Source organism: Nocardia niigatensis NBRC 100131 (assembly GCF_000308655.1).
Lineage (GTDB): Bacteria > Actinomycetota > Actinomycetes > Mycobacteriales > Mycobacteriaceae > Nocardia > Nocardia niigatensis.
In genome coordinates, this window is sequence record NZ_BAGC01000008.1 from 57672 (window position 1) to 101269 (window position 43598).

The 43598-nt window shown below is 68.2% G+C and carries 37 protein-coding genes (1 of these 37 only partly in view); 31 read left to right on the plus strand and 6 right to left on the minus strand.

From position 1 onward, the window contains the following. The 4 genes in view from ON33_RS04070 to ON33_RS04085 are tightly spaced (at most 19 nt apart) and all read left to right on the plus strand, a layout consistent with a single transcriptional unit that may run on beyond the window. Positions 1-1050, plus strand: partial view of a beta-ketoacyl [acyl carrier protein] synthase domain-containing protein gene (locus ON33_RS04070; RefSeq protein WP_040855235.1) — the 3' portion only. The gene continues 264 nt to the left of window position 1, outside the view; only the last 1050 of its 1314 coding nucleotides appear in the window; its start codon lies beyond the left edge, outside the window; its stop codon occupies positions 1048-1050. Next, positions 1043-4315: an SDR family NAD(P)-dependent oxidoreductase gene (locus ON33_RS04075; RefSeq protein ID WP_040855238.1), complete on the plus strand. Its 3273-nt coding sequence runs from the start codon at positions 1043-1045 to the stop codon at positions 4313-4315. Before ON33_RS04070 ends, ON33_RS04075 begins: the two co-directional genes overlap by 8 nt. Positions 4316-4334: 19 nt before the next feature. After that, the gene (locus ON33_RS04080; protein ID WP_040855241.1) at positions 4335-9404 is read left to right on the plus strand and encodes a non-ribosomal peptide synthetase; all 5070 of its coding nucleotides are present in this window, start codon (positions 4335-4337) and stop codon (positions 9402-9404) included. After that, entirely contained in the window at positions 9401-13993 is a 4593-nt protein-coding gene (locus tag ON33_RS04085; RefSeq protein WP_040855244.1) for a non-ribosomal peptide synthetase, read from the plus strand. The genes ON33_RS04080 and ON33_RS04085 overlap by 4 nt, the downstream gene beginning before the upstream one ends. 131 nt (positions 13994-14124) lie before the next feature. On the opposite strand, the gene ON33_RS04090 is transcribed toward ON33_RS04085, so the two are convergent. Beyond that, positions 14125-15216, minus strand: coding sequence for an AMP-binding protein (locus ON33_RS04090; protein ID WP_157184393.1), 1092 nt, complete (start codon positions 15214-15216; stop codon positions 14125-14127). Between the two features lie 190 nt (positions 15217-15406). Between ON33_RS04090 and ON33_RS04095 the strand changes: the two genes are divergently transcribed. Genes ON33_RS04095 through ON33_RS04105 form a run of 3 tightly spaced genes read left to right on the plus strand, consistent with a single transcriptional unit; the run spans position 15407 to position 18156 of the window. Beyond that, the gene (locus ON33_RS04095; RefSeq protein WP_051151618.1) at positions 15407-16423 is read left to right on the plus strand and encodes an ABC transporter substrate-binding protein; all 1017 of its coding nucleotides are present in this window, start codon (positions 15407-15409) and stop codon (positions 16421-16423) included. Then, positions 16420-17784, plus strand: coding sequence for a SagB family peptide dehydrogenase (locus tag ON33_RS04100; protein WP_083868578.1), 1365 nt, complete (start codon positions 16420-16422; stop codon positions 17782-17784). The genes ON33_RS04095 and ON33_RS04100 overlap by 4 nt, the downstream gene beginning before the upstream one ends. A 36-nt stretch (positions 17785-17820) precedes the next feature. Beyond that, a complete protein-coding gene (locus tag ON33_RS04105; RefSeq protein WP_040855249.1) occupies positions 17821-18156 on the plus strand; it encodes an MmcQ/YjbR family DNA-binding protein in 336 nt (111 codons plus the stop codon). A 24-nt stretch (positions 18157-18180) separates the two neighbouring features. Here the strand turns inward: ON33_RS04105 and ON33_RS04110 are convergent, their stop codons facing one another. Further along, positions 18181-20241 (minus strand): M13 family metallopeptidase, encoded by a 2061-nt coding sequence (locus ON33_RS04110; RefSeq protein WP_040855252.1) that lies wholly within the window; start codon positions 20239-20241, stop codon positions 18181-18183. Positions 20242-20312: 71 nt separating this feature from the next. Then, entirely contained in the window at positions 20313-22376 is a 2064-nt protein-coding gene (locus ON33_RS04115) for a M13 family metallopeptidase (protein ID WP_040855255.1), read from the minus strand. Positions 22377-22691: 315 nt separating this feature from the next. On the opposite strand from ON33_RS04115, the gene rplN reads away from it, so the two are divergent. The 4 genes from rplN to ON33_RS04135 are packed head-to-tail and all read left to right on the plus strand — an operon-like array spanning position 22692 to position 24134. Further along, positions 22692-23060 carry a 50S ribosomal protein L14 gene (gene rplN / locus ON33_RS04120; protein WP_033090674.1) on the plus strand — a complete coding sequence of 123 codons (369 nt, stop codon included), beginning with the start codon at positions 22692-22694 and terminating at the stop codon, positions 23058-23060. 2 nt (positions 23061-23062) lie between these two features. Then, entirely contained in the window at positions 23063-23377 is a 315-nt protein-coding gene (rplX, locus tag ON33_RS04125; RefSeq protein WP_040855258.1) for a 50S ribosomal protein L24, read from the plus strand. Position 23378: 1 nt separating this feature from the next. Then, positions 23379-23945, plus strand: a complete 567-nt coding sequence (gene rplE, locus ON33_RS04130; RefSeq protein WP_040855261.1) for a 50S ribosomal protein L5 — start codon at positions 23379-23381, stop codon at positions 23943-23945. 3 nt (positions 23946-23948) lie between these two features. After that, a complete protein-coding gene (locus tag ON33_RS04135) occupies positions 23949-24134 on the plus strand; it encodes a type Z 30S ribosomal protein S14 (RefSeq protein ID WP_029923637.1) in 186 nt (61 codons plus the stop codon). A gap of 150 nt (positions 24135-24284) precedes the next feature. Here the strand turns inward: ON33_RS04135 and ON33_RS04140 are convergent, their stop codons facing one another. Continuing rightward, positions 24285-24902 carry a DUF8020 domain-containing protein gene (locus ON33_RS04140; RefSeq protein ID WP_040855263.1) on the minus strand — a complete coding sequence of 206 codons (618 nt, stop codon included), beginning with the start codon at positions 24900-24902 and terminating at the stop codon, positions 24285-24287. A 713-nt stretch (positions 24903-25615) separates the two neighbouring features. Here ON33_RS04140 and ON33_RS04145 point away from each other — a divergent pair. Together ON33_RS04145 and ON33_RS04150 are read left to right on the plus strand one after the other, a co-directional pair. Then, positions 25616-27094, plus strand: a complete 1479-nt coding sequence (locus tag ON33_RS04145) for an alpha/beta fold hydrolase (RefSeq protein WP_051151619.1) — start codon at positions 25616-25618, stop codon at positions 27092-27094. Between the two features lie 243 nt (positions 27095-27337). Then, positions 27338-28072 (plus strand): MmyB family transcriptional regulator, encoded by a 735-nt coding sequence (locus tag ON33_RS04150; RefSeq protein WP_040855265.1) that lies wholly within the window; start codon positions 27338-27340, stop codon positions 28070-28072. Here the strand turns inward: ON33_RS04150 and ON33_RS04155 are convergent, their stop codons facing one another. Further along, positions 28073-28882: an alpha/beta fold hydrolase gene (locus ON33_RS04155; protein ID WP_040855268.1), complete on the minus strand. Its 810-nt coding sequence runs from the start codon at positions 28880-28882 to the stop codon at positions 28073-28075. It lies immediately after the preceding gene. Positions 28883-29054: 172 nt separating this feature from the next. Here ON33_RS04155 and ON33_RS04160 point away from each other — a divergent pair, with 172 nt between their 5' ends. From ON33_RS04160 to ON33_RS04215, 13 genes are all read left to right on the plus strand, one after another. Next, on the plus strand, positions 29055-29831 hold the full coding sequence (locus tag ON33_RS04160) for an LppU/SCO3897 family protein (RefSeq protein ID WP_040855271.1): 777 nt from the start codon (positions 29055-29057) through the stop codon (positions 29829-29831). A 473-nt stretch (positions 29832-30304) separates the two neighbouring features. Then, positions 30305-30703 carry a 30S ribosomal protein S8 gene (rpsH, locus tag ON33_RS04165; protein ID WP_040855371.1) on the plus strand — a complete coding sequence of 133 codons (399 nt, stop codon included), beginning with the start codon at positions 30305-30307 and terminating at the stop codon, positions 30701-30703. A gap of 14 nt (positions 30704-30717) precedes the next feature. Beyond that, positions 30718-31257, plus strand: a complete 540-nt coding sequence (rplF, locus tag ON33_RS04170) for a 50S ribosomal protein L6 (RefSeq protein ID WP_040855275.1) — start codon at positions 30718-30720, stop codon at positions 31255-31257. A gap of 3 nt (positions 31258-31260) precedes the next feature. Continuing rightward, complete coding sequence (gene rplR / locus ON33_RS04175; protein WP_040855278.1) at positions 31261-31668, plus strand: 50S ribosomal protein L18; 408 nt, start codon at positions 31261-31263, stop codon at positions 31666-31668. A gap of 31 nt (positions 31669-31699) precedes the next feature. After that, on the plus strand, positions 31700-32347 hold the full coding sequence (rpsE, locus tag ON33_RS04180) for a 30S ribosomal protein S5 (RefSeq protein ID WP_040855281.1): 648 nt from the start codon (positions 31700-31702) through the stop codon (positions 32345-32347). 1 nt (position 32348) lies between these two features. Further along, positions 32349-32528 (plus strand): 50S ribosomal protein L30, encoded by a 180-nt coding sequence (rpmD, locus tag ON33_RS04185; protein ID WP_040855284.1) that lies wholly within the window; start codon positions 32349-32351, stop codon positions 32526-32528. A gap of 2 nt (positions 32529-32530) precedes the next feature. Beyond that, positions 32531-32974, plus strand: coding sequence for a 50S ribosomal protein L15 (gene rplO, locus ON33_RS04190; RefSeq protein ID WP_040855287.1), 444 nt, complete (start codon positions 32531-32533; stop codon positions 32972-32974). Positions 32975-33142: 168 nt separating this feature from the next. Beyond that, complete coding sequence (gene secY / locus ON33_RS04195) at positions 33143-34462, plus strand: preprotein translocase subunit SecY (RefSeq protein WP_040855289.1); 1320 nt, start codon at positions 33143-33145, stop codon at positions 34460-34462. Then, positions 34459-35004: an adenylate kinase gene (locus ON33_RS04200; protein ID WP_040855293.1), complete on the plus strand. Its 546-nt coding sequence runs from the start codon at positions 34459-34461 to the stop codon at positions 35002-35004. Before secY ends, ON33_RS04200 begins: the two co-directional genes overlap by 4 nt. Further along, complete coding sequence (map, locus tag ON33_RS04205; RefSeq protein ID WP_040855296.1) at positions 35005-35805, plus strand: type I methionyl aminopeptidase; 801 nt, start codon at positions 35005-35007, stop codon at positions 35803-35805. Between the two features lie 206 nt (positions 35806-36011). Continuing rightward, the gene (locus ON33_RS04210; protein WP_040855299.1) at positions 36012-36998 is read left to right on the plus strand and encodes a DUF6585 family protein; all 987 of its coding nucleotides are present in this window, start codon (positions 36012-36014) and stop codon (positions 36996-36998) included. Between the two features lie 4 nt (positions 36999-37002). Next, entirely contained in the window at positions 37003-37164 is a 162-nt protein-coding gene (locus ON33_RS40900; RefSeq protein ID WP_157184394.1) for a hypothetical protein, read from the plus strand. A 76-nt stretch (positions 37165-37240) separates the two neighbouring features. Then, a complete protein-coding gene (locus ON33_RS04215) occupies positions 37241-37648 on the plus strand; it encodes a nuclear transport factor 2 family protein (RefSeq protein WP_040855302.1) in 408 nt (135 codons plus the stop codon). A 1-nt stretch (position 37649) separates the two neighbouring features. Here ON33_RS04215 and dtd read toward each other — a convergent pair whose 3' ends face one another. Further along, the gene (dtd, locus tag ON33_RS04220; protein ID WP_040855305.1) at positions 37650-38093 is read right to left on the minus strand and encodes a D-aminoacyl-tRNA deacylase; all 444 of its coding nucleotides are present in this window, start codon (positions 38091-38093) and stop codon (positions 37650-37652) included. Between the two features lie 156 nt (positions 38094-38249). On the opposite strand from dtd, the gene ON33_RS37905 reads away from it, so the two are divergent. The 5 genes from ON33_RS37905 to ON33_RS04245 all read left to right on the plus strand — a co-directional run. Further along, positions 38250-40214: a hypothetical protein gene (locus tag ON33_RS37905; RefSeq protein ID WP_051151620.1), complete on the plus strand. Its 1965-nt coding sequence runs from the start codon at positions 38250-38252 to the stop codon at positions 40212-40214. Then, a complete protein-coding gene (locus ON33_RS04230) occupies positions 40211-41005 on the plus strand; it encodes an ESX secretion-associated protein EspG (RefSeq protein ID WP_040855308.1) in 795 nt (264 codons plus the stop codon). The genes ON33_RS37905 and ON33_RS04230 overlap by 4 nt, the downstream gene beginning before the upstream one ends. 109 nt (positions 41006-41114) lie before the next feature. Continuing rightward, complete coding sequence (locus ON33_RS04235; protein ID WP_157184395.1) at positions 41115-41441, plus strand: hypothetical protein; 327 nt, start codon at positions 41115-41117, stop codon at positions 41439-41441. Then, complete coding sequence (locus tag ON33_RS04240) at positions 41438-41935, plus strand: YbaB/EbfC family nucleoid-associated protein (protein WP_040855313.1); 498 nt, start codon at positions 41438-41440, stop codon at positions 41933-41935. Before ON33_RS04235 ends, ON33_RS04240 begins: the two co-directional genes overlap by 4 nt. A gap of 29 nt (positions 41936-41964) precedes the next feature. Further along, on the plus strand, positions 41965-43598 hold a 1634-nt coding region (locus tag ON33_RS04245; RefSeq protein ID WP_040855316.1), incomplete at its 3' end, for a WXG100-like domain-containing protein.

The window sequence follows — 43598 nt, forward strand, 5'->3', positions numbered from 1 at the left end:
CGCGAGGCGGTGGCCATGGATCCGCAGCAGCGGGTCGGCCTGCGGGTGGCCTGGCGGGCGCTCGAGCAGGCCGGAATCAATCCCGATGCGGTGGACGGTGATTCGGCCGGGTGCTGGATGGGCGCCTCGGTCATGGAGTACGGGCCGCGGGCGGCCTCGGTCAACGAGTACAGCGGGTACCGGGCCACCGGCACCGCGCTGGGCGCGGTGGCCGGGCGGATCTCGCACGGGCTGGGCCTGACCGGGCCGTCGGTCACCGTCGACACCGCGTGCGCCTCCGCGCTCACCGCCGTGCATCAGGCGGCCGCCGCCCTCCGGGCGGGGGAGTGCGAGTGGGCGCTCGCGGGCGGCGTGTGCGTCATGGGTTCGCCGGGCGCGTTCTACGAGTTCTCCAAGAACAACGCGCTGGCAGCCGACGGGCACTGCCGCTCCTACTCCGCCGACGCTACCGGCACGCTCTGGGGTGAGGGTGCGGGAGTCGTTGTGCTGGAACGGGAGTCGCGGGCGCGGGCGCTCGGGCATCGGGTGTACGGGCGGCTGCTGGGCTCGCGCGTCAACCACAATGGCAAGGGCGCGCCGATCGCGGTGCCGAGCGCGGCGGCGCAGGAGCGCCTCATTCGCGACACCCTGGCCGCATCCGGTGTCGCCGCCGAACAGGTCGGGCTCATCGAGGGCCACGGCACCGGGACCCCGGTCGGCGACCCGCTCGAATTGACCGCGCTCGCAGCCACTTACGGCGTTCCCGGTGGCGTGGCGCGGCTGGGCTCGGTGAAGTCCAACGCCGGCCACGCGCAGGCCGCCTCCGGACTGCTGGGCCTGATCAAGGTGCTGCTGGCGGGCGTGCACGGGCAGATCCCGCGCACCCTGCACGCCCAGCGCCCGACCGCCGACATCGAGTGGGCCGGCACCACACTGCGGCTCGCCACCGAACTCGAATCCTGGGCCGCCGTGGACGGCATGCGGTACGCGGCCGTGTCCTCGTTCGGTGTCGCGGGCACCAACGCCCACGCCCTCGTCGGCCTGCCCGAGCTGGAGGAAATCGATGTCTAGCCACCGGCTGCCCGATGGCAGCATCCCCGTCCTGCTCTCGTCAGACGCCGCCGACGGCGTGCGCGCCGAGGCTGCGGGCATCCTGGCCTACCTGGAGCAGCGGCCCACCGTGACCCCGGATCGGGTGTCGGACATGCTGTTCCGCACCCGCACGGCCCGCCGGCACCGGGCGCTGGCCATGGTCACCGGGCGCGAGGAACTCCTCGACGCCCTGGGCGCGATCATCGACGGGGTCTCGCATCCCGCCGTGGTGCTGGGTGACGGTCCCGCCACCGTGCGCCGGATCGGCTTCGTCTTCCCCGGTCAGGGCAGTCAGCGACCCGGCATGGGCACGCTGTACTATGAGCTGTCCCCGGTCTACCGGGCCGCCGTCGACGAGTGCGCGGCCGTGCACGCCGAGCGCTTCGGCCACGATCAGCCGCTGCACTATCTGCTCGGCACCGCGGGCGCGTACCAGGACACGGTGTGGGAAGTGCAGCCCGCCTTGATGTTCCACATGGCCGGGCTGGCCGCCATGTGGCAGGCCGCCGGTGTGAGCCCGGCCGCCACCATCGGTCACAGTCAGGGCGAGCTGGCCGCCGGCGCGGTCTCGCGGGTCATGTCGGTGCGCGACGCCGTGCTGGTCGTCGCCCACCGCGCGCGCCTGGTCGAGCGCCTCTCGCCGCGCGGCTACGCCATGGCCGTGCTGGCCATGAACCGCGAGGATTGCGAGGCCCTGCTGGCCCGACATTCCGGCTGGGCCGAGTTGTCGGTGGTGAACGCCCCGCACGTCATGGCCATCTCCGGTGACCGCGACACCATCGCCGACATGGTCGCGACCGCCACCGAGCGCGGCCACTTCGCCCGCGAGATCGGAGTCGCCTATCCGGCGCACACCTCGATCGTGGCGGAGCTGCGCGCGGACTTCGAAGGCTTCCTGGGCGGCGAACTGAGCAGAGCGACCTTCACCGAGACCGAGATCCCCTGCTACGGAGCGACTCTCGGTGCGCGCATCACCGCCGATCTGATCCAGGAACAGTACTGGTACTGGAACCTGCGCAACCGTGTCCGCTTCGATCGCGCCGTGGTCGCCGCCGCCGTCGACGGCATCGACACCCTCATCGAGGTCGTCGAGCACCCCGTCCTGCAGCTGGCTCTTCAGGAGAATCTCTCCCTGGTCCCGCGCGACCCTTCGCGCGCTCCCCGCGACTTCAAGGTCCTGGGCACCTCCCTGCGCACCGCGACCTCGCTGCGGGAATTCACCCGCAACCTGGCCGCCGTCGCCGTCGCCGATCTCGCCTACGACTGGACCGCACTGCGTACCGGCGCGGCCCCGGCCCTCCCACTGCGCGACTTCCCGCATACGGTCATGAACCCCAAGCGCCTGTGGGCCGCCCCCGGTTATGCCCCGGAGGCGGTGCACCCGCCGGTCCCGGCCGCACCCAAACCCCAACGCCTGGTGGAGAAATGGACGCCCTGGGAGCGCCGCTCCCTCACCGCGCCCCGCCACCTGGCCTTCGTCGACCCGACCGGGCGCTGCGCCGATCAGCTCTCGGCCCTGCTCGCCGCCGCCGACCGCTACGGCGCGAACGCGACGGTGCTCACCGCGCCGAAGTCCGCGGAGGACAGAGCTTCCGGTCGCTTCGATGTGAGCGCGGTCCTGGACCTGGCCGAGATGGCCGCCGTCGTCGCCGAGAACGGCGCACCGGAAGCCGCCGACGGCGTGCTCGGCGAAATCCTTGCCGCCCAAGCGACTTCGGAACTATCGGCGGAGACCTTCGACAGTGTCGTGATCCTGTGGCCCGCGCTGCCGGAGGCCACCGGCGCGGCGGCTGTCGCCGAGCTGAGCGAATTCTTCGCCGGGCGCGCGTGGTTGCCCGCGCTCGCCGGCGTGCGCCCGGGCGGCGACTGCTGGCTGGTGACGGTCGGCGGTGAGGTCGTGGTGCCCGAGGACGTGGTGCCGCACCTGTTCCACGGGGCCGTGGCGTCCGGATTCCGGTGTATCGGTGTGGAGCGGCCCGGCGTGCTGTTCCGGCATCTGGATCTCGCGGCCGATGCCGGAACCGGTGAAGCGAATCGGATTGTGGCGGCGCTGCATACGGCCGGTGAGCCGGACGTGGCGCTGCGCGGCGGAAAGGTGTTCGTCAAGCGGCTGGTCGTGGACGAGTCCGCGCCGGGCGCGCCCGCCGATCTCGATCATGTGCTGATCGTGGGCGGCACCGGCAAGCTCGGGCTGCTGTTCGCCGAGGACTTCGCGCGGCAGGGCGCGGGACGGATCACGGTGGTGAGCCGGTCCGGCGAATCCGGCACGGCCGCCGAGGAAGTGGCGCGGCTGCGGATGCTCGGCGCCACCGAGATCGTGGTCGCGGCCTGCGACATCAGCGATGTGGACGCTGTCGCGATCCTCGCGGCCGGGCTGGAGCAGCGGCCGGTGAGCCTGCTCGTCCACGCCGCCGTCAACTATGTGGACGCCGGCATCGAGGAGATCACCGCCGAGATGGTGGCCACCGCCGCCGCCTCGAAGGCGCTGGGCCTGGAGGCCGTGCTCGACGCGGTGCCGCTGGCCCCGGCCGGGCGGGTGCTGCTGTGCTCGTCCATGGCCGCGACACTCGGCGGGCGCGGGCAGATTCTGTACGCCGTCACCAACCGGATGCTGGACATCCTCGCCCGCCGGGTGCGTGCGCGGGGTATCGATTGCTCCGCGTTGGAGTGGGGCCTGTGGAGTGTCGCGGGACCGCTCGACGCGGCGGGCATGGCACGGGTCGAGGGCGCCGGCGTGTACCCCATGAACCCGGCCGATGCCATCGCCGCCGGATTCACCGGGCAGCCGACCGACGCGGTGGTGATCTCCGCGGACTGGGCGTTCCTGCGCGATGTCATGGGCGCCTTCGGGCAGGCCGCGGTGCTGTCGGAAGTGCCGGAGCCCGAACCGATGACACCGGCGCGCATCGATGATGCGGCACTGGCGGTTCCGAGCGCGAATCGGGCTGTCGCGGAACCGGCTCCGGTATCGCCCGTTGTCGCCGAGCGGCCGGTGGCCGCCGCACCGGCCCTCCCGCTGGCGGATCAGGTGCTCGCCGAACTCGAGCGGGTCATGGGCATCGGCGCGGGCGACACCATCGACCGCTCCACGCCGCTGGTCGCACTGGGCCTGGATTCGTTGCAGGCCTTGGACTTCCGCAAGCGGGTGCAGGCGTCGCTGGACCTGGAGCTGCCGGTCGCGGCGATCCTGGGCGGCGCGTCGCTGGACGATGTCGTGCTGCTGATGGCAGAGAACACCAACTAGGGCTAGGGGCCAGATCTTCATGTCAGACACCGATGCCACCGTGACCGTGGCCGGAACCTCCGTCGCCGACCGCCGCCGGGAGCTGCTGCGGCGCAAGCTCGCCGAGCAGGGTCTTACCGCCGCCACCGCCGCACCGGTGCGCCGCACCCGGGCCGGGGAGCGGCGTCCGCTGTCGGCCGGGCAGCGTCGCATGTGGTTCCTGCAGACCCGTGACCCCGAGGACACCACACTGAACATCTGTGTGGCGTACCGGCTCACCGGCGCGCTCGACGAGCAGCGCCTGCGGACCGCGGTGGCGGCGGTGTTCGCGCGGCATGACGTGCTGCGCACCACCTTCGGCGTGGACGCGGACGGCGAGCCGTTCCAGGTGTTCACCGACGACATCGCGCTGCCGTGGCAGTCGCACGATCTGACCGATCTGGCCGAGTCCGCCCGCCCGGTGCGAGTGGAGGTGCTGGCGCGCCGGGAATTCGGCCGCCCCTTCGACCTGGCCACCGAGCTGCCGTTGCGAATCACGCTGGTGCGCAACGGAACCGCGGAGTGGGTGCTGCTGCTGGCCGCCCACCACGGCTGCTGGGACGACGATGCCTGGGGCGTGTTCTTCACCGACCTCAACGCCGCCTACAACGGGGCCGGGACCGCCGCCCCGGCCGCGCAGTTCGTCGACCTCGAGGTCCTGGACGCCCCGGCCGAGGACGCCGCCGACCTCGCCTACTGGCGGAACACCCTGCGCCCCTTGCCCGAACCCCTCGAACTCCCCGGCTCGGCCGTGGTCGCACCGTCGAAGCGCGCCGACCGCTGCACGATCGCGCTGCCCGCCGGTCTCCTGGACCGGGTGGACGGCTTCGCCCGCGAGCACGCGGCCAGCCCGTTCATGGTGCTGCTCGCCGGCTACGCCGCCCTGATCCAGCGCTACACCGCCGCCGACGATTTCCTGGTCTCCATTCCGGTCACCAACCGGCGCTCGGCCACCGCCGAACAGCTCATCGGCTATTTCGGCAACACGCTGCTGCTGCGCGAGACCTTCGACCGCGCCGAGACGTTCGCCGGTCTGGTCGCGGCCACCAAGCGCACCTGCCTGGACGCCTTCGCCCATCAGGCCGTCGGCATCGACCGCGTGGTGCGCGAGGTGAACCCGGAGCGCGTCGCCGGCCGCGACGGCATGGATCAGCTGGTGCGCCTGGGCTTCAGCGTTCGCAAGAGCGCCGACGGCTTCGCGCTGGACGGCGTCACCTCGGCCCAGCTCGACGAGCTGGGCGCGCCCACCGCGCAGGTCCCGCTGGTCCTCGCCGTCGTCACCGAGAGCGCGCACGGCGCGGTGCTCGAGGCCGAATACCAGGTGGACGTGCTGCACCGGGCGCTGGTACAGCGCATGCTGGAACACTACGCGCGGCTGCTGGACCGGGCGCTGAGCACGCCCGGCAGCCGGCTCGCCGACCTCGACATGCTGGGCGGGGACGACCGCCTCGCCATCCTGGAACAGTCGCGCGGCGCGGACGTCCCGGCCGACCCGGCCACCATGGTCGACCTGTTCGAGGCTGGTGTCGCCGCCGGACCCGAGACCCTGGCCCTGGTCTCCGACGATCTCGAACTCACCTACGCGGAGCTGAACCGACGCGCGAACCGGCTGGCGCACTGGCTGATTCGCGAGGGCGTCGGCAGCGAGGACATCGTCGCCCTGCGCATGAGCAACTCGGTCGAGTTCATCGTCGCCGTGTACGGCGTCCTCAAGGCGGGCGCCGCCTACCTGCCCATCGACCCGGCCTACCCGGACGACCGCATCGACTACCTGATCGCCGACGCGGGCCCGCGCCTGGTGCTGGGCCGCGTCGAACTCGACGCCGCCGAGGAGGCCGCCGCCGGGCTGCCCGACCGCGATCCCACCGACGCCGACCGCGTCCGCCCGCTGCTGCCGGCGAACCTGGCCTACGTCATCTACACCTCGGGCTCGACCGGCAGGCCCAAGGGCGTCCCGGTCTCGCACGCCGCTATCGCCGAGCACGTGGTCGGCTTCACCGCCGAATGGGGCATGACCGCCGAGGACCGGCTGCTGCAGTCGTCCTCGGTGAGCTTCGACGCCTCCCTGCTGGACATCTTCGTCACCCTGGCGCTGGGCGCGCGGCTGATCGTGCCGAAACCCGATGCCTTCCGCGACATCCGCTACGTCGCCGACCTCATCACCCGCCGCGGCGTCACCGTGCTGCACATGGTGCCGTCCATGCTCGGCACCTTCCTGCTGCTGCCCGAGGTCAGTGAATGGCGTGCGCTGCGCCATGTCCCGGTCGGCGGCGAGGCGCTCCCGGGCGAGGTGGCCGACCGGTTCGCCGCCGTCTTCGACGCCGAACTGCGCAACCACTACGGACCGACCGAGGCCGTGGTGTGCGCGACCCATCAGCCGGTGACGGGCCCGCAGGGCACCGGCATCGTGCCCATCGGCGTCCCCAACCAGAACGTGCACGCCTACGTGCTCGACGAGGCCCTGCAACTGGTGCCCGCCGGGGTGGTCGGTGAGATCTACCTGGGCGGTGCGCAATTGGCGCGCGGCTACCTGGGCCGAGCCGCGCTCACCGCGAGCCGCTTCGTCGCCGACCCCTTCACCTCCGGTGCGCGGCTCTACCGCACCGGAGATCTGGCCCGCCGCAACGAGTTCGGAGAACTGGACTTCGTCGGCCGCGCCGACGAACAGGTCAAGGTGCGCGGCTTCCGCATCGAACTCGGCGAGGTGGAGTCCGCGCTGGCCGCGCACCCGAGCGTCGGGCACTGCGTGGTGATCGTGGCCGAGGATCCGGCCGTGGGCGCCCAGCTGGCCGCTTACCTGGTGCCCGTGGCCGGCGCGACGGTCGACGTGGAGCAGGTGCGCGCGCACGGCGCCGCCGCGCTGCCGGAGTACATGGTGCCCAGCGCCTTCGCCGTCATCGACGCGATTCCGCTGACCGTCAACGGCAAGCTGGACAAGCGGGCGCTGCCCGCGCCGTCGCCGGCGATCGAACGGGTGCACCGCGCACCCGCCACCGCCACCGAACGACGCCTGTGCGGGATCTACACCCGGCTGTTCGGGATTGCGGTGTCCGGCGCGGACGATTCTTTCTTCGAACTCGGCGGGCACTCGCTGCTGGCCGCGCGCCTGGTCGCGCAGATCCGCGCCGAATTCGGCGTGGAACTGGATGTGCGGATGGTGTTCGACACCCCGACCCCGGCCGGTCTGGCCGCCGGTCTGGTCGCGCGGTTCCGCGACGAGTTCGGCATCGACCTCGATGCCATGGACGACGACGCCGACACCGCCGAGTCCGGCGAAACGGTCACCGCCACAACGCTGTCCGGCCGGCCGGCGGTCACCGCCCGGCAGCGCCCGGACCGGCTGCCGCTGTCCTACTCGCAGCTGGCCATGTGGTTCCAGTACCGCATGGAGGGCCCGAGCGCGGTCGGCAACCTGCCCTTCGCCGTCCGCTTCGACGGCGGCCTGGACATCGCCGCGCTGCGCGCCGCGCTCTCGGACGTGGTGGCCCGGCACGAGGCCCTGCGCACCGGTTTCGGTGTGCAGGACGGCGTTCCGTACCAGGTGGTGCGGGCCGCCGGGGAGGTCGAGCTCGAGGTCACCGGCCTCGACGCGGCCGAACTGGCCGACGAGCTCGCCGAGATCGGCCGCTACCCGTTCACCGTCGAATCCGAGCCGCTGCTGCGGGCGCGCCTGCTGGTCCTGGACCCGGGCACGCACGTGCTGTCGCTGCTGGTGCACCACATCGTGGCCGACCACACCTCGCTGGGCATCCTGCTCGAGGACCTGGTCACCGCCTACCGCGCGCGGGTCGAGGGCGGGACGGCCCCGGCATGGCCGCCGCTGATCGTGCAGTACCCGGATTACGTGCTGTGGCAACACGACGCCTTCGGCCCGGCCGCGGACGGCGCGCCCGGTGCGTTCGGCCGCGCCCAGCTCGACTACTGGCGCACGGCCCTCGCCGGGGTGCCCGATCAGATCGACGTCGCCCACGACCGAGCGCGACCGGCCGTGCTCGGCAAACGCGGCGTGGTCGCCGCCTTCGCGGCTCCCGCCGCCCTGCGCACCGGCCTCAGCGCCCTCGCGGAAGCCTGTGGCGCAACGGAATTCATGGTCTACACGGCCGCCGTAGCCACCCTGCTGCACAAGCTGGGCGGCGGCGCGGACATCACCCTGGGCACCCCGGTGGCGAGCCGTGTCGACGCGGCGACCGCGCCGCTGGCCGGCCTGTTCGCCAATATGGCCGTCCTGCGCAACGACCTGTCCGGCGCTCCGACCCTGCGCGAGACCGTGTTGCGGTCCCGCGAGGTCGTGCTGGATGCCCATGCGCACCAGGAACTTCCGATCGAACGACTGGTGGAGGCGCTCAATCCGCCGCGCTCGCGCTCCCGGAACCCGCTGTTCCAGAGCATGCTGCACTTCCGCGGCGTCGACTGGGCGCCGGCGACGATTCCCATGGCCGGAGACACCACCGCCACCGTGCTGCCGGTCGACTTCGACGTCTCGTTCCTGGACCTCAATATCTCCGTGAACGTCACCGGTGACGGCGGCCTGGCCGTGCGCGTGGTCGCCAATGCCGACCTGTACGAGCCGGACACCGTGCAGCACATCGCGACCGCGCTGGTCACCACCCTGGAGGCGTACGCCACCGCGCCCGACCGCGCGGTGACCGACCTCGAGGTGCTGCCGGCCGATCAGCTGGCGCGACTGCTCGCCGCGCCCGCGCCCGCCGCGCAGACCGCCACCGTCACCACCGGCGACCACGCCCGCACCGAACGCGCGCTCATCGACCTGCTCGAAGAACTCCTCGAGATCAGCGAGGTCGAGGCCGACGACAACTTCTTCGCCCTCGGCGGCGACAGCGTCATCTCCATCCAGTGGTCGGCCCGCGCCACCGCGCTCGGCCTGCCGCTCAGCCCGCAGCTGGTGTTCGAGCACCTCACCATCGCCGAACTCGCCGCCGCGGTCGACGCCGCCGAACCCCCTGCCGCGCAAGCGGAATCGATCCCCGCTGAAGAATCCGCCCCCATGAGCGCCTCCGGCCTCGACGCCGCCGCCCTCGCCGCCCTCGCCGCATCCTGGCAGGCCCGATGACCACCACCGAAAACCGCACCGCGCCGCCGCAGATCGAGGACGTGCTGGCGCTGAGCCCGCTGCAGGAGGGACTGTTCTCGCTGTCGCGCCTCACCGGCGACGGCCTCGACCTGTACACCATGCAGTTCGTGGTGGACATCGACGGACCGCTGGACACCGCGCTGCTGCGCCGCAGCGCCCAGGCCATGCTGGATCGGCATCCCAACCTGCGCGCGGCCTTCTGGGACGAGAACGTGCCGCGGCCGGTGCAGATCGTGCCCGTCCACGCCGAACTGCCCTGGACCGAAAAGGTCGCGCGGCCGGAGGAATTCGACGCCATCGCCGCGGACGAGCGCCACGCGCCGTTCGATCTGAGCCGCGGTCCGGCCCTGCGCCTCCTGCTGCTCACGGTGCCGGATGCCGGCACCCGGCGGATGATCCTCACCGCGCACCACATCCTGATGGACGGCTGGGCGGTGGCGGTGTTCTTCACCGAACTGCTCGCCGTCTACCGGTCCGGCGGATCCGTCGCGGCACTGCCGAAACCGCGTCCCTACCGCGACTACATCGCGTGGCTGGGCGCACAGGACACCGCCGCGGTCACTCAGCGCTGGTCCGACTACCTCGCGGGGGTGAGCGGTCCGCTCATGCTGGCGGACGGCGCGCCGGTCGGCCCGAACGCCGTGCCGGAGAAGACCCGCCTGCTGTTGTCCGCTGCCGAGACCGACCGGGTCCGTACCTGGTCCGGCGCGCACGGGCTGACCCTCAACACCGCCGTGCAGTTCGCCTGGACGGTGCTGCTCGGGCGGCTCACCGATCGCCGGGACATCGTGTACGGCACCACCATCTCCGGTCGGCCCGACCAGCTTCCGGGCGTGGAGGGCATGGTCGGGTTGTTCATCAACACCGTGCCCGTCGCCCACCATCTGGACTCCGGCACCTCCATCGCCGACCAGTGCGCCCGCCTGCAGCGCGAGTGCGCCGCCATGCGCGACATCGGCTTCCTGAGCCTGTCGGCCGTGCAGCGCGCCGCCGGGCACGGCACCCTCTTCGACACGCTGTTCGTCTTCGAGAACGCTCCCATCGACGACGCCATCCGCACCGTCACCGCCCCCGACGGCGCCTGCTTCCGTCCGATCGAGATGGAAAGCCTCGCGCACTACCCGCTCACGGTGGTCGCGCACATGAGCGGTGACGAGCTGTTGGTCCAGCTCGAGGTGATGCCCGCCGCGCTGCCCTACTTCCCGGCCGCAGACCTGGGCGAGCGGCTGCTCGCGCTGCTACGGCAACTACCGGAAACCGGCACGGCCACACCCGATTCGCTCAGCGTGCTCACCGCATCGGAGCAGGAGCTGTCCGCAGCGCCGATCAGCCCCTTCGCGCCCGCCGCGATGACGCAAGGGCCCACGACCGCATTCGCCGACGCCAGCTCGGTCTGGGAGTTGTTCGAGCTACAGGTGGCCGCCACGCCGGAAGCCGTTGCACTCCAGGACAGCTCCGGCTCCCGGTACACCTATCGCGCCCTGCACGATGCGGCCGTCCGGCTCGGCGCGGAATTCGCCGCACAGGGCGTCGGCCCGGAAACTGTTGTAGCGCTGGTACTTCCACGTAGCGTGCGATCGATTGTCGTGGTACTGGCGGCCTTCGCCGCGGGCGGAGCCTATGTGCCGGTGGATATCACGCTGCCCGCCGCACGCCTCGAGTCGATCCTCCGGCAGGCGCGGCCGACGCTGGTGGTCGCCGACGACAACACCCGCGACCTGCTCGACACCACCGGTGCCCCGCAGTCCGGCGCTGGTGTCGTAGCCGTCGGTGAGCAGCGGGTGCCGCTGCTGCTCCTCGGCGATCCCCTCGTCGCCGAACAGCACTCGGCCGCCCCTGCCGGACTCCCACGCGTCGTCCGCCACCCGGACCAGCTCGCGTACCTCATCTTCACCTCCGGCTCGACGGGTGAACCCAAGGGCGTCGCCGGGACCAATGCCGCCCTCATGGCCTACTTCGCCGACCATCGCGACCGGGTCTACGGGCCCGCCATGGCCCGCCTGGGTCGGCCGCTGCGCATCGCGCACGCCTGGTCGCTCAGCTTCGACGCCTCCTGGCAGCCGATGGTGGGCCTGCTCGCCGGGCAGACCCTCCACCTGTTCGACGCCACGGAAATGCGTGACGCGCAGCGGTTGTGCGCGGGCATGATCGCCCACGACATCGACATGATCGACACCACCCCGTCGATGTTCGCGCAGCTCAACGCCGCCGGACTGGTGGACCGCGAGCTGCCCGTGCTGGCGCTGGGCGGTGAGGCCATCGACGCCGCACTGTGGTCGCGGTTGCGCGCGCTGGCCCCGTCCGAAGGCCGGTCCGGCACGGCGGTCTACAACTGCTACGGACCCACCGAGACCACCGTCGAGGCCGTGGTGGCCCCCGTTGCGGACTTCGACACCCCGACCATCGGCACCGCGAACGCCGGAATGTCCGGCTACGTCCTGGATTCCAGCCTGCGACCGGTGCCCGGCGGGGTAGTCGGCGAGCTGTATCTGTCCGGGCCGCAGCTGGCCCGCGGCTATATCGGCCGCGCCGCAACCACATCCGATCGTTTCGTCGCCGACCCCTTCCGGCCCGGCCGCCGCATCTACCGCACCGGCGACCTGGTCCGCCGCCTGCCCCACGGCGGCCTCGGCTACCTGGGCCGCGCCGACGCACAGGTGAAGGTGCGCGGCTACCGCATCGAGATCGGCGAGATCGAGACCGCCCTGCGGCGACTACCCGGCGTCGACACCGCCGCCGTCACGGTGGTGCGCCGCGCGGGCGGGGCAAGCCTGGTCGGTTTCGTCGTGGGGGAGCGGGGCGAGCCCGTCGATCCCGCGTGCACCCGCGCCGCGCTCGCGGAACGCCTGCCCGCCTACATGATTCCGGCCCGCGTGCTCGCTTTGCCGAAGCTGCCGGTGAACGCCAACGGCAAACTCGACAGCCCCGAGCTGACGCGGCTCGCCGAAGCCGCCCTTGCCGACATCGGATCAGGCGCCGCGCCCAGCACCGCCACGGAGAAGGAGCTCGCCGAGGTTCTCGCCGAACTCTTCGACGGCCGCGCCCCCGGCCTCGACGACGACTTCTTCGCTCTCGGCGTGGACAGCATCGTCGCCATCTCCCTGGTCAACAAGGCCCGCCGCCGCGGTCTCACCCTCACCCCGCGCATGGTGCTGGCCACCCCGACCCTGCGCGAACTCGCCGCCGCGCTCGACGCCGCGGACCCGACCGCCGCGAACCGGGTGGCGGATTACGGTGCGGTGCAGCCGCTTCCGGTCGTCTCGTGGATGTACGAGTACGGCAGATACCGCCGCTTCACCCAGACCGCCCTGCTCCGGCTGCCGGACGGCATCGACCGCGAAGCCGTCGAGACTTCGCTGCAGGCCGTGCTCGACGGCTACGACGTCCTGCGATCATGCCTGGTCGACACGGACGACGGCCCGCGCCTGGTCACCGCCGAGCCGGGCAGCGTCCGCGCGGCCGACATCCTCACGCACACAGCCGATCCCGCCGACACCGCCGCGGCCGTCCACGCCGCGGCACGGACGGTCATGGACCGGATCGACCCGCGCACCGGCGATATGGTGCGCGCCGTCTGGTTCTCCGGCACCGAGCACGGCGATATCCTGCTGCTCACCATCCACCACCTGGCCGTGGACGTGGTCTCCTGGCACCTGCTCATCGCTGCCCTGAACGAGGGCGCGGCCCTTCCCGAATCCACCTCGTACCGCGAGTTCTCCCGCCGCATGGCAGAGCGGGCCGAGTGCGCGGAAGTTCGCACACAGCAGGACTATTGGTGCGACCAGCTCGCCGCCCCCGACCCCGCCATCGGCCGCCGCATCCCCTACCCGCACACCGACTCCTGGTCTTCCCTCCGGGTCGCCACCGCCGTGACCCCGGTCGCGGTAACCGCCCGCCTGCTCGCCGCGCTCACCCGCGACGAGGGTGTCCGCGAACTGCTGCTCACCGCCCTCACCATCACCCTGGCGAGCTGGCGGCGCGAGCGCGCCCAGGATCCCGCCCACGGCGTCCTCCTCGCCCTGGAAGGCCACGGCCGCGCCGACGACCTGCTCGGCACCGACACCAGCAACACCCTCGGCTGGTTCACCAGCGTGTTCCCGATCCGCCTCGGCGCGGGCGAGACGGTGGATGCCGAACGGGCGGAACAGGATCCGGCCGCGGCCCGCGTCCTTCTGGAATCGGTGACCACGCACCTGTCCGCCATCCCCAACCGGGGCCTGGACTACGGCTTGCTCCGTTACACCACCCGGGTCCCCGAACTGGCCACCGCGCGGCACCCCCAGATCGAGTTCAACTACCTCGGCCGAGTCGACCTCAGCGGGCAGGACACCCGATCCTGGTCCCTGCTCATCGGCCCGCTCAACGAGGCACTGCCCCTGGATCCCGAACCCGACCTACCCCTGCGCTACGCGCTGGATGTCATCGCGGGCATCGGCTCGACCCCGGAGGGCCCGCAGCTCACCACCAAGTGGCGCTGGAGCGAAATCCTGTTCACCGCAGCGGAAGCCAACCGCCTGACCGAACTCTGGCAGCGCAGCCTGGCCGCCCTGGCAGTTGCCGTGTCCTGATCACCCAGGCGGTAAGGGCCGTCCGGCCGCGTGAGAGTGGGCGGGCGGCCGATACCGCGGAAGAAGTTCGGCGGTCGGGCCGCCGCTGGAGAAGCTGCGCGGTCGGCCGAGGATACGGGCGGGTGGTCCGGTCAGGCCGCGGCGTAGCCGGTGGTGTCTTCCCGACCTGGTGCGCCGACCGTCTCGGCGGCCGAAGACGGCGCGGGAGAGACGGATTCGATCATGTCCAGCACCAGCCAGCCGTCGGTGGTCCAGCCGCCGTGCGTGTCGGTGCGCACCAGCCGGCCGCCCGGCACGAAGGGATCGTCCACGAAACCCTCGGCGGAATCGTCCAATTCCAGTGCCAGCGCGGAACCGCCCACGTACACCCGCCCGGAGCGTCCCGGCGGCACCAGCCGCAGCGACTCGTCCAGCACCAGCAGCCGGGCACCCGGAATCGGGCGCACCCGGCCGGACCCGTCCAGCGGGCCGCGTGCCGCCACTCCCGCGTATTCCGGTGTGGTGTAGGCGAATCCGGCACACGAACCGGGAGCCAGCTCCCGCAGCAGGGCGGAAAGCGCTGCCGGGCAGTCGTTTCCGAACACATCCCAGCGCCGCACGGTCGGCAGCGCGGGGGAGGGCAGGAAGGCCAGGTTCGCGAGAGTCCCGGCCTCGGCGACCACATGGGTCGAGGCGCTCAGCGCGATGAGCTCGGCCAGGGCGGTCACGTCGGCGCGCTGGGCGGCGGTGGCCAGCACCAGGGTCGCGCCATCGGCGAGGGTGGCCAGCAGTTCCACCGCGGCATCGGTGGTGTCCCAGCGGGTGGCCAGCAGCCGCACATCCGGCGAACCGTAGGCCCGGTCGATCGGGCGGGAGCGCTGGTCGGCGGCCACGGCGCGGCGATCGTCGGCGGCCGCGGCGACCGCGACCGGCTTCAGGCCGGCGCCGTGCGGGCCCAGTTCGGCCAGTACCGAACCGAATTCGGCGGCGGCGATATCGCACAGCACCCGGGCCAGATCGTCGAGCGTGGGCCCCGCGGTTCCGGTGACGCCGCCGTCGAGACGTTCGAAGAGTTCGGCGTAGGTGAGGATGTGATCGCCGCAGCGCACGGCGGTCCGCAGGGACGGGACGCGGCGACCGCACTCGATGAGCATGGGGACCGACGGCACGTCGTACAGTTCGACGCCATTGGCCCATTCGTCCACGAGCCGATGACGCTCGACGGCGGACAAGGTTTCCGGCACCGCTCGCTCCATCGTTCCAACCCCCCGGATTCTAACTTATGCAACCCTAACCTAATCGATCGAGAGCACGATCGGCCACCCCTAGAGGGATCGAATCGGCGACAACGGATCACACCTGGCGAGAATATTAGGCTAGGCTCACCTATCGCTCGCCCGTGTCGGGTGTGCGACGGCAGACAGGAGAGTCACGATGAAGCTGGCGTTCTCGACGTCCGGGCCCCGGACACGCCCTGCGCGCAGCGGGCGATCGATCACCGCGCGCGCCGCCGTCGCGGCCGTGGTGAGCCTGCTCGCCCTCGGGCTCGCCGCCTGCGGATCGAAGTCCGACGACTCCGTCGGCGACGGCACACCGGTCACCATCACCCACGCGCTCGGGCAGACCACTGTGAACGGGACCCCGACCCGCGTCGTGGCGCTGGGCAACCAGTGGCTCGACACCGCGCAGGCGCTCGGCGTCACCCCGGTCGGCTACATCGACAACATCGCGGTGCTCAGCAAGGGCGCGCCGCCGTGGGAGCCGGCCGCCCTGTCGCAGTCCAAGGCGCTGCAGACCACCGGCAATATCGCCGAACAGGTCGCCGCGCTGAACCCGGACCTGATCCTGGCCGACTCGTTCATCGCCGACGCCAAGACCTACGGCGACCTGTCCAAGGTCGCGCCCACCCTGCCCGGGCTCACCAAGGAGGCCGTCACCCCCTGGGCCGACCAGGTGCGCGCGCTCGGCCAGGTGCTGCGCAAGACCGACGCCGCCGACAAGCTCATCGCCGACCTGAACGGCCGCATCGACGGTATCGCGCAACGCAATCCGGGGCTGAAGAACAAGACCTTCATCAGCTCCTGGCTGGCCGGGCCGTCGCAGCTCATGGTCCTCACCGATCCGAAGGACGGCTCCAGCCGCCTGTTCACCCAGCTCGGCATGACCATCCCGCAGCACCTGGTGGACCAGGGCGGCTCCGGGGGCCGGCTGGCCCTCTCACCCGAACGCCTCGACGAACTCGACTCCGATCTGCTGCTGGCCGGCTACTCGCCCGGCATGGACGAGAAGTACCGCGGCCTGCCGGGATACGGCGCGCTGCCGTCGGTGCGGAAGAACTCCGTGGTCTTCCTGACCGTCCAGGAGATCAGCGCCGTCAACCAGCCCACCCCGCTGGCCCTGCCGTACCTGCTCGACAAGCTCGAACCGGCTCTCGCCAACGCCGCCAAATGATCCGCGCCGACGACACCCGTTACGCTCTGCGTCCCGGCGTCACCTGCCTGACCGTCCCCGGTGGCGCGGTGCTGCTCGATCCACCGCGCAACGAGAAGCTGGCCGGGCTGACCCCGGCCCAGAGCCAGGCGCTGAAGACCCTCGACCAGGGTCCGGCGACGGCCGGCGAACTGGCCGAATCCGACTCGGTGACATCGTTTCTCGCCCGGCTGGCCGGGGCGGGCTGGCTGGAGGTCACCGTCCGCGACGGCGACCGCGACCTCTACACGCTGCGACCCTTCACCACCCCGCCCCCGCGTCCGGGCGCGGGCGTGCCCGGGGTGCGCACGGCCCTCTCGAAATTCACTGTCATCCACCGTGATCCGGACGGCCTGGTCCTGGAACACCCCACCTCGTGGTGCGACCTGCGCGTCCACGACCCGCGCCTGCTGGCCCTCGCCGCCGGCGCCGATCCCGCCGAACTCGGCCTGCCCGAGCCCCTTTCGGCCCGCATCGCCGCCGACCTGCGCTGGGGCGGCTTCACCGCCGACCCCGCCGCCGAGGACCGCGACTTCACCACCCGCAGCTGGAGCGCCCCCGACCTCTGGTTCCATCGGCGCAGCACCCTCGGCTCCCGCGCAGTCACCTGGGACAACTTCGGTCCGACTGCCTGGGCGAAAGACGAGTTCCCGCAACGCCCGGCGCGGCGTCCGGCCTATCCCGGCGCTCCGATCGCCCTCCCGGCATCGGATGTCTCCGCGCTGCGCGTCACGGACCCGAGCCTGACCGACGTGCTCGAAGATCGGCGTTCGTGCCGCGCATTCGACGCCACCCGGCCGATCACCCTGGCCCAGCTGGCCGAACTCCTCTACCGCAGCGCCCGGACCCGGTCGGTGGAATCGACACCGGATGGCGGCGAACTCCCCTCCCGCCCTTACCCTTCCGGCGGCAGCGTCCACGAACTCGAGCTCTACCCCGTGGTCCGCAATGTCGAGGGCCTGCCCGCGGGCATGTACCACTACGACTCCTTCGAGCACGTCCTGCGCCCGGTCGCCCCCGCCGATTCCCCCGCGGTGCAACGACTCCTGCGCACCACCACGGCCACCCTCGCCGATGCCGCCGAACCCCAATTGCTGCTGCTGATCTCGGCGCGAGCGGGCCGGGTCATGTGGTCCTACGAGTCGGTCGCCTACGCCACTATCCTCAAGCATGTCGGTGTCCTCATGCAGACCCTCTACCTCACCGCCACCGCCATGGGACTCGGTGCGGTGGCCCAGGGCTTCTCCGACACCGCCGCCTTCACCGCCGCCAGCGGTGTCGACGAACTGGAGGAATGCAATGTGGGCAGCATGATCCTCGGCACCCCCGCTTGGGACCGCTAGCCCGAGGTGTCGTACCCGGCTGGGAGCATCGAGATCATGACGGCGACCGGGGATCAGGTGCGGGCGGCGGCGCTGTCGCTGCCGCGCACCACCGAACAGTTCGAATGGCAGATGCCCACCTTCCGGGTGGCCGGGAAGCTGTTCCTCACCTTGCCCGAGCACGAGACCTCGATGGCGGTCCGCTGCCCGATCGTGGACCGGGACGAGTTGGTGCAGGCCGAGCCGGACAAGTTCTGGATCGCACCCCACGAGGCCGGGAACGCGTGGGTGCGGGTCCGGCTCGCCGCCCTCGACGACCTCGACGAACTGACGGCCATCGTCACCGATTCCTGGCGGCTGGCCGCACCCCGGGAACTGGTGGATCCGGCCTGAACGGCCGGATCCCGCCGCGCCGGCTCAGAAGGTGACGCGCTGGTCCTCGGCCAGGAAGAGTTTGTCGCCGTCCTTGGTGACGAAGGCGGCGTGGAACTCGGCCTGGTTGCGGACCACCTGATTGGCGCGGAACTCGTCGGGGGAGTGGGAGTCGTTGGCGAGCAGATTCTCCGTGTACTGCTTGGTCTGCTTGGATCGCCAGTTCCGGCCCCAGGATTCGAGCATCGGCTGGTAATCGGGGTTCTCGACGCCGGCCCGCTTCTGGTTGATGCGGTAGGCGGCGAACGCCATCTGCAGGCCGCGGGTGTCTGCCACGTTCTCGCTGAGGGTGAGCGTGCCGTCCACGTGGTGGGCGGGGTCGAGGCCCGCGGGGACCAGCCCGTTGTACTGGTCGACCAGCTTCTTGGTGCGGGCGTCGAACTTGGCCCGGTCCTCCGGAGTCCACCAGTCCTTCAGGTTGCCGTCGGCGTCGTACTTGGAACCCTGATCGTCGAAGCCGTGCCCGATCTCGTGCCCGATGACCGCGCCGCCCGCACCGTAGTTGACCGCCGCCTCCGCCTCCGGATCGAAGAACGGCGGCTGCAGAAACGCGGCAGGGAACACGATTTCATTGTTGACGGGCTGGTAGTAGGCGTTCACCGTCTGCGGCGTCATGCCCCACTCGGTCTTGTCGACCGGCTTGTCCAGCTTGTCGAACATCTTCTTGGCGCCGAAAATATTGGCGGCGCGCAGGGATTGGATGAGCTGCCCGCGGGTGATCTTCAGCCCGGTGTAGTCCTCCCACTTGTCCGGATAGCCGATCTTCACGCCCATCTTGCTCAACTTGACCAGCGCGGCGTCCCGGGTGGGCTGCGACATCCACGTCGAATTGGTGAAGTTGTCCTTGTAGGCCGCGACCAGGTCGGCCACCATGTCCATCGCCCGGTTCTTGGCCTCGGGCGGGAAATGCTTGGCCACGTACAGTTTTCCGAGCTGCTCGCCCAGGGTGCTGTCCACGGTGCCGACCGCCGACTTCCACCGCTCCGGCCGCTGCTGCTGCCCGCTCATCACGGTGCCGAAGAACTCGAAGTTGGCGTCGGAGAGCGCCTTCGGCAGGAAACGCGCGTATTCCCGCACCACCGCCAGTTTCAGGTACTCCCGCCACACCGCGATATCCACGTCGTGCCACAGCTGCCCGGCCGCGGTGACGAACGACGGCTCGCCCACGATCACGGTCGCGAACAGGCTCTTGGGCCGATCGGTGTTCCCGGAAAGCCAGGGGTCCCAATCGAATTGCGGTGCCAGCGCCACCATGTCGGTCCACGACATCTTGTTGTAGCTGGCCTCGGTGTCGTGCAGTTTGATGTTGTCCCAGAATCCGGCCGCGATCCGTGTCTCCAGATCCAGCACCCGGCCCGCCATGGCCACCGGGTCCGGGAAGCCGGCGCCGGTGGCGATCTTCTCCAGGTAGCTCTTGTATCCGGCCAGCTTGTCGGCGTATTCGGGCTTGCGGTAGTACTGCTCGCTCAAGCCGATTCCAGACTGACTGACCGAGGCGATGTGCGCGCTGGAGTTCTTCCGGTCCACCGAGACGCCCAGCCCGATCAGTCCGCCGATGGGCAGCGCGCCCATCACCCTGGCCAGATCCGGCTTTCCCGCGGCCTTGTCGATATCGGCGAACAGATCGGCGAGCGGGGTGAGGCCCAGCTTCTCGAGGGTGTCGACATCCATCCGGGCGTCGTACAGATCGCGGATCTGCTGCTCGACGGTGTCCGCCTTGGGATCCTTGATGTCCTCGATGATCTCGCGCAGCTGCCCCAGCACCCGATCCCCGACATCGTCGAAGGTCCCGAACGACACCTTGTCCGCCGGCAGCTGGTACTCCTGCAGCCATTTGCCGTTGACGAACCGGTAGAGGTCGTCCTGCGGGCGCACCGCCGCATCCGACCCGGACATGTCAGGCCCGGTGAGCTGGGTCGAGGTGACCGTGTTCTTGGTATCGGTGCTACACGCCGCCAGCGTGGCGACGGCCGGCGCGAGACCGAGCGCGATCAGAAAACGACGACGGTCCACACCGGCCGGACGATCCGACGAACTCACAGGCATTACCTTCCCCGAAGCTGCGATACCGACGCGAGGCTACCGGGGACGGCCGTCACGCGCGGGTTGTCGCGTTCTCAGAGGGTGACGCGCTGGTCCGGCGGCAGGTATTCCTTGTCGCCGTCCTTCAGGTGATAGGCGCTGTAGAACTCGCCCAGATTCCGTACCACCTGATTGCACCGGAATTCGGCAGGGGAGTGCGGATCGGACGCGATCTGACTCTGCAGCGCCTCGGTGGTCATCTTGGTGCGCCAGGTCCGGCCCCAGGATTCGAACATCGGCCGGTAGTCGGGAGTGTCCGTCCCCTTGCGCTTCTCGGCCATCCGATAGGCCGAGAGGGAAATCTCGAGTCCCCGCAGATCCGCCAGATTCTCGCCGACCGTGAGTTCGCCGTTGACGTGCTGATCGGGCGGCAGGCCCGCCGGAACCAGCGCGTTGTACTGCGCGATCAGCTGGTTGGTCTTGGCTGCGAAGGCTGCCTTGTCCTCCGGTGTCCACCAATCCTTCAGATTGCCGTCCCCGTCGTACTTGGAACCCTGATCGTCGAACCCGTGGCCGATCTCGTGCCCGATCACCGCACCGCCCGCACCGTAGTTCACCGCGGACTGGGCATCCGGATCGAAGAACGGCGGCTGCAGAAAGGCGGCGGGGAACACGATTTCATTGCCGCTGGGGTTGTAGTAGGCGTTCACCGTCTGCGGCGGCATCGCCCATTCAGACTTGTCCACCGGCGTCCCCAGCCGATCGAACATCCGCTTCGCCTCGAAAGCGTCCGAGGCGCGCAGGGATTCGACGAGCCTGCCCTTCGTGACCGTGAGTTTGGAGTAATCCTCCCACTTGTCCGGGTAGCCGATCTTGGCGTTGATCTTCCCGAGTTTCGCGATGGCCGCGTCCCGCGTGGGTGGGGACATCCATGTCGAATTCTGGAAGTTCTCCTGGTACGCCGCGCGCAGATCGTCGACCATCTCGAGTGCCCGCTTCTTGGCCTCGGCCGGGAAATGCTCTGCCACGTACTGCTTTCCGAGCGCTTCGCCCACGGCGTCGTTGACCGTTTGCACGGCCCGCCGCCACTGCTCCGGCTGTTCCCGCAGCCCCTGGACCACCTTGCCCATGAAATCGAAATTGGCGTCGGCGATCGCCTTGGGAAGATAGGGCGCGTACGCGCGCACCAGGCTCAGTTTCAGGTACTCGCGCCAGGCGGCGAGGTCGACATCGGCCCACAGCTGCCCCGCGCCGGTCACGAACGACGGCTCGGCCACATCGATCTTGTCGAACATGTTCTTCGGTCGGTCGGTGCTGCCCGAAAGCCAAGGTTCCCAGTCGAATTGCGGACCCAGCGCGGTCAGCCCGGTCCAGGTCATCAGGTTGTAGGTCGCGTCGGTATCGCGGGTTCTGACGTTGTCCCAATGGAATCCGGCGATGCGGGTCTCCAGGTCCACCACCCGGCCGGCCAGCCCGGTCGGGTCCGGGAACCCGGCTCCGGCGGCGAGGCGCTGCATGAACGTCCGGTACGCGGCGAGCCGGGCGGCGTATTCGGGCTTGCGGTAGTACTGCTCGCCCATGCCGAGCCCGGACTGCTCGATCGAGGGGAGATAGGCATCGGAGTTCTTCGGGTCCGGGCCCACGCTCAGGCCGATGAGACCCACATTGGTCAATCCGCCCATCACATGCGCGAGATCCGGCTTGGTCGCGGCCTTGTCGATCTGATCGAACAGATCCTGCAGCGGCGTCATGCCGAGCGTCTCGATCTCGTCCCGATTCATCCGCGCGTCGTAGAGGTCGCGGATTTTCTGCTCGTCCGACCCGGGCTTGGGATCGCGGATCCCTTCGATGATCGCCCTCAGCTGGTCCTGCACCCGCTCCTGTACCTCGTCGAAGGTTCCGAACGAGGCCTTGTCCGGCGGCAGCTGATACTCCTGCAGCCACTTCCCGTTGACGAACCGGTACAGATCGTCCTGCGGCCGCACCGCCGGATCGGACCCGGACATATCCGGTCCGATCGGCTGTTTCGGCACCTGGGAGTCGGGGGAGCAGGCGGGCAGCAGGGCCGCCGCGGGCGCCAGGCCCAGCGCGATCAGGAATGTGCGGCGGTCGAGAGCGACAGGACGCGCCCGGTTGAACCGGACGTGGGTTCGAGACAACGCGAATCTCCTCTACCGGGATTATTCGGAACAGTCGGACGTTGCTCGGGCCGACGCTAGTTGAGCCGACTGAGGAAAATCTGAATCCGCGCCGAGCCATGCGGCGTGACCCCGATTTCGCCCTCAACAGGGTCTTCGCTAAGCTGTTCCGGTTGCCTGCGGGAGCTATGCCCGCACTTCGGCCGCGAACCCACAGTGGTTGTTCTCCCAGACAGGTGAAAAACCGCTGGCAGGCGTGCGTGCGAAGGGCAACTGACCATGCCCGTCGGGTCGGCAATCCGGCGTGCATATCGTCCAGGTCTAGGAGGAGCTGAAGTGATTCAGCAGGAGTCGCGACTGCGCGTCGCCGACAACACGGGTGCCAAGGAGATCCTCTGCATCCGCGTTCTCGGTGGTTCGTCGCGTCGCTATGCCGGCATCGGTGACATCATCGTCGCCACTGTCAAGGACGCCATCCCCGGCGGCAACGTCAAGAAGGGCGAGGTCGTCAAGGCCGTCGTCGTGCGCACCGTCAAGGAGCGTCGTCGCCCGGATGGCTCGTACATCAAGTTCGACGAGAACGCCGCGGTGCTCATCAAGGCGGACAACGACCCGCGTGGCACCCGCATCTTCGGCCCGGTCGGCCGTGAGCTGCGTGAGAAGCGCTTCATGAAGATCGTCTCGCTCGCCCCGGAGGTGCTGTAACCATGAAGGTGCACAAGGGCGACACGGTCATCGTCATCTCGGGTAAGGACAAGGGCGCCAAGGGCAAGGTCATCCAGGCCTTCCCGGCGACCGGCAAGGTCCTCGTCGAGGGCGTGAACCGCATCAAGAAGCACGTCGCGAACTCCGCGAACCAGCGTGGCGCCAGCTCGGGCGGCATCGTCACCCAGGAAGCGCCGATCCAGGCCTCCAACGTGATGGTCGTCGACTCCGACGGCAAGCCGACCCGCGTGGGCTACCGCACCGATGAGAACGGCAAGCGGGTCCGCATCTCCCGTCGCAACGGGAAGGACATCTGAGATGACTTCTACTGAGAACAAGGTGCAGCCGCGCCTGAAGACCCGCTACCGCGAGGAAATCAAGCCGGCCCTGAACAACGAGTTCAACTACGCCAACGTGATGCAGATCCCGGGCGTGGTGAAGGTTGTCGTCAACATGGGTGTCGGCGACGCCGCCCGTGACGCCAAGCTGATCAACGGTGCGGTCGCCGACCTGACCCTGATCACCGGCCAGAAGCCCGAGATCCGTAAGGCCACCAAGTCCATCGCGCAGTTCAAGCTGCGTGAGGGCATGCCGATCGGCGCGAAGGTCACCCTGCGCGGCGACCGCATGTGGGAGTTCCTGGACCGTCTGATCTCCATCGCGCTGCCGCGTATCCGCGACTTCCGCGGCCTGTCGCCGAAGCAGTTCGACGGCCACGGCAACTACACCTTCGGTCTCTCCGAGCAGTCCATGTTCCACGAGATCGACGTCGACAAGATCGACCGTCCGCGTGGTATGGACATCACCGTGGTGACCACCGCCACCAACAACGAAGAAGGCCGCGCCCTGCTCAAGGCCCTCGGCTTCCCGTTCAAGGAGAACTGATCCATGGCTAAGAAGGCTCTGATCAACAAGGCCAACGCCAAGCCGAAGTTCGCGGTGCGCGCCTACACCCGCTGCCAGCGCTGCGGTCGCCCGCACGCTGTCTACCGCAAGTTCGGCCTGTGCCGCGTGTGCCTGCGCGAGATGGCCCACCGCGGCGAGCTCCCGGGCGTCCACAAGTCGTCCTGGTGACTCACCGGTCCTGGTGACCTGGTAATACCGAACCCGAAGGCCCCCACCGAGTTCCGACTCGGCGGGGGCCTTCGGCGTTGTCGTCAACCCCGATTTCTCGCAGCTGCACCTCGACCCCGACCAGTTGACCCCTGTTTCATCTGCCCGTGATCACGGCTGGGCGGTGACCCACGCTGTTACGGCGTCGAGGAACTCCGGGCCGCCCGTGACGTATCCGCCGATGGTTGCACCGATCAGCGCACCCACGGGGATGGTGAGCCCCCATAACAGGAACACGCACGCCCCGAGGAGGCCGCCCACAATGGCACCGGTGACGACGCCGGGCAGGTTTTTGTCGATCTGTTCCTTCAGTCGGTCGTAGGAGCTGATGTTCTTCAGCTGCGCAGTGTCTTCCGCCGTCGGGGTCGGTGTCAGCGTCAGGGTGCGGCCGTCCGCACCGATGTGCTGCATGAGCGGGATCGAACGCCCGTCGACGGCGAACCGTTGCGGCATTTCGGTCATCGCCGCTCCGTTCCCGGACTCGAGCACCACCGCGCCGTTCCGCGCCATCTCGAACTTGCCATTCTGAACAGTGGTCGTGATGACCTTGTCGACTGGCGAAATGGTGATCTGGTAGCTGATTTCATGATCCACACCGGAAATAATGTCCCCCGCAGTCACCGCAGTCGGCTGCTCGGTTACGGCCGGCTCTGCATGGGCGGTTGCCGCGGTGATACCCATGGCCGAGACCGCCATGAAAACGACAGCGGTGATCTTCTCGAACTTCACTCTTCGAATCCCTCCACTCAGCTGCCCCTGATGGGGCGGACCGCACCAGACCTTAGGCGTCGAATTCACCGGTGTGTGGTACGCCACACGCAGTTCGAAGTCGGCTCGCTTGCAGTGGTCGCCGTGTGCTTCCAGCGGAAGATCGATCTCGGCGTCGGGCGGTAGTGGCGGGGTTGACGATTTGTCCTGCCGGGCAGCGGATTTCGGGCAGCCGGACGACGGAACGCCAAGGGTCATGGACGAGGTCCGGAGTTGTGGTTCACCGCTCGCCAGTGGGACACCTTCCTCGCCGGCAGCGTCTGGAAGCGCTGAGCCGCTCGGATCGGTCGTAGTCGCGCCTGGCGCATTACCGTGACGATTTATCCGAAAAGGGTAGTTACGGGGAGGGTTCCGGATTCGTTGGGCTGTAGCGGTTTCGGTGCTGCTTTCGCCTGGCCGGCCGTGATCGGACGCTACACTCGGTCCCGCCAATCCATCGCGAAATCCGTGGCCGAGGCGCAAAATGCCGTGGGTTTCCCGGAATTGCCCGAATTTGCGGTTGACTCGGACTGATTTCTGCTCGGCTGGGTGGTTGGCGGTGGCTCCCGGTGCGATTCGATCTCGACTTGCTGAAAGGTCTGGTCCTCGTGGGTGTTGGAGATCCGTACTCGATCACGTCCCCTGAGCGTCGCCCCCGAGGTTCGCTGAGTGATGTCCGGGGTGTTGTCGCGACGGTGATCGTTGCCGTTCTCTCGGTCACGGTGGCCTCCGCTTCGGGTGTCGCGGTCGCTGAACCGGGAGATCCGTTGGCGCGCTTTCATCAGCAAGATCTCGACTGGCGTACGTGCGAGGATGCGGCCCTGACAGCGGAGGGCGCGGCCTGCACGGATGTCACGGTGCCACTCGATTACGGCAGGCCGGACGGGCCGAGCATCACCATTGCGGTCTCACGGATCCCGGCACGCGACGCAGCACACCGCCGCGGTGTGCTGCTGACGAACTCGGGCGGACCGGGTACGCCGGGGATCGATGCGTTCGATCTCGTCGGTGATGTTCTCGAACCGGATGTGCTGAGCCGCTATGACCTGGTCGGATTCGACCCGCGCGGAGTCGGCCGTTCCGGGCGGTACCAGCGATGCGGATGGCCGGTCGCCAGCTCGATCCGCTCGGCCGGTGTCGGGTTCCCCGGATTCGTTGCCGAAACAGTCCTGCAAGCACAGCTGGCCGCCGATTGCCTGGTGGGTGACCGAGACTGGATGCGGCAGCTCAGCACTCGCAATACTGCCCGCGACATGGACGTGATCCGTGCCGCACTGAGCGAGGACCGCATCAGCTATTACGGCGTGTCATACGGAACGTACCTGGGTGCGGTCTACGCCCAGTTGTTCCCCGACCGATCCGATCGCATGGTGCTCGATAGTGTCATCGATCCGCGGCGCTACTGGCTCGGGTTGCAGCAGGACTGGGGGCCGGCGGTGGAAGCGGCCTTCGACGACTGGGCCGACTGGGTCGCCGCTCGTGACCAGCAGTACCACCTCGGCGACTCCGCGACCGAGGTACGTCGTGGAGTCGAGGACCTGATCGACCGCGCATCGCTGTCGCCGATCGTGGTCGAGGGCTTCGGCTTCGATGATCATCTCCTGCCGAACCTGCTGTGGACGATGCTGCGTGACGCGCGATTGAACGAGCCGCTGGCGGCATCGATACGGGCCATCGCTGACGCGGCCGAGGGACGCGCACCGCAGGTGCCCGAGCAGCTGCACCAGCAGATCGAGGCCGGCAAGCAGGAGGAAGATTCGGTCATGGTGCAGATCTGGTGTGCGGACGCACCGATGCCCGCCGACCCCGCCTGGTACTGGAACGCGATCCAGGCGGCCCGCCCGAGCCAGCCGATCTTCGCCGCACTGGCCAACAATATTCAACCCTGTGCATTCTGGTCACCGCCCCTGGAACCGCCCACTGTGGTCGACAACGCCGTTCCCGCGCTGATCCTGCAGGCCACCGGCGACAACCGGACCCCCTACCCACATGCTGTAGCACTCCACCAACAAATGTCGGGGTCACGCTTGATCACCCTGACCGACACCAGGATTCACATGGTGCTGCGCCCGGGTTTGAGTACCTGCATCCTCGATACCACCAACCGCTACTTCGGCGAGGGAACCTTCCCGGCGCAAGACCGCACCTGCCGGCCCACCACACCACTCGAGTAAGCACGCCCGGGTGCCGGGTGCGTCGCCTACTTGCCGGTCCCGTGCCGGCGCCGGTGGTTCGAGGGAGGGCGAAAACCTGACCGTCCCCTCCCAAGCGCGGCCAGGGCATCGCCGGAGGTCGATTCTTTCAATGCGGTGATCGCTCCAGCAAGATCACGGGCTATCCCAACCCGGTGGTAGCCTCGGGCGCTCTACCCCCAATGTGGGGGAGTCGAATCTCTCACTGGTGCAAAGGGTTCACAGATGCTGTTCGGCGATGGGGTCGAAGTCGAGATGCCGACGCTCGCAGCGTTCGTGAAGCGACTGCGCCTGCGGCGCGGATGGACGCAGCGGCAACTGGCGCAGCACGCGCACATCGGACTCGGCACGGTGCAGAAGCTCGAACAGGGTGACAGGGTCAGTGTCGGCGACCGGGCGTTGTCCGTCCTCGGCGACGCGATGTGCGACGACGAGCATGAGCGGGCGCATCTGCGGGCGCTGGCGGGACGACCCGATGCCACCCTCGATGAGGCTGCGTCGGCCGAGGACGTGGCAATGCTGCTCGATCGGCTGACGTCACTACCGGCGGCGTGGGTGGTGAACTGGGGCGTGGCCGCCGCGAACGATGGGTATCGGCGACTGCTGCCGGGACTGGTAGAGGCGAAAACCATGCCGCACTGGTTGTTCGGGGATCCTCGCGCCAAACTCGTGCTGCCGACCTGGCAGCACGAGGCGACCGTCGTGACGGGGATGCTCCGCCACCACTACGCGGCCGTCCCCGAATTCGGGTGCACCGCCGAGCTCGTCCGGGAGCTGGCGGCCAGTCACGGAGAATTTCGCCGGCTCTGGGATTCCGGCGTCGTCTACGTCCGCCGGCCGGAGGGCGACCGCCGGATCTGGTCGCCGGACACCGCGACCATGACCGTGCTGCGCGAATCCCTCATTCCGGCAGCCTCGGGCTGGCTGGTCATCGGCTTTCCGTCCGGTGCCGGAGCCTGATCACGCAGGCAAAGCGTCCAGGAATTCCCTGATCTCGCGATTCACCAGCTCGGGATGGGTGAGATTGCAGATGTGGGTGGCCGTGTCGGCGGAAATCGTCTGCATCCGCGCCGGACCGCCCAATCCCGTTGCGAGACCCTGCATGTGCTCATGGTTGAACGCCTGGTCACCGATGCCGCGCAGCAACAGCGCCGGCGCGGTGATCTCCGGAAGCAGTTCCGTGATCGACTCGCGGTCGATGAGGCAGCGGGCGGCCTGGGCGAGCCGGCCGCGGTCGCTTGCCCGCCACTTCTCCACCCACGGCCGCTGATGCCGGTCCCGGTCCCCACCGATCATGACCGCGGCCATCGGCAGCGCGATGTCGTCGATCGGCACCGCCCCGCCCACCCAGCTCCTGACGATGACCCGCTCGTAGCCTTCCCGCTCCTGCTCGGTGTAGGCGGCCGCGGTGGTGCCGATCAGAACAAGCCCGCGCGTGCGCGCCGGCTGCAGCAACGCCATCCGCAGCGCGGTGAAACCACCCTGCGAGAGGCCGCCGAGGACAAGACGATCCACGCCGAGCGCATCGACGAGCTTCCACGCATCCCAGGCGAGATCCCAGTAGGTGAACGGGTTCCCGGCATCCTCGGAATTACCGTGCCCCCGCGCATCCACCGCGATCACCCGGTACCGGTCGGCCAGCGCGTCCAGCTGCGGTTGCCACATCTCGGCGTCCATGAAGAACCCGTGTCCCAGCAGCAGAGCCGGCCCGTCGGTCTCGGTGTCCAGGTAGTGGACCGTGGTCCCGTCGTCGGTGGTCACATAGGGCACCGGCCCAACCCCTTGCCATTCCATCGAATTCGCGTGCGGAACCGTCAGATTAACCGCAGCGCACTTCGCACGACGTGGCGGAGCGGGGATCGACGGTTGGTGGTCGTCGCCGCAGCACGCTACCGTGGCGATTCGTCGGAAATGACGGGTTTGAATCGGGGGAGAATTCCGAATGCGTTGGGTGGTGGCCGTTTCGGCGCTGCTGTTGGCATTGTTCACGAGTGGATGTGGCCTGATCGACGGTTCCGCGAGCGCCGTCCAGCAGGGCGATTGCCTGAAGAAGGCCGGCGACAACGGTTTCGACAAGGTCTCCTGCACGGCATCGGACGCCGGATTCGTCGTGCTCGACCGAGTCGGCACCGGCAAGACCCACGACCGCTGCGTGGACGTCGCGGGCACCGAATACGTCTATACCGACAAGGGAAGCGGCTCCATCTGTGTCGGCATCAAGGGCGCCGACCCGGCACACGCCGCGAACGCGGCGCAGAAGGGCGACTGCCTCACCGACACCGGCGGCAGCACCGTGCAGAAGGTGGACTGCGGCGACCGCACCGCCGTCTACCGTGTCCTGGCCCGCCCCGACGGGTCCGAGTTCATGACCGACATGGCCTGCAAGAACGTCCCCGGCACCCAGACCACCTACAGCTACCTGCTGAAGGCCGAGAAGGGGATCGGAGCATTCGGCACCGGTATCGTATTCTGCCTGATCGCAAAGGATTCCGACGCGGCCCGCACCGTCGACAACGTCAAGGAAGGTGACTGCCTGCGCAAGGCGGGCGCCAACGATGTCGAACTGACCCCCTGCACCAGCCCCGACGCCGAGTACAAACTCCTGGCCTCGCTCCTCGACAAGTCCATGTGCGACCACATCAAGGGCTCCATAGCCACCTACTCCTACGAACGCCCCGGCGACATCCCCCGGGCCCTCTGCCTCGGCGCAGCCCGGTGACCCACCTTGGCGCCAGCGGCTCTGGCGGCATTACGCAGTCGATCGCGCAGGATGTCGGCTGCCATGTCGTGTCGGGGGCTCGGCGACAACGGAATCAGCCATCCGTCCGCGAGCTCGTAGCCCTTGCCTTCGTCCGGTAGCGCGTCGAGGTCGTAGACCGTGTACGGCCCGAAGCCATGTTCATGGGCGACACCCACGGTGTCGTTCCTTCCCGGCTGTGAACCGACATCGTCAGGTTAGCCGTCGTAACCCCGATTTGGCCGCTGATCAGCCCTTGTCTACACTAGACCGGTTGCTCGGGCACACCTGTGTCCGCACGCGCCTCGCGCGTGTGGCCGTATCGTCCCGGGCGCAAGCGTTTTCTCCAGTCGGGCATCCCCGGCTGGACCGCCCCGAATTGTCGTAGGCCCACGACCGCCGATCTCAGACGGTGCTGAATGGGAACCGCGGCGAGAAAGGTACCGGTCAAACACATGACCATGACTGATCCGATCGCAGACTTTCTGACCCGTCTGCGCAACGCCAACTCGGCGTACCACGATCAGGTGAAGGCTCCGCACTCGAAGCTCAAGGCGAACATCGCCGAGATCCTCAAGCGTGAGGGCTACATCGCCGACTTCCGCACCGAAGATGCGACCGTCGGCAAGACCCTGGTCGTCGACCTGAAGTACGGCCCGAGCCGTGAGCGCTCCCTCCAGGGTGTGCGCCGCGTGTCGAAGCCGGGTCTCCGGGTTTACGCGAAGTCCACCAACCTGCCCAAGGTGCTCGGCGGCCTGGGCGTGGCGATCATCTCCACGTCCTCGGGTCTGCTCACTGACCGTCAGGCCAAGCAGCAGGGCGTGGGCGGCGAAGTCCTCGCCTACGTCTGGTAAGGGAGGTAGGAACAATGTCGCGTATCGGTAAGAAGCCGATCCCGGTTCCCGCCGGCGTCGAGGTGACCATCGACGGCCAGAACGTGACGGTCAAGGGTTCCAAGGGCACCCTGTCGCACGTGGTCGCCGAGCCGATCACCGTCGTCAAGGCGGAGTCCGGTGAGCTCGAGGTCGTTCGTCCGAACGACGAACGCCAGAACCGCTCGCTGCACGGCCTGACCCGCACCCTGATCAACAACATGATCGAGGGCGTGACCAAGGGTTACGAGAAGAAGATGGAAATCTTCGGCGTCGGTTACCGCGTGCAGGCCAAGGGCTCGAACCTCGAGTTCGCCCTGGGCTACAGCCACCCGGTTCCGGTCGACGCGCCCGAGGGCATCACCTTCGCGGTGGAGTCCCCGACCAAGTTCTCGGTGTCCGGCATCGACAAGCAGAAGGTCGGCCAGATCGCCGCGGTGATCCACGGCCTGCGTAAGCCCGATCCGTACAAGGGCAAGGGCATCCGCTACGCCGGCGAGGTCGTTCGCCGCAAGGTCGGAAAGACGGGTAAGTAAGCCATGGCACAAACCGAAAAGCAGAAGGCCGCTCGCAAGCCGATCGGCAAGGACGCCTCGACCGCGCGCCGCCTGTCCAAGACGCGTCGTCACTTCCGTCTGCGCAAGAAGGTCGTCGGCACCACCGCGCGTCCGCGTCTGGTGGTCAACCGCTCCTCGCGCCACATCCACGCCCAGCTGATCGACGACTCCGCCGGCAAGACCATTGCCGCCGCGTCGACCATCGAGGCCGATGTGCGCGCTCTCGAGGGTGACAAGTCCGCCAAGGGCGCCAAGGTCGGCGAGCTGATCGCCGCTCGCGCCAAGGCTGCCGGCGTCGAGGCGGTCGTGTTCGACCGTGGTGGTCACGACTACCACGGCCGTATCGCGGCGCTCGCCGATGCCGCCCGTGAAGGTGGGCTGAAGTTCTGATGATCAACACTGCGAACGAAGGGAACGTCTGATGCCGGGACGTCAGCGGCGTGACGGCGGAAGCAACGGTCCCGCCGGACAGAATGGTGGCAACGAGAACCGCGATCAGCGCGGTGGCGGTCGCGACCGCCGCGGCGGTGGCGACCGCCGGGACAATGCCGCCGAGAAGAACCAGCTCGAGCGCGTCGTCGCGATCAACCGCGTCTCCAAGGTCGTGAAGGGTGGTCGTCGCTTCAGCTTCACCGCCCTCGTGATCGTCGGTGACGGCAACGGTCTCGTCGGCGTCGGCTACGGCAAGGCCAAGGAAGTTCCCGCGGCCATCCAGAAGGGTGTCGAAGAGGCTCGCAAGAACTTCTTCCGCGTTCCGATGATCGGCTCCACGGTCACCCACCCGGTTCAGGGTGAGGCGGCTGCCGGTGTCGTCATGCTGCGTCCGGCTTCGCCCGGTACCGGTGTGATCGCCGGTGGCGCGTGCCGTGCCGTGCTGGAATGCGCCGGCATCCATGATGTTCTGGCCAAGTCGCTCGGTAGCGACAACGCCATCAACGTCGTGCACGCGACCGTGGCTGCCCTCAAGCAGCTGCAGCGTCCCGAAGAGGTCGCGGCCCGTCGTGGCCTGCCGATCGAGGACGTGGCCCCGGCCGGCATGCTGCGTGCGCGCGCGGGACAGGGAGTCTGATATGGCACAGCTGAAAGTGACCCAGGTCAAGTCCAGCATCGGCGCCAAGGCGAATCAGCGGGATTCGCTGCGCACCCTCGGGCTGCGCGGCATCCGCAAGGTCGTGGTGCGTGAGGACAACGCGCAGAACCGCGGCCTGATCAACGTCGTGCGCCACCTCGTTCAGGTTGAGGAGGTCTAAGCATGACCATCAAGTTGCACCACCTGCGTCCTGCCCCCGGTGCCAAGACCGAGAAGACCCGTGTGGGTCGCGGTGAGGGTTCCAAGGGCAAGACCGCGGGCCGCGGTACCAAGGGTACGAAGGCGCGCAAGAATGTCCCGGTCCGCTTCGAGGGCGGTCAGATGCCGATTCACATGCGTCTGCCCAAGCTCAAGGGCTTCACCAACCCGTTCCGCACCGAGTACCAGGTCGTGAACGTCGGTGACATCGCTCGGGTGTTCCCCGAGGGCGGCACCATCGGCAAGGCTGAGCTGGTCGCCAACGGCCTCGTTCGCAAGAACGAGCTCGTGAAGGTGCTCGGCGAGGGCGAAATCGCTGTGGCCGTTCAGGTCTCGGCCGACAAGTTCTCCGGCTCCGCCAAGGAGAAGATCGCCGCGGCGGGTGGCACTGCCACCGAGCTGGCCTGACGGTAACCTGAAATAGCAATGGCACCGGGCGAGTCGAGAGCTCGCCCGGTGCCGCTGTTAGAGTTCAAGTGTTGTCTGCCAACACCGTCATGGTTCTCGGCTTTTTGTGGCTGACCCAGCCCATTGCTGAATCCGTGGCCTGACCCATGTCGTTAGCCAGGAGGATCTGTGCTTTCCGCCTTCGTGTCGGCTTTCCGGACCCCGGACTTACGGCGGAAGATTCTCTTCACGCTGGGACTGATCGCGCTCTACCGGCTCGGTGCGTCGCTGCCCTCGCCGGGCGTCAGCTACAAGAACGTTCAAGAGTGCGTCAATCTGGTCAACGGCGGTGACTCCGCCGGTATCTACCAGCTGATCAACCTCTTCTCCGGCGGTGCGCTGCTGCAGCTGTCCGTGTTCGCGATCGGCATCATGCCGTACATCACGGCCAGCATCATCATCCAGCTGCTGACGGTCGTGATCCCGCGGTTCGAGGAGCTGCGAAAAGAGGGCCAAGCGGGTCAGAACAAGATGACCCAGTACACGCGCTATCTGTCTGTGGCGCTGGCGATCCTGCAGTCGACCGGTCTGGTCGCGCTCGCCTCCCGCGGACAGCTGCTGCGTGGCTGCCCCAAGGACATTCTCGACGACACCTCGATCTTCGGCATGATCATCATCGTGCTGGTGATGACCGCGGGCGCGGCCCTGGTCATGTGGTTCGGCGAGCAGATCACCGAGCGTGGCATCGGTAACGGCATGTCGCTGTTGATCTTCGCGGGTATCGCCGCCCGTATCCCCTCCGAGGGCAAGATGATCTACGACAGCCGCGGCTGGATCACCACCGCACTGGTGGCGGGCGCCGCGCTCGTGGTCATCGTCGGCGTCATCTTCGTCGAGCAGGGCCAGCGCCGGATTCCGGTGCAGTACGCCAAGCGTGTGGTCGGCCGCAAGATGTACGGCGGCTCCTCGACCTACCTTCCGTTGAAGGTGAACCAGGCGGGTGTCATCCCGGTCATCTTCGCGTCCTCGCTGCTGTATCTGCCGAACCTGTTGGCGCAGTTGACCCAGAAGAACACGGGTAACCCGGCCAAGTGGCAGGAGCTGATCCAGAAGTATCTGGTCAACCCGAGCAACCCGGTCTACGTGTCGATCTACTTCGCGCTGATCGTGTTCTTCACCTACTTCTATGTCGCGATCACCTTCAATCCGGAGGAGCGCGCGGACGAGATGAAGAAGTTCGGCGGCTTCATTCCCGGCTACCGCCCGGGCAAGCCGACCGCGGACTACTTGAACCATGTCCTGAGCCGGATCACCCTCCCCGGCTCCATCTACCTCGGTGCTGTCGCTGTTCTGCCGAACCTGCTCCTCGGGATCGGGTCCTCCGGCGGTGTGACGAATCTGCCGTTCGGTGGTACCGCGGTGCTGATCATTGTGAGCGTCGGCCTCGATACCGTGAAACAAATCGAGAGCCAGTTGATGAACCGAAACTACGAAGGGTTCCTGAAGTGAGACTCGTACTGCTCGGACCGCCCGGCGCCGGTAAAGGCACCCAGGCCGAACTGTTGTCGGAAAAGCTCGGTGTTCCGCACATCTCCACCGGGAACCTCTTCCGCACCAACATCGCGGAGCAGACTCCGCTGGGTCGCGAGGCACAGCAGTACCTCGACGCCGGCAACCTGGTCCCGTCGGACGTGACCAACCGCATGGTCGAGGCGCGCATCGCCGAGCCGGACGCCGTGAACGGCTTCATCCTGGACGGCTACCCGCGCACCGTGGATCAGGCCGAGGCGCTGGAGAAGATGCTCAAGGAGTCGGGCAAGGAGCTCGACGCCGTCATCTCCTTCGTGGTCGACGAGGACGTCGTGGTGGAGCGCATGCTGGCCCGTGGCCGCGGCGACGACACCGAAGAGGTCATCCGCAACCGCATGCGCGTCTACCGCGAGGAGACCGAGCCGCTGCTGGAGCACTATGACGGCCAGGTCGTCTCGGTCGAGGGCGTCGGCGAGGTCGCCGAGGTCAACGAGCGGGCGCTGAAGGCCCTGGGTCGCTGAATGGTCTTCGGCCGCAAGAGCAAACGGGTGGTGCCCTTCCGCACTTCCGGTGAACTGGACGCCATGGCGGCGGCCGGCGCTGTCGTCGGCCGTGCGCTGGTGGCGGTGCGTGCCGCCGCCAAGCCCGGTGTCTCCACGTGGGAACTGGACGAGGTGGCCGAGCAGGTCATCCGTGAGGCCGGGGCAATCCCGTCGTTCAAGGGCTACCACGGTTTCCCGGGTTCCATCTGCTCGTCGGTGAACGACCGCGTGGTGCACGGCATCCCGGCCAAGGACGAGATCCTGGCCGAGGGTGATCTGGTGTCCATCGACTGCGGTGCCATTCTCGAAGGCTGGCACGGCGATTCGGCGTGGACGTTCGGCGTCGGCACCATCATCGAGGCGGACCGCCTGCTCAGCGAGGCGACCCGGATCGCGATGGAGGCCGGCATCGCTGCCATGCTCCCGGGCAACCGGCTCTCGGACGTCTCGCACGCCATCGAGCAGGGCACCTACGCCGCCGAGAAGGAGCACGGTCGCAAGTACGGCATCGTCTCCGGTTACGGCGGTCACGCCATCGGCCGCGAGATGCACATGGATCCGTTCCTGCCCAACGAGGGCGCACCCGGCAAGGGCCCCGAACTCCGTGTCGGCTCCGTCCTCGCCATCGAGCCCATGCTCACCCTCGGCACCACGGAAACCCATGAGCTGGACGACAACTGGACCGTCGTCACCGACGACGGCACCCGTGCCGCCCACTGGGAGCACACGGTCGCGGTCACCGAAAACGGCCCGCGCATCCTTACCCTGCGCCCGGAGTAACCTCCGCCCCAACCCCTTCCGCACCCGCTTCGGCCCAGCCTGAGGCGGGTGCGGTCGTTTGGGGTCGACGGGCCGCTCCAGATGATCGGCTCACGCGGTCTCCCACCGGTTTCGGCCGCTGATCCGAGGAAGCGCACTTTCCGGTGGCGAGCCCTCCGCCCTGCCGATACGGTTGGCCGCGAACGGGTTGGTGCTAGGAGGGGGACGTGGCCGGTCTGGGTGTCGACGTGGGTAGTGACCCGGAGTTGATGCGGAAAATCGGGGATACGGCGGTCGAGTTCGGGCTGGGGGAGCATCGGAAGTATCACCTCGGCCGGAAGATCGGGATGCGGCTGGATCTGTACGAGCACGGTGCGGTGGTGGTGCTGGCCGGGCAGCAGGTCCGGGTGGTGCGCAACGACACGGCGCGGGTGTGGCAGAAGATCGTGCGGCACACCAGGAATGGCGTGCACACGGGCACCACCCACCACTATCGGGTGACGGATGTGCGGGGCGAGGAGATGCTGCTCACCGAGGCGCTGTGCTGTCCGGAGGAGTGGGGACCGCAGCTGGTGGAGGGGATCGCGTCCCGGCAGGCGGCCGTGGCGATCGACACCCTGCGCGCCGGCGGGAAATTGGAGTTCGGCCCATGGTGGCTGACCGCGACACAGGCCGCAACGGATCAGAAAACCTTTGCCCTGCAAGAGCTTCGGGGCTTCCGGGTGAAGAGCGGCCAGGTGATCATCGAGGCGGGTGAGGACACCCGGATCACGAAGAGCATCGACACGTTCCCGAATTTCCTGCTGTTCCAGTTCCTGCTGAAGCAACTGGTGCCGGGCATCCCGGAGTCGGCGGGCAAGGTGTTCAGCCGTCGGCTGGCGGTGCGCGGCTGGAATACCGCGTTCGCGGTCATCGCCGTGATCGCCTTCGTGATCGCCTGCGTCAGCGGCTGGCCCGTCGGCAAAACCGAACTGTGCGGCAAGCTTTCGGATGTGCAGAAGGCGGGTACGGAGCTCACCGATCCGGTGAAGAGTCTCCGGGACGCCGCCGACAACTATCGCGGCGACCAGCAGGACGCGGTGCGCGCCGACGGCCACAAACTCGGCGCGTTCACCGGTTCGGGCTTCCACTGGGTGAAGGACACCGAACTCGACGACGCCACCGTCGCCATTCGTTCTGTGTGCCAAGCGAATTCGTTTACGATCAGGAAGTGATGGCATGAACCGCGATATTCGCAGCCTGGTGACGGCCGTCTGCACGCTGGTGCTCGGCCTGCTGGCCATGGTCCTGACCACCAGCTGGTTCTGGCCGATCCTCATTCTCGCGCTGGGCGGTATCGGCCTGATCGCCGCGCTGGTGACTCCGGCGCGCGAATCCTGACCCATGCGGAACGGTGATACCGGGTATGCGCGATTCTCACTGTTCGCGTACCCGGCCGGTCCGTAGCGTCGACCGCATGAGCAGCAATCGAGAACTGATCCGCGCCGTCTTCGACCAGATGGCCGCCGGTAACGGCCGCGCCCTCACCGACGCCATGGCCGACGACTGCCGCTGGACCTTCCCGGGTTCCTGGTCCTGGTCGGGCACTTGGGCACCGAAATCCGCTGTGGTGCAAGGTCTTCTGCGTCCGCTCATGGCCCAGTTCGCCGACGCCTACCGGATGGAGGCGGAGCTGATCCTGGCCGACGGCGACCACGTGGTGGTGCAGGCCCGCGGCTACGCCACCACGCTCTCCGGCGAGCCCTATCACCAGACCTACTGCCTGCTGTTCACGCTGTCGGACGGACTGATCACCGAGGTGGTCGAGCACTGTGACACGGCCCTGGTGGAGCGGGTCCTGAAGGTGCTGACGCCCGCTTCCTGACTCAGCTCTCCAACAGAATGGTGACCGGCCCGTCGTTCACCAGCTCCACCTGCATATGCGCCCCGAACCGCCCGGTGGCCACCGTCGCCCCGAGCCCGCGCAGGGTCGCGGCGAAGGTGTCCACCAGCGGTTCGGCGACCGCCCCGGGCGCGGCGGCGTTCCAGGAAGGTCTGCGCCCCTTGGCGGTATCGGCGTAGAGCGTGAATTGACTGATCACCAGAATGGGCGCGGACAGATCGGCCGCGGATCGTTCCCCGTCGAGAATGCGAAGCCGGAAGAGCTTGTCGGCCAGCGTTTTCGCGGTGGCTTCGGTATCGGTGTGCGTGACCCCGACCAGCGCCACCAGACCGTGCCGCGCCCCGTGCGCGGCCGGGTCGATGCGCCCGACCACCTCGCCGTCCACGCTGACGTGAGCCGATGTGACCCGCTGCACCAAGATCCGCATGGACATCGATCTTCGCAGATGGCCGCGTCGCTCCAGCGCGGCAGCCCGCCCACGGCTGTGAATGCCCCGAATTTCATTGTGCGCCATCGAGAGTTCACAACAGTAGGCTGTGCTGGCATCTTCAGCTGGCAACGGGCGGAGCGACAGTAGTTAGCGATGGCACCTGATAACAAAGATAAGTACAAGGACAAAGACAAGACAGCCTGGCCTGGCCTGAAGGATCAGGCGAATTCCGGCCACCTGGAATTCGAGCCGGGCGCGGCCGAGGAGGGGGCGCAGGCTGCCGCGAAGCTGGTCGGTGACCTGCTGTACTACCAGCAGATGATCGACGGGCACCTCACCGACATCGGCCCCATCGGCGATCTGCCGTCGGGCGGGCTGTTGGCCACCTATCTCAACGGGATCGGCACGCACATGTCGGATGCGCTCACCACGCATATCGCCATCCTGCGGGACATGATCGACACGTTCAATCAGGCGGGGCGGAACTACGTCAACACGGACCACATGTCCGCGGACAACCTGCGGTACCTCCACACCTCGGCGCCCGACGGTGCGGCGCACCTGAAAATCGATATCCCGAACAAGAAGTCGCCCAGTTCCTACGACGACTCCGCCAGCGATGACTATCCGGACAAACTGAAGAATTACAAGGGGGGCAAGGAGTCCTACTCCGTACGTCCGGAGCCCAAGGACAGCATGAGCTGGGAGCAGCTGTACCAGCTCGGGCAGGATATGAAGCCCGATCCGTACAACAACGCCTACGAGCTCTACAAGCTGCTGAAGGACAAGGTCGACGGCAGCCTCAGCGAGTTCAACAACAAGATTCAGGCACTGCAGAGCAAGTGGCGCAGCGACGGCGCGACCGCCGCGCAGGGCGCGGTCACGAGCTACTGCAACAGCATTCAGCCACTGCTCGACACCATGGACATCGCGTCCCAGGTCATGCGGTACACCAACCGCTGGATGATCCAGACCAAGGCGAGCATGCCGCAAGAAGGTCCGCATCAGCCATGGGACTGCGACAAGCAGGGGCAATTGGACTATTTCCGCGGCCAGTACCAGGACCACTACGTCGACGGCGCGAACCACACCGCGGAGTCGACGCCCTCGGTCCCTGTTCCGGCGCCCGTCGATCCGCCCAAAGTCCCCGACCCTACCAAGGATCCGAGCAAGGACCCGAGCAAAGATCCCAGCAAGGATCCGAGCAAAGATCCCAGCAAGGATCCGAGCAAGGATCCGAGCAAGGACCCCAGCAACGACCCGAGCAAGGACCCGAGCGGGAGCCCGAAGAACGGCGGCGGCGGCACGCCGAATCAGGGTGGCGGCACCCCGACGGGCCAGACGCCACCGTCCAACCAGACGCTGCCGAAAACGGACCAGCCGAACCCGACCGGTTCCAACCCGAACGGCTCGAACCCCAACGGTTCGAACCCATACGGCAGCAATCCGAACGGGTCCAACCCCAACTCTGGCTACCCGAATTCGTCTCAGCCGCAGAACACGTCGAGCGGCAGCTCGGGTGGTTCGGACATGTCGCAGCTGACCAGTGCGCTGAGCACGCTGATGACCGGCGTGACCAGTGGAATTTCCACGCTGGCGCAGCAGCTGCCGACGATCCTGCAGTCGCTCCAGTCCCTCCAGTCGACCGATCTGTCGACCCTGGCGAACGCGCTGGGCGTGCCCGAGGACAAGCTGACGACCGCATTCACCACGATCGAGCAGGATCCGTCCAAGCTGACGCAGCTGAACCAATTGCTCGGCCTGTCCGGGGACACCACGCAGACACCGACGCCGACCGCCGGGCTGCCGGACGGCACCACGCCGCTGGGCGGGGTCACCCCCGCGCCCGCCGCCGGGGTGGCATCGGCCATTCCCGCTGCGGCCGTGACTAATTCGCCGCTGGCGGGGCTGACCAACCTGTTCGGTGGCCTCGCGGGTCTCGATGGTGATCACGTCCAGCCGCTCGCCGGCGTCGCGGCCGCGCCCTCGGAACCGGTGCCGGTCACGACGACGACGGGCGCCGCGGCGGACCCCGTGCCCGAGCAGGTCGACTTCATCCGAGCGCTCGGTAATACGCTCGGGTCGCCCGTCGAGGGGAACCCGGTGGTCGAGGCATGACCTGGCAGTTCACCGATATCGAGTTCAAGGTCCTGTGCAACCGGTACCGGCAGGGGGCGATTCCCTCGCCGCTGGTGTACACGAGCCGGACCATGGATCCCGATGATTATCAGCGTGAGCTGTGGGCAGCCGAGGCGGAGCTGAACCAGCGACTCGATCCGGGCTTCCGCGCGGTGTTCGAAGTCGTGTGCAATCCAGAGGTTTTCGTGGGCGTGCACGGCTGGCACGACGCGGATATCGACAATCCGGACAAGCATCTGGTGGTGCACGGGGCGCGGCGCGGCCGCCGCGCCTGCGTGCTGATCCAGCAGCCCGGGGAGACGACGATGCACAGCGGCGGCGTCACCATGATCGAGTGCGAACCGGAGGAGCTGGCGGGATTGCTGGTGGCCCAGCTCCCCGAGACCGAGTCCGGTCAATCGACCGCGATCCCGATCGTCACCGAGCCCGCGGCCCCGGATCCCTATGAGGCGCCGCGTGCTTCGGCCTTCGATACCTTCGAGGAGTCCACCGACACGCGTAGTCTGCGGTTCCTGTCGACTCCGGCCGATCAGACCGGGGCCATGCAGATTCTGCAGGGGCGCTCCAAGTACGGGCCGCGAGGTGTCGCGGTCTCCACCCTGGTGTGGCGGGATCTGCCCGGAGACGGCCGCTACCTGATCGATCTCGACCCGGAGGTGAAGTCCGCGGTCGGCGTGGACACCCGCCGGTTCGTCGATCACCTCAACAGCGTGATCGCGCGGATCCTGGAGCAGATGGAATCCCGCGGGGAGCAGCAGGAATTCGTCTGATCCGACCTCCGGGGACACGGCACGTGGCGAGGCCGTGTCCCCCGGATCAGCACTCTCCGTTAATTTTCCGGCCACTGAACTGTTGCCCGATGCTGACAAGGTCAACACCATGAGCGCCAATCGGCTGGAGGCCTACAAGGATTTGCTGGTCACCGCATCCGGGAAGACCGGTCAGGTGCGGGACGGAATCCAGGGCGTGGTGGACACTTTCACCGCCAGCGCCGACGGGCGCGGGGAGCCGTGGGGGAACGACTCGCTGGGTCGCCAGTTCGCCAATGGGGCGCAGGGCTACCTGGCCAGTAAGAAGAACATGATCGAGGGCGCTCGGAACATGGCCGGTACCTTCGCGAATTTCTCCAAGTCGCAGAAGGATTCGGCCGACGAGCTGGAGCGTCAGGAGCAGGCCAACCGCGAGTCCTTCCAGGGTCGGCAATGACCAACGAGCAGCGGAAGGCCGACCTGCACGCCATTCTCGACGGTTTCGCCGAGCAGATGCGCACCATCACCCAATTGCAGCGTGAGCGTGCGGCTTTGACCGCATCCGCGACGGTGCGCGGCAAGCGGGTGACGGTGACCGTGAACGCGGACGGCACCGTGATCGAGACCAAATTCGGTTCCGGCATAGAGGATCTCGACTATCCGGAGATCGCCAAGGCGGTCACCGAGGCCGCCCAGCAGGCGTCCGCCGAGGTGGCGCGCCGCGGCCGCGAGATCATGGCCCCGGTGTCGCAGAACCGGGATCGGATGCCCAAGCTGACCGACCTGGTGCCGGGCATGCCCGATCTGAGCAAGGAGCTGGCGATTCCGGCGCCGCCCGTGGTCTCCACCGCGCCGCCGAAATCCCCTGAGCGACTTGGTGGTTACCGCGAGCCGAGTGCTGATGACGCGGCCCGGTCGCGTCGGGGCGGGGCCACTGATTCCGGATGGTGACACGACCCCACCGGGTGGGGTAGTCGCTCATGGCCATCTACCTGCCCTCGGAACTCGAATGGCTGGGCTGGCTCGTCGGGATGGAATGGCCCGAGGGCAACGAAGACCAGATGTGGGGCCTGGCCAACGACTGGAAGACCGCCGCCGACGGTCTGCGCAGCCAGGTTTCGGGTATCGACGACGCCAAATACGCCACGCTGGCCGCGTATGTCGACGGTGACGGCCGTGAGGGCATGGCCAAGATGTTCGACCTGCTGGCGGGCGTCGGGGGCAAACAGGAGGGCAATACCTCCATTCTGGACCTGGCCGGCTACTTCGATCAGCTGAGCGAGTCGGTGTACGACACCGGCACCGAGATCGAGTCCACCAAGCTGATGTTCTATTCGTCGCTGGCCATGCTGGCGTTCGAAATGGCGGCGGCGTGGGTGTTTCCGCCGACCGCACCGGCCGTGGAGGCGGCGGCGCAGGCGGCGACCCGGATCGCGGTGCGCATCATCGGTGAAGAGGCGGTCGAGGCGATCGGGCGCGCCGTAGCCAAGGCGATGGCCTCGGCGGTCGTGAAGTTCGCGCTGCGGCACATCGTGCTGGACGCCGGGCTGGGTGTGCTGCAGGAAACGGGCATCGAGGCGTATCAGATCGCGGCCGGTCATCGCAGCGGCTTCGACGCGGGCAAGATCCTCGTCACCGGCGTCAGCTCCGGTGTCGGCGGCATGGTGGGCGGCAAGTTCGGTGAGATGATCGGCGGCCGCCTGGCCAAGACCGAGATCAACCACTTCCTGCAGGCCGGGATCACCGGCGCCACTTCGGGATTGGCCGGTGCGGGAGCGGGATTCCTCGCCGGGACCGCCACCCAGTTCGGCCTGGACGCCTATCAGCACGGGTGGGGCGACGCCTGGAAGAACATGGGCAATGCCTTCACCAACTTCGACCCGCGCATGCTTACCGCCGGTGTCTCCAATGGCGGCATCTCGGGTTTGAATCATGCTGCTTCCCACAACTTCTGGGAACCGCGCGTCTCGGCGTGGAAGGCCGGCGTCCCCTCCGACTTCGCGAACGTCGGCGCTCACCCGGACTCGGTGGGCAACTCCGGCGACACCGGTCACATCGGTGGCGCCGGTCACCCTGGCGGCGCCGACGACGGCGGGCCCCGCACTCACCCCGCCGGATTCGCGGGTGATTCAACGGCTTCCACGACCGCGACCCGCCCCACGGGCGACGGCAGCGCCGCGCGTCCCGAGGGCGGCGACCACGGGGGCGTCGCCACCGACAGCCGTTCGTCCGAGCGCGGCACCCCGACCGACGAGCAGTCCACCGGTGGCGATCACGGCCAGTCGACCGGCGGCGATCACGGCCAGACCCAACAGGACGGCCCGCACGCTCGGGGCGACACCGGCGACACCCACGGCGCCCAGCCGCAGGCGGGCACCCACGAAACCAATGGCGGCTCGGTCGAAACCGGTGTCCAGGCGGGCAAGCACGAAACCCCTGCTCCCACCGCCGAGCCCGGACCGAACACCTCCGGCCCGGCCGCACAGACCTCGGGCCCCGCGACGCAAGGCCCCAGCCCGGCCGCTGCCTCCGGCGGCGACTCCCGATCCGCCGCCCCCGCCGCGACCTCCACCCCCGACTCGCGCGGCTCCGCACCGGCCTCCGACAGCAAGGC

Excerpts from the sequence above, each read along its gene's own strand:
- ON33_RS04075 (WP_040855238.1), top strand. The coding sequence starts at position 1,043 with ATGTCTAGCCACCGGCTGCCCGATGGCAGCATCCCCGTCCTGCTCTCG.
- ON33_RS04080 (WP_040855241.1), top strand. The coding sequence starts at position 4,335 with ATGTCAGACACCGATGCCACCGTGACCGTGGCCGGAACCTCCGTCGCC.
- ON33_RS04085 (WP_040855244.1), top strand. The coding sequence starts at position 9,401 with ATGACCACCACCGAAAACCGCACCGCGCCGCCGCAGATCGAGGACGTG.
- ON33_RS04095 (WP_051151618.1), top strand. The coding sequence starts at position 15,407 with ATGAAGCTGGCGTTCTCGACGTCCGGGCCCCGGACACGCCCTGCGCGC.
- ON33_RS04100 (WP_083868578.1), top strand. The coding sequence starts at position 16,420 with ATGATCCGCGCCGACGACACCCGTTACGCTCTGCGTCCCGGCGTCACC.
- ON33_RS04105 (WP_040855249.1), top strand. The coding sequence starts at position 17,821 with ATGACGGCGACCGGGGATCAGGTGCGGGCGGCGGCGCTGTCGCTGCCG.
- ON33_RS04110 (WP_040855252.1), bottom strand. The coding sequence starts at position 20,241 with ATGCCTGTGAGTTCGTCGGATCGTCCGGCCGGTGTGGACCGTCGTCGT.
- rplX (WP_040855258.1), top strand. The coding sequence starts at position 23,063 with ATGAAGGTGCACAAGGGCGACACGGTCATCGTCATCTCGGGTAAGGAC.
- rplE (WP_040855261.1), top strand. The coding sequence starts at position 23,379 with ATGACTTCTACTGAGAACAAGGTGCAGCCGCGCCTGAAGACCCGCTAC.
- ON33_RS04135 (WP_029923637.1), top strand. The coding sequence starts at position 23,949 with ATGGCTAAGAAGGCTCTGATCAACAAGGCCAACGCCAAGCCGAAGTTC.
- ON33_RS04150 (WP_040855265.1), top strand. The coding sequence starts at position 27,338 with ATGCTGTTCGGCGATGGGGTCGAAGTCGAGATGCCGACGCTCGCAGCG.
- ON33_RS04160 (WP_040855271.1), top strand. The coding sequence starts at position 29,055 with ATGCGTTGGGTGGTGGCCGTTTCGGCGCTGCTGTTGGCATTGTTCACG.
- rpsH (WP_040855371.1), top strand. The coding sequence starts at position 30,305 with ATGACCATGACTGATCCGATCGCAGACTTTCTGACCCGTCTGCGCAAC.
- rplF (WP_040855275.1), top strand. The coding sequence starts at position 30,718 with ATGTCGCGTATCGGTAAGAAGCCGATCCCGGTTCCCGCCGGCGTCGAG.
- rplR (WP_040855278.1), top strand. The coding sequence starts at position 31,261 with ATGGCACAAACCGAAAAGCAGAAGGCCGCTCGCAAGCCGATCGGCAAG.
- rpsE (WP_040855281.1), top strand. The coding sequence starts at position 31,700 with ATGCCGGGACGTCAGCGGCGTGACGGCGGAAGCAACGGTCCCGCCGGA.
- rpmD (WP_040855284.1), top strand. The coding sequence starts at position 32,349 with ATGGCACAGCTGAAAGTGACCCAGGTCAAGTCCAGCATCGGCGCCAAG.
- rplO (WP_040855287.1), top strand. The coding sequence starts at position 32,531 with ATGACCATCAAGTTGCACCACCTGCGTCCTGCCCCCGGTGCCAAGACC.
- map (WP_040855296.1), top strand. The coding sequence starts at position 35,005 with ATGGTCTTCGGCCGCAAGAGCAAACGGGTGGTGCCCTTCCGCACTTCC.
- ON33_RS40900 (WP_157184394.1), top strand. The coding sequence starts at position 37,003 with ATGAACCGCGATATTCGCAGCCTGGTGACGGCCGTCTGCACGCTGGTG.
- ON33_RS04215 (WP_040855302.1), top strand. The coding sequence starts at position 37,241 with ATGAGCAGCAATCGAGAACTGATCCGCGCCGTCTTCGACCAGATGGCC.
- dtd (WP_040855305.1), bottom strand. The coding sequence starts at position 38,093 with ATGCGGATCTTGGTGCAGCGGGTCACATCGGCTCACGTCAGCGTGGAC.
- ON33_RS37905 (WP_051151620.1), top strand. The coding sequence starts at position 38,250 with ATGGCACCTGATAACAAAGATAAGTACAAGGACAAAGACAAGACAGCC.
- ON33_RS04230 (WP_040855308.1), top strand. The coding sequence starts at position 40,211 with ATGACCTGGCAGTTCACCGATATCGAGTTCAAGGTCCTGTGCAACCGG.
- ON33_RS04235 (WP_157184395.1), top strand. The coding sequence starts at position 41,115 with ATGAGCGCCAATCGGCTGGAGGCCTACAAGGATTTGCTGGTCACCGCA.
- ON33_RS04240 (WP_040855313.1), top strand. The coding sequence starts at position 41,438 with ATGACCAACGAGCAGCGGAAGGCCGACCTGCACGCCATTCTCGACGGT.